We start from the raw sequence: 57,671 nt of genomic DNA on the forward strand, positions 1-57,671 counted from the left end.
AACGTCCCGTTCTTCGCCACAGTCATACGTGCAGGATATTCGGGACTTCTCCCGGTAAGTTGCCAAGTGGTCTGCCCATTGCTTCTTGGTGCTTTGCTGTACACACCAATGCCGCGAACCCCCGCATACACAACTTGACCTTGCTTCGTCACGGGATTCAATCCATAAGCTACACTCCGAATTCCCTCACCGGACAGTCCGCTAGGTACATCCCATACCTTGCTCCATGTGGCTGCACCATCACTGGAAGTGTACAATCCATCATATCGTGTACCCACATGCAGGTAATTGGAGTTCGTGGGATTAACCGCGATGCTCTCTCCCATGGCTCGATGGATATTTCCATTTGATTCATTCCGAAGATTAAGTCCGGTTCGAGTCCAGGTCTCTCCCCGATCTGTGGATTTCAGAATATCACTCGGCCCCACGTTCCCGTACTTCCCAGCAGCGATATACACGACATTAGGGTTTTGCTGATCCAGCGCAATTCCATCCACGCCGTACAGATTGCTGTCCTCATCTCCAAAATGATCCAGTAGTGGAACCCAATCTCCTGAAGCTGTATCCAACCGATATACTCCTCCAACGTCAGTTCGAGCGTAAACCAGATCAGGCTCAGTCGGATGAATAACCACCCCTGTAACGTACCCCCCACCACCAATAGGTATATTATTCCATTGATAGTTTTGAGCTGATTGAACATAATTTGTACTTGCCGGTATCATGAGCATATACATTAGTAGCACAATCAGGGACAATTTCATTAGCCTGGAGATACGCATCTGGTTCACCGCCCTATCCGATCATTTTGAATGTTCTTCAATCATCTGATGTATCCTGTCTCGTTCCGATTGTTCCACGATATAGTAATACACTCCGTCTATTTTCTTGCCCGTGCCTTTAATCTCAACGGATTCAATATGATCCAGTACCGAACGATAATTGGAGAACATCTGCTTCATCTCATCAAAGGTAACGTCGGTTCTGACGTGAGCACTGACTTCGTCCAGCAACGTCTCCAGTTGCAACACGTTGGATACCTGAACCGTATTCTTCAGCACTTGTTTGATGATCTCCCGCTGGCGGTCATTCCGCCCGAGATCTCCCTTCGGATCATCATAACGCATCCGCGAAAATCCCAAAGCAGCTTCACCATCCAGATGAATATTCCCTTGCTCGAACCGGTAACCCTCATAGTCAAATGCAAACGGGTTATTCACATCCACTCCACCCACCATGTCGATGACTTGTGCAAAGCCCTCCATATTCACTTTCATGTAGTAATGTATGGGAACGTTGAGCAATTGTTCCACGGTCTGCACAGACATGTTAACGCCCCCAAAAGCATAGGCATGGTTGATCTTATCCTCCGTGCCGTGACCAACAATATTCGTTCTGGTATCTCGGGGAATGTTAAACATAAGTGCGGATTTTTTCGCAGGATTAACACTTAATACAATCATGGTGTCGGAGCGCCCCCGATCATTGGAACGTTCATCCACACCCAGAATCAAAGCATTAAAAGGTTCTTCATTCTCCATGTCCACAGGGAAATCTCCCCCACCCCGCTGGTCTACAATAGATACCTGCTTGATGGGTTCCCGGGGTTCATACATTTGATCCGCCGCTGATTTAACATGCGAATACAGATACACAGAATATCCAATCATGACAACTGCAACAAGGGAAATGGCACCTAATGTTATTTTGATCCCGCGTCTCATGTTATGGCCTCCGTCAGATGACTGCCGTTTTTCTTCCATCGATATTGGTTAGACCTGGACGACCAACGGAGTAGTATTGAAAGGACGTATCTTTAATCTGATCTTCTCCGTAGATGTTTCTTCCATCAATCAGGATGGGTTGATTCATATGCGCTGCCAAATCAGTCAGATTAACCTCCATGAACTCTTTCCATTCCGTCAGAACACAGAGTGCATCAGCACCTTCCGCCGCTTTCATGGCACGCTCTTCCCACGTAATGGATGGGGAATCCACCTCTTTGCGGAAGTTCTCGGTAGCGATGGGGTCATATGCCCGAATCACCGCTCCCTGCTCAAGCAAACGTTGAATGATCTCAATCGCCGGAGCATCACGAACGTCATCGGTATCTGGTTTGAAAGCAAGCCCCCAGATGGCAATCTCCTTCCCTTCGAGTGAGCCTAGTGCATCTTCCAGTTTACGAATGATGTTGAAGCGTTGATCTTTGTTCACTTCCACCACGGACTTCAGCAGTTTGAAGTCATAATCCACATTACCTGCAATTTGAATCAGAGCTTGTGTATCCTTAGGGAAACAGGAACCTCCGTAACCAATGCCTGCCTTGAGAAAGGAGGCACCGATTCGTCTGTCATAGCCCATGCCTTCGGCAACGCGACTGACATCTGCTCCTACTTTTTCACAGATGTTAGAGATTTCGTTGATAAATGAGATCTTGGTTGCCAGGAAAGCGTTGGATGCATATTTAATCATTTCGGCCGAGCGAATATCCGTAACAATAATCTGATCGGTTAATGGCTGATGCAGCTCTTTCAACGTGGCGACTGCCCGCTCACTATGTGTCCCAATGACTATCCGGTCAGGATAGAGCGTATCCTGGACAGCGGTACCTTCTCGCAGGAACTCCGGTACCGATGCCATGTCGAATGGATGATTCGTCAAACTGCTGATCCATTCCTGAATACGATCGTTAGTTCCGACAGGAACAGTGCTTTTAGTCATTATTATTTTATAATTATCCATATAAGAACCTATTTCTCGCGCGACAAGCTCAATAAAGCTCAGATTTGCTTCGCCATTAGGCAGGGATGGCGTACCCACTGCGATAATGATGATATCCGAACGACTGATAGCATCCTGAATATTGGTGGTGAAGGACAGCCTTCCTGCTTTCATATTGGCATTCATGATATCCTTCAGACCCGGTTCATAGATCGGAACATGACCGTCCATTAACATATTCACTTTTTCCACATTGTTGTCGACACAGATCACGTTATTTCCCAGTTCCGAAAAACATACGCCCGATACCAAACCCACATACCCTGTGCCAATCACCGTAATATTCATTCCATAATCTCCCCCATGTTCTAATGTGTTGGTTACGCGTGCTTCACATATGTCTGAACAATGTCCTGCCATTCGGTAGACACTCTAACGATATCTTCCTCAATCAGCTGACTGCCGATCTGTACCTCAATGATCTCCAGTTCCGTAACGGCTCTGACGGAATGAAGCATACTCCGGTCAATGATCACCGTATCTCCTTGCCCGATCATTCGGCTCTGCCCATTCAGAATCAATTCCCCAGTTCCCGATACAACCGTCCATACCTCATTGCGAAGCAAATGGTATTGATAACTCAGGTTTTTCCCGGCACTGATGCAGATGCGTTTGGTGAGAACCTCGCCGCCAGCTTCGTTTCTTGTGTAATCCAGAACCCGGTAGCAACCCCACCTGCGCTCCTCATACATAGGGCGTTGATCCTCGTTCTTCAAGATTTCCTTGATCCGTGGGCTGGCTTCTTTGTCACTGACCAGAATGCCATCCGGACTCACGGCGACCACCACATCCGACAAGCCCAATATGGCAACCGGAATGTTCAATTCATTGACCAGGTGCGTATTCAAGGAATCTCCCGTAATCCACCCTTTTCCTACAACCGAGCTTCCCATCTCTTCCGTGAGTGTGTTCCACGTGCCTAGATCTTTCCAGAAGCCGTTATACGGAATAGCAATAATCTGATTGGCTCTCTCGACAACCTGGTAATCAAAACTGATCTTGTTCAATCTTCCGTATTGCTTCAGCATTTCGTCATACTGGATCGGCAGTTCCATCTCAATGAGAAGATTAATCAAATAACCCAGCTTAAAAGCAAAAACCCCGCAATTCCATAATGCGGCCTGCTCAATCATGAGGACCGCATCGGATTCGCAGGGTTTCTCCTGGAACTTCGCTACATTCACGTATTCATTGTTATTTTCACTGGAAGATTGGGATTGCGGAATGATGTATCCGTACTTCTCTGACGGGTGCGTCGGCACAACTCCCATCAAGGCCAGATCAGCACCAGACTTATCAAGCATCTCCGGTAAGGTTGCCAGCACTTCGAAGAATTCTTTTTCAACAAAGGGATCTACAGGCAACACCGCAATCGTCTCATTCAGACTCACACTCTCTACGGAATACAGATAGGAGGCTGCCAGCGCAATCGCAGGAAACGTATCTCTGCGCTCAGGCTCCACAACCAGTCTCACATCGTCTCCCAGCTGAGAAGTCAGAATCTCCACCTGTGGCAAACTGGTCGCAATAAGTGCCTCTGATGCAAGTCCGGCATGATTCAGCTGTCGCCATACCCGCTGTACCATGGATTCCGGATTTCCCTCTGGCCCATGAAGAACTTTAAGAAATTGCTTGGATCTGGAATCGTTGGATAACGGCCAGAGACGCTTGCCAGAACCACCGGATAACAGAATACTTCTCATAGGGCTGCACCATCCGATAACACAACCGTACTTGCTCCCTTGCCGGTCTCGGTTGGTTTGTTATATGTGCTGGTCTGATTGGATTCCAGTCTGCCTGCCGGATTGCTCTTGGTCCAAGCTGCATAATAATTCGAGTTCTTGCCGTATGAATTATCCAGCAGGATGTTCGGTTGATCCAGGAGACAGGCCAGAATATGTCCATGCAGACGGGATGTCGTGATGGTTTGGTATTGATTGAATTCCTTAATGGCCGTATGTACCATCCGATCAGAGTATTTGTACCACAACCAGCGGGCGAAAGAGCTGCCTTTCCCTGACTTTAACCGGGATGTAATCATCCGAATGATCTTCCGGTCTACCCGGTTGTACAATGTCTCCCAGTCTTTAAACGTGGCCTTAGATCCACTGACGGATTCGTAATGCACCTGATTCTGAGTTTTCTCAATGTCTTTCCGGAAGAAATACAACATCTCTGCAGTAGGCTTGCTCTTGGACTTAAGAGGCCATAACTGATGCGCCATATCCGGAGATAGATACACATTGGTTTGTTGAAATTCTTTACTGGCTATCTCATAAGATAAGGTGTCCCGGACAAAAAAGTGCACATCCTTATGACGATTGAATACTTGGGCTGTCTTCTTCAATTCAATATCACTCTTGTAAAACATCGTCTGTGGCAGAATGACAATCCGGTGATTCGGATGTTGTGCAATCATTCGTTCTCTCAATTTCTGATGGGCAGGGTACAGATCACCAAAGTTACCTCCCCCGTGCAACACGATCGTTATACCTTCCGGAACCTTGAGGGACAAAGGGCAATCCAGAATGCTGTATCTGGCACGTACTTGAATATCATTGTCCCGGAAGAAAGCCTCAGTACCTTTCATAATCAACAAGTCGCCACCATTGCTATGCACCGGGTAATCCAAATAATAGATTTCGGTACGCGGTGGAATGACCTTCAAAATCTGACGTAAATGTCCCTTCAACTCTTCCATTGGATGAATATTGTTAGTGCCCAGCATCTCCATCTCCTCCTTGGGTGACTCTTCTTCTTTTTTTGTTTAACCGTTCATAGAGAAACGGTATATCTTCCTTGTCATAGAACATGGCGGCAAACTTCACCTTAAATACAATCTTCATCGCGGCCACAGTAACCACCATTCGTACAATGGACCCGATCAATAAGGCAATCGCAATTCCGTTGAGCCCCCACAGCGGGGTGAATACAAAGAACAAAGCCACCGTCACCGAGAGCGCAATGAGCTGTCTGATCATCACAAGCCCTGGCCGACCAAGTGCATTAAATGCGGATGCCAGAATCCAGGAGCCACCACCAATAATGCATTCCACAGCCAAAATATAAAATGCTACGCTCGCCTCCAAAAATTCGGAGCCAAACAGAAGACCCATCAGGTAGTTCCCCACAAACATGGTGGGTATTACAATGATCATCATGACCATGAGCGAGATGCGGAAGGCTCTGCCAACTGTTCGAATAATCTGCTCTTGGGGCAATCCAGTCACTTTTGGGAAAACAACATTGCTAATCGCCGTCTGAACTGCGTTATAGATTCGGGATAACGCAAATACGACGGAATACAGTCCAAAATCACGCGGGGTGAGCAAAGCCAAAATAATGATTTTATCAAACTGGGTATACAGCGTTCCTAACAATTCAACACCATACACCTTGCTGCCATAACCAAAAAGCTTCTTCGCCGAACTCTGGTCCACCCGATCCTTGAACCATCTCAGTCTCAATTCATTACGGTTGGCATAGATAGCCCACGCCACCACGGAGAAGCTGGTTACAAAATAGATCGCAGCTGCGAGCTGAATGCTCAGCATGCCCAGGCCCCATAACACAAAAAGCCCGCCTACATTAAACAGGGGGATCATTAACCGGATACCATTATATACAGCGAATTTCTCCCGACTCTGTGAGAGCGCTGATATGAGATTGATGACAATAAGTACCGGAACGGTAGCAATCGTATACCATCTGGATATCTGCACGACCTCCGGCGGAAAGCTGGAGAGCCAGAATGGTAATCCAAACCAGGCCACAATACCAATGATGATGCACACCGGAACTTGAAAAAGAAAGCTTAACCGAACATACTGCGCACTCTTCTCGGTTACGCTCTGTTTGATGTTATAAATGATAGAAGTGGGTAGTCCAAATCCGACCAATCCGGTTAGTAGCGCCGGCCAGAACAGGATGGCCGAGAATGCGCCCTTTCCCTCTACCCCGAACATGCGTGACGTCAAAATGGAAGACAACATCGTCAGTGTCATGACCAGCAGATTGGTTCCACTTGTCTGAAATATGGCACTCATTAAGCCGTTTCCTCTTAATACTTTGCGAAGTGCAACTTGCGCCATAGCGATCCTCATCCCTTACTGTTTTGACGAAGCGACCCAACAATCATGCCGTTTCGGTAACATACTTTGGCAAGCTGACGTGTGAACCGATCTGCATTATAAATGTAGATCAGCGAGGTTGTGATCCCCTGTGCAAGCTTGATGCCATGTTTGGCCGTACGCACAACACCACGATCCTGATCCCGAATGGCATCACTCACACCTTGCCAATAGATTCGGCGCAGAAACCAGTTCTTTGTCGTTCGCTCTTTGGCTACTTTATGTTGTACCGCGCCATACGGCGTGTAATATACCTTGAACTTTGTCCGTATTCTTGCAATCAACTCACTCTCTTCACTGGAGAGGAGATTGTTACCCACTCTTCCAAGATCTTCACGGAAGGGAGCCAGTTGATCAAAGACAGATAAACGAAAAGCCACATTGGCACCAAATGGAATATAGGGACTTTTCATTTCAGTGACTTCATCTGCAAAATCCAGAATGGTGAACAGCGACCTGTTCTCCGGTGGAATCCACATTGGCTCAGGCACTTCCCAGATCGGATCAATCTTGCCACCGACACAGCCGATATTTTCATTCATCTCAAACACACTAACGATCTGGCGAATCCAATCCCTGCAAGCAAAGGCATCATCGTCAAGGAACAGGATATACTCGCCAAGTGCCTCGTGAATGGCCCGGTTACGGGCGACAGACAAGCCTTGCTTTTCTTCCAACACATAACGGATCGAATGGTTCTCATGTTGCAAGATGGTTTGAAGCACGACTTCCCGTGTGTTGTCTTTTGAATTGTTATCAATGAGTATGATCTCATAGTCGCTGCTTGCGTAATTCTGTTGTATTGCACTTCGTATGGCCTCTACCGCATCCTGTGCACGGTTATACGTACAGATCGCGACGGTTACTTTCATCATTTCATCCCCATATTTTTCAATTAGGTCCACCCGTTCATCTGCACTAACTGGAGTACAGGGTAAGTGTCCTTTGGGCAATCACTGGCCAATCCAGCCGCTCCAACGCTTTGACAAAACCACTGCCTTCCTGAAACTCCGATTGTTTTAACCGGATCATATTCATTGCCTTGAGCAATCCATCCGGATCCGAAGGTTCGTAGAGTACCGCACAATCTTCGGGCAGATATTCCTCCAACAAGCCAATCCGTGGTGCCACCACAGGTTTACAGAAGGTCAATGCCAGAATCGCACTGCCTGAAGTGGCAATTTGCTTGTATGGAAGAATGATCGAATCAACTGCATCAAAATAATCCGAATATTCATCATCTTCGATGAAATGAAAATGAGTATGAATATGTCCACTCTTGAGAAATTCATCTCCAAGGTCATAATCCTTTACCTTTTTACCGGCAATCAACAGATGGGCTTGTTCGGAATCCAGATCCTTGAATGCCTCCAGCAAATCATCCACGCCCTTGTACGGCGACACCTGACCGAAGAACGCATACACATAACTATCCTCCGGGATGCCAAACCGGGAGCGGATATTCACGCCTTTACCCTGATACACTCCCTTGTAATGTCCATGCGGAATAACCTCGATCCGGCTGGAATCAATCCCAAACGTCGAACAGATCTCAGAGATCAAGGGTTTGCCCATGACAATCAGCTTGGAGCAATTTTGGACCAGTATTTTTCTCATCCAATAATCAAACCGCGTCTTGCCGCTGTTGTGTGGCCAGATGTTGTGCACCGTCCAGAACAATTTAGCCCCTCGCAAGCGTGCAAAACAAATCATCAATACATACAGAATGGACTTGATCACTGTTATCAGCACGGAAGAACCTCTGTAATAGAAGCTGGGCCAATGAAAATGCAGCACATCATTTTTTTTCAGTTTGATTAGATCTCTTTTGGTAAACTGTTTCACTTCCCATCCCTTGTTCTCAATGGAATCGGATAACAGCTCATTGAATTTATTGTTCTCAATCATCTTGGGCAGCATATACACCGTCGGATTTTCCATCCAGGCACCTCTTACTTTAGTTTCATTCGCACAGGTTCCTCTGTATACGTACCAACTGCGCGCCTTGCATGAAATCTCATTAGAAATCCTTGCAGCATAATTTTGGTATTACGCTTGAGCAGCACCCAATCTTTCCACCAAGGGTACAGCGACAGTGCTTTTTTCAAATAAACGTTATTGCGAAGTGTATTTCTCGACCATTCGAGCATTCTATAATGGTGTAACTGACGGCGCTTCTGTTCCTTGGACATGTCATTGTAGTATTTCAAAATAATCTTGCGTTGGCCCTTGTACTTGGCCGTTGTAGAGGTTGAAATTCGTGGACCACTATGGATGTTGATATCCACCAGCGGTTTTTTCACATTCACGGCGATGTAGCCTCGTTTCAATATACGCAGATAAAAATCATAATCCTGAGCGGATGTCAGATTTTCATCGAATCGAACTTCACGGGCCAGTGAGGTAAGTACCATGATTTTGGACGTTTCCCCAATCCAGTTGAATGTAAGCAGATCCTCATACCGGATAACATCGCGAGGTTCCACTGACAATTTCCGTTTGACCACCTGATGCTGCTCATTCGTGTATGCGAGATACTTGCTGCAAAAGGTGAATGATTCCTGTGAACGCTCCAACACTTCCGCCTGGGTTTTTATTTTGTCAGGCATCCATTCATCATCATCATCCAGAAAGGCAATGTACTTGCCATTGGCTTGGGATATCCCTACATTCCGTGCATGGTTGGCTCCTTTGGGATATGGAACTCGGATGTACCGAATCCGTGAATCTTCCCGGGTCCAAGCCTGACAGATCTCTGGCGTCTGATCTTCTGAACCATCATCCACAATGAAAATCTCCAGATACGGATGTGTTTGCTCACGTACACTTCTCAACGCATTTTTCAATAAATCGGCCCGGTTATGGGTCGTAATGATGCAAGATACCAAGGGGTTCATTTCATCACCTTTTCCTGTTCACTAGGATACCTTCACTTGAAGTGCATCATATATTCCTGATAATCTGCCCACGAGAAGATTCATATCGAACTTATCCGATATAATCTCTCTGTTATGTGAACCCATTCTTGCTCTAACCTCTTCATCCGTGATGAGATATTCCAGCGCTGATGTCAGCCCGTGCACATCTCCCGGCTCGATTAACAGCCCATTATGACCGGATGTAATCACTTCGGGGATGCCTCCGACGGTGGTCGATATAATGGGCAAGCCACAATTCATTGCTTCAAGTATGGCCATAGGTAATCCCTCATGATAAGAAGGCAGGACCAGTAGATCCGCTTCCCGCATCAGTTTTTCCTTTTGCTCTCCGTTAATCCAGCCGAGTACATTGACACGATCCTCTATTCCATACTGCTGCACGATTGCTTTGACTTCTTCGACTTCACCATCCCCTGCCAGATTAAAGGTAGCTGTAACGCCTAGCGCCTTCAATTGCTGAATGGACTGAAGCAGATCGTAGACTCCTTTACGCTCACCGAGTCTGCCCATGAAGAGAGCATTAACGGCTGTTTGTTGTTCTCTTACAAACGGTTCTTTGACAAAGACCCCGTTATAAAGAACCTCAATCGCTGTCTCCGGCACAATCGTAGCAAAGTATTCTTTCCACGTCTGGGACAAGACAATCAACTTGTCTGCCTGATTCAGAATGTAGTGACAATACTTGCGCTGCAGAGCAAAATGATTGTAGAAATCATCAAAGCTGGCCGCATGAATATGCAGAATAACTGACTTTCGAAACAACTTTCGTGCGGTTAGCAGAAATATAGACTTCCGATAAAAGCTCCCGTTGTTTGCCATATGAATATGAACGATATCCGGCTTGAACGTGTACAGTTTCATCCAGAATTGCATGAATCCCCGTATAAAAATAAGCAGCCGTGAGAACACGCTGCCCGTGATATACGTTTCGACCCGCTGCATGGCATACATTTCCGAGATGGAGGAATCCTCAATGTTTTTGATGACACTCACAATTCCGCCCATATCCTTCAAGGATGATCCAACAACCAATACTTTTGGTTTCATGATAAACTCCTTTTTTTCATGGTTAATCTTCATACCTCTTACAGACTATTCACGTAATTTTTGATGGATGAAATCAGATCAGACTGTTTTCTCACATAAGGCTGGAACGTCAGCTCTTCTATGCAAGGAACCAGTTTTTGTAATTCAGCCTGACTCTCCGCGACGGCCACATAGCCGTTATCCTGAAAAACCTTGGAGATTTCAAGCTGATGGTCATCCACATGTTCGCCCCATTCTTTCCGGCGTGGAATGACAATAACGGGCTTGCCGCGTTCAAGACAATTTGTAATGGAGCCAACACCCGCATGAGAAATAATGCAACTGCTGCGCTCCACATATTCATTCATCTCTTCCTGCGTGAGGAAAGGAATCACAGTGAAATTCCGCGGCTGATACTCGGTATATCCGGATTGGGCAACAACCTCTTCTTCAATAATTCCTGCCTCAATCGCCTCATCAATAAGCTCAAACATCCGATTGAAGGGAAAACGCTGGGTTCCAACGATAGCAAATATCAAAATAAAGCCCCCCTGTACTTCGCATTGGGATAGCTATCCTGCAACGTTTCCCATTGAATGAAGAACTCATCCGAGATTTTGTACATCAATCTCCCGGTTGCGCTGGAGGAATAGATTTTGGCATAACTTTCGATATAAATCAGCTTGGCACCGAAGATTTTACCAATGAGGCAAAAAGGGTATGTGGCTCCCGCCCCTGTTGTAATGATCACCTTTGGACGCTCACGCAGATATAGAAAGAACGATTTGATAATATTAGCCACAAAGATTAGCAAGAACATCGCATTTTTACGCTCTTGCTGCATTAAGAAGTATACTTTGCCCTGAGACGATTCTACTTTTCTGCTTTTATTTTTCTCGGTAATCAGGAAATAATCATGTTCTTCAACCGCAGGAATAATTTTGGTTAATTCATCAAAATGACCGCCTGTAGAACTGATCAAACAGACCTTCATGTTCTAATCTCCTTTGAAAAGGATACGTCCTTGGCTCGCTGTATCTGTATATCCACTTCTGCTTCAGCCCCTGACTTGGAATGGACTCCATTTCCCGTAGCATATAACGCGTTCAGGAAGATACAGAATGGAGCAATCAGATGAACCGTGGACAGGGTATTGTCAAAAAAGGAATAGGTCAGGAAACCGATAATCATACCGGCAAAATACAACCGGATCATGCCGCCCAATCGGAAGTAAACAGCCCGAAACACCAGCAACAGCGATAGAAACAACAGGATGGCTCCAACTAACCCGCCATCGTAATAAAAACGAATGTATTCATTATGCGGAACGACGAAGCCAGAAAAAATACTTCCATCATTCGCTACGAGAGTTGAGCCGAGTCCACGTCCAAATATCGGATACTCATTTGCTTTGCCAATAAAATAATTCCAGGCTACATCCCTTCCCGACAAGCCTTTGCTCTCTGACCTCATCTCATAATTGTCCCACTGTGCAATCACCATATAGGCCACAGCGACAACAAACAGAATGAGAGGAATAATGGCACTGACTCTGCCTTTGATGAAGGCTTTCAGTTGATCAAAAAGATAGACCAGAATAATCGGTATAAGCGCAATAAGCGGCCCCCTTGTTCCCGTCTGGACCAGAATGACCAGATGTGTCAAGGTAAGCATGTAATACAGAACAACCTGATGGCCTTGCTTGATCTGAATCAGACAGACGCAGATGGAGATAAAACACAACATGGCCAGATGCGCGGCGATGTTGGCACCCTGTAACCGGGTTACTCCCGACATCTCCAGGTTAGTAATGGACAATATGCCGGCGAGTTGCAGAATATAACCACCAGCCAGACTGAACAGCGGCAACCATGCGAGTACACGTATAATTCGTTGACTGATCTCTCTTGAAAAATGGGGCATCAGCAACAAAAAAGGAACAATGACTCCCAGAAAGGCCTTGAATGGATCGAGCGGACTAACCTTACTGGGCAGATCAGATAGAAAATAACTCTCCACAAATAAAAAACCAATCGCCAGTGCAGGATATATCAACTCTTTGCGAATACCAAAGCGTAGAAAAAGAGAGACGACAAAACCCAGAATCGCCAGCTTGTAGAAGGACAGCGAATCCAGTCCTGCCAGATGAATGCTAAATATTTTATCAATGGATAATGAAAAACTTACGATGAGAATCATAAAAATCCAGCTGGGCTGTTTAATATAAACGCCCAGCAGAATCACAGCTATGAGTGCAACAACCGAGACTAGCGGAAGATAGATTGCTGCGAAAACAATTACCAGCGAAAAAAGAATGATATTAAACGACTTCATATTTAATGCAGCAAGTATACCGGTCTTTTGCATATCTGCTATGCCACCTCAAAGCCAGAATCGTGTTTCAAAACGCATCCTTCGAACCTACCAGCACCTTGAACGTTCTGAAGATAATTTTGATATCCACCATCATGCTGCGCTCACGGGCATACGTCAGATCCAGCTCCACCATTTCCTCAAAACCAACACTATTTCGACCGCTGACTTGCCATAATCCCGTACATCCCGGGATCATCTGAAGACGTTGTCTGTCATAGGAAGTGTAGTTCTGCACTTCTCTGGGCAGAGCCGGTCTGGGTCCAACGAGACTCATCTCTCCTCTGAACACGTTCCACAACTGTGGCAGCTCATCCAGACTGGTTTTCCGAATGAACTTGCCAATCCGGGTAATGCGGGGATCATTTTTCATTTTGAACATATTCCCGTTCACTTCATTCTGATCAATCAGCTGTTCCAGCAGATCTTCTGCATTCGCAACCATCGACCTGAATTTGTACATATGAAACTCTTTTCCATTCTGTCCTACTCGTACCTGACGAAAAAAAACAGACCCCTGCGGGGCCTCGATTTTGATCAGTAATCCGATGACCGCAAACAAGGGGCACAAAATGATCAAACCTATGAAAGAACCCAGCAAATCGAGCATTCTTTTCATAAATAGATACACTTTATCCGCATTTTGTCCTGACATCGTTGATGCATTGTACCCCAGACTTGGGTCCATAACAATCTCCGCTTCCTTCGTTTGGGGAGATGGACTCATTCAAACTCCCCCCCGGCTACATGTTCTACCGACTCTTTTTCCAGAATCTGTTGCAGAGCTTGCAGCATTGGAATTCTAAGTTCCTGTTTTTGCAGAGCGAAGTCGATGGTTGTCAAAATGAATCCCAGTTTCTCGCCCACGTCATAACGTACTCCCTCGAAATCGTAAGCATACACTCCTTGTGTCTCATTTAAGCGCTGAATCGCATCTGTTAATTGAATCTCTCCCCCTTGACCAATCTCTTGTTGCTCCAGATGTTCGAAAATCTCTGGACTCAGTACGTATCTCCCCATAATCGCCAGGTTGGAAGGCGCTGTGCCTTGGGCAGGTTTCTCTACGAATCTGAGAACCTCTGTCAAACGGCCATCCGATTGAAGCGGGTCTACAATGCCGTATCTGTCTGTTTGTTCAGCAAGTACGGTTTGTACGCCAACAATGGAATGTTGAACCTGATCATATTGATCGATCAATTGTTTGGTGCATGGAACTTCCGATACGACGATGTCATCTCCGAGCAACACGGCAAAAGGTTCGTCACCGATAAAGTTACGTGCACACCAGACAGCATGACCAAGTCCTTTGGCCTCTTTTTGTCTTATGTAATGGATATCCACGTTAGAGGATTTGCGAACCTCTTCAAGCAGGCCCAGCTTCCCTTTTTCCAGCAAGTTATGTTCCAATTCAAAAGCGTTGTCGAAATGATCTTCAATTGCCCGCTTCCCTTTACCCGTTACGATGATGATGTCTTCGATTCCAGAGGCAATGGCTTCCTCAACGATATACTGTATAGTTGGTTTGTCCACAATAGGGAGCATTTCTTTGGGCATCGCTTTTGTGGCTGGCAAAAATCGTGTACCTAGTCCTGCTGCAGGAATGATTGCTTTTCTCACTTTTTTCATAAATACCACCCTATCCTCTTTTTTTTTAGTTTGATAAAAGTTGAACCAGGGCATCTAACCCGTCCTCACGTCATACCTTCGACGATTAACGTCTAAGGTTCATTGAACCCACAGCATGACCGAGTGCCTACAGTGATAAAGGTGCAGTAGACATTACCTGTTTACTTGGGAGCATTGGATGGAAGGTTTACTTCTCTCCGTAGCCCACCGGAACTGCAGCGTTTTTGATATTGTTCAGGATTGCGCCCAGGATTCGTGCATTCACATGCTCCAGAGCAGCCTTGGTCTTCTTCACCAGTTCCTTCTTGACCTTGCCCGAGTTCACGACCAGCAACACACCATCACACAGCGAACTCACAATGAGTGCATCCGTTACCGCGAGCACCGGCGGTGTATCAAACATGATGACATCATATTGATCCTCTAACTTCTCAATCAGCCTTTTCATCCGGTTAGAACCAATCATCTCGGAAGGGTTCGGCGGAATTGGGCCAGAAGTGAACAATTGGAGATTGTCGATATAACTCTCTCTAAGCACGTCTTCCACACTGTACTGATTAGACAGCACACTACTCAGACCGATATGATTCGGTACGGAAAACACCTGGTGCAAGGAAGGATTACGCAGATCCGCATCGATCAGCAGAACTTTTTTACCTTCCTGGGCATAGGTTACCGCCAGGTTGCTAATGGTTGTGGTCTTGCCTTCGCCGGATTCAGCGGAAGCCACCATGATTTTTTTGATATGACTGTCGATTGAGGAGAACTGGATGTTCGTCCGTAATTTACGGTATCCCTCCGAGATCTGAGATTTGGAGTTAAAATAGGTCACCAGACTGTTATTTTCATTGGTTAGCCGCGACATATTTGCCATCCCCCACTTTCTGTTGAGATACGTAATTTTTCGTATTTTTCAGATCGTCTTTTTTCATTTTGGATATCACGGTAAGCACAGGCAGGCCCAGCTCTTTTTCAAGCTCAGTTTCGGATTTGAATGTGTCATCCAGATAATCCATCAGGAATACAAGTGCAATGGCGAGCACAAGACCTGCGAACAGACTGACAATGATGCTTAATGTGGTTTTCATATTGATTGGAGATGCGTTACTATCCACTTTTGCTTCACTGAGGATAGCCACATTATCGATTTTCATGATTAGGGGGATTTGAGATTGGAACACGTTGGAGATGGCATTGACCGTTTTTGCGGCTTTTTCGTAGGTAGTCCCTTGTACAGTTATGCTCATCACTTGGGATTCGCTGGCTGTAGAGACGGAAGTGCTATTCATGAGTTGAGCAGAGGTTAAGCCTAGGTCCGGATACGTGGTAGCGACTTTATCCATAATGGCGGAAGATTTAATAATTTCTCTGTATGAGTTAATGAGTTTGATATTGGTTTGAATCATGCTGAAGTCCATCATCGCTTGGCCTTGAACGTTAGAGGTCTGGTTCACGATCAGTTTGGAACTTGCCTCATAGATGGGCTGAGTGAAGAAAATGCTTTTGACCCCTGCACCCACACCGGCTATCAAAGCAATTGCAACAATCAACCACAGTTTCTTTTGTAAGAGTCGAAAATATCCTTTCAGTTCCACTTTCATTCCTCCTATACGTTGTGATCTATCCTATGTAACTACCAGATGGACAGTAGCCATTTGCGAGGTTTCCAGCGTTCTGTGACCAGACACGAATTCGATAGAATGTGCGACGCATTCTCTGCCAGCCTCTTAACGGCTTCAGCTCCAAATCGACGCTCGATGGCCCGCTCTCCTTCACTTATGGCAAATGTCCTTTTGCACGTATCATGTGCATCTGATGAAATGAAATGAAACCCGTTTTCTTTGCAAAAATGAAAACACCACTGCCGAACTTTCCGTCCGAAAAGCCCAGTGAAAGATTGAGCTGTGAGCTGACATAGTCCGCCTTGACTCAAGTAATCAGCCAACAACCTTGGCTTCTTCAAAATGACACGATTGCGTTCCGGATGAGCAATAATAGGGGTAATTCCCGCTATTCGTAATTCATGCAGTATCCTGGGGAACTGTGAGGGAATATGACCAAAGGGTAGTTCCAGCAACATGTAACGACTTCCGGCGAGTGTGCAGCACTTTCCTGCATATAAGTCTCCAATCAGGTTGTCATGCACCCTGATCTCCTGTCCGGGACGGATCTCCAGGCGAATGTTGCGTTTGCGAAGTTCTGCATGGAGCAGGTTCACGGCCTGATTAACCACCATCGGTTCATTGTTGTATTGCCCGTTCAGGTGATGCGGAGTAGCAATAATGGAGGTAATTCCTGAGGCTGCCGCCTTCTCAGCCATCGCAACGGACTGCTCCATTCGAACAGGACCATCATCTAGGCCGGATAATATGTGGCAGTGCATTTCAACCATATCCAAACTTCCTGAAATAGTATGAGCCCCCTCGCCCCTTTATTCATTGCGCAAATGCTTTTGGTGTTAAAGAACTAATGCATAACGCTATGAAATATAGTAAAATGGCGTTAAGTACATGTTTTGTTCAGAAAATGTTAAGAATCGACTTGGAATTATATGGTGAAATCAATGTAATGATAGGGTTCTTGCAGAGCCTTTTGTTCTGTTGCCTTTTCATACTGAAAACGGGAAACCGCGGGAAACTGAACTTCAGTAAGCATTGTGTTTAACTGTCCAGTTATATATAGTTTCTGTTCGTGCTGAATATGCAAGTTTGAATGATACATTGTGAGCTCTCCAAAGGGCTGTTTCCATTGCAACCTTGCGTGAAGTCGTACACATACATGTTGATCTTCAACATCCAAACCAATGAGCATTTCTGATGATACCGGCAAGTTCAGGTCGCTCAGGAAGGTGATTGCTTGAGTGTCCATTCCAAGTAACAGAACAGGACGTCTTTTGCGGTCTACCATTTTCCCGTGAAACTCCTGAATGTACATATGGACATTTAATTTCATATCAGCCCATTCCTGAATTATTGAATACATGGTTTCATTCCTTTAGAATGGATTAGCCTACATGGACTGCCTCCACTTCCTTCTCACAGGTATATGGTCCAGGCAACAAGGAGATACTTAAAATATTCCAAATGATACATTTTGTAACTCCATACGTCCAATTTACGATACAATACGTATCATGTCAAGCGGTATTTGGACATGGTTCTTTTGATTTACGACAATTTGAGATGTCCTTAGACAGACCTATTTACAAATGGAAATGGGTTAAAGGAAACACATGAGGAGTTACTCTTTTGCAGGAAAGCTGCCCTGATCAAACACTTGGCTCAGGATTGTTTCAATATATATTTGATGTCGTTCAGGGGGAAATAGCTTATGAGCTACGGAAATCGCATTGCGGAATTACGGGAACAGCGGGGACTTACTCAAGAAGAACTTGCGAGCTCCATTCATATTACAAGAGCTGCTCTCTCCCACTACGAGAAGAATCGACGTAAACCGGATTTCGAAGTGTTAACGAGACTTGCTGACATCTTTGAGGTGTCTATCGATTATCTTATAGGACGTACAAAGCAAAGCGATGTTGTGATGGATGAAGACGTACGTGAATTCGTGGATACCTTGGAGTTATCGGACAAAGAAGTGTTAGAACGCTTCGATCTGATGATTGATGGGAAGTCTTTAACAGAAGAAGAGGCACGTCGTTTTATTGCGTTTGTCCGAATGGAACGCAGCATGGACTAAACCCGAAAAGAGGACCCAGTTCCCGAGAGATAACCTCTCTGGCTTCTGGGCTTTTTTTGTGTCTTAATTCCCTTTCATTCCATGCTTGTCTATTGTGTCAAGGACGCTTGTTGTTGACGGAGGATACGAAATGGTTCCAACGCTCCGGGTCGATTCCGCATTGCAGTAACACCTTCATGATGTCCATCTGGGTTGCTTCGACTTGTTTACCTGTCGGCCTACGATCGTCCCTGTTTGGATGCTTCATATTCATTCCGCTAACCTCTCTTATCTTTATACTTTCCCTGCCCTCCAAAACTAGCCTTATTATACTTGAGAAAGTTCCTCGATGTTGTCGTCTCATGGCGATAACGTTTTTTGATGGGGTTCTAATTTTGTCGAAAGCAAAATAGGAGCAATATGATGCCGGAATGGCAACCATATTGCTCCTATTATTCTTAATACAACCTGTTCATACACTTATAACTTTGAACAAGGAAGTTATTAACCTCCAGCACGTGCAAGTTCACGCATATTCGCTTCAAACGCTGCAAGCAGCGCTGCTTCTCCAGTCAAACCTGTTGCCTGAATCCGTTCGATCTGTTCTGTCATACGTTTGAAGTCCTTCGGAATAACCCGAACGAACTGATTCAGCGCATCTTGCCAGTTATCCAGAACGCGCTGACCGACAGCACTTCCTGTGTTGGCAACATGACGTTGAATCATGCCTCGCAGATCTGCACTTTCGGCCACATCTTCGATACGTTCCAAAAGAACCATTTCCAGATTACAACGTTTCAGGAATGTGCCTTCCGGATCATACACATAGGCAATACCTCCGGACATCCCTGCTGCAAAGTTACGACCTGTATCGCCCAGTACAACGACACGTCCACCTGTCATATACTCACAACCATGGTCGCCTACACCTTCAACAACCACTTTGGCGCCCGAGTTACGTACAGCAAATCGCTCACCCGCAATACCACGGATATACGCTTCGCCGCTTGTTGCTCCGTAGAGAGCCGTGTTACCGATAATGATGTTATCTTCCGCCTCAAACGTTGCTTTCGGAGAAGGCATCACGATCAGTTTACCTCCGGACAGTCCTTTACCTACGTAGTCATTGGAATCCCCTTCAACGGTCAAGGTCATACCTTTAGGTACAAAGGCCCCAAAGCTTTGTCCGGCAGAGCCGACAAATTTGAATTTAACCGTATCTTCAGGCAATCCTGCGAGTCCATATTTGCGTGTGATCTCACTACCCAAAATGGTACCTACTGCACGGTTAACGTTTGTAATTGGAAGCACCGCTTCAACCGGTTGACCGGATTCAATAGCAGACTGTGCCAGTGGCAACAATTGTTGCATATCCAGCGTTTCTTCCAATTGGTGATTCTGATGCTGTGTACGGTAACGTGCAGAGCCTTCCGGCATTTCAGGCACGTGCAACAATACAGACAGATCCACACCTTTTTTCTTCCAGTGATCTACGGCTTCTACCGTTTCGAGGCAATCTGTACGTCCGACCATCTCCTGAATAGTACGGAAACCAAGATCAGCCATGATCTCACGCACATCTTCAGCAACAAATCGCATGAAGTTAACCACATGAGCTGGATCACCCATATAATTTTTACGCAATTCCGGATTCTGTGTCGCTACACCAACCGGACAGGTATCCATCTGACAGACACGCATCATGATACAGCCAAGTGCAACGAGCGGTGCCGTAGAGAATCCATACTCTTCTGCTCCAAGCAAGGCAGCAATCGCCAAGTCACGGCCGTTAAGCATTTTGCCATCTGTTTCGAGGACAACACGGTCACGCAGATTGTTCAACATCAACGTTTGATGTGTCTCTGCAAGACCTAGTTCCCAAGGCATACCTGCGTGGCGAATCGAACCTTGCGGTGATGCACCTGTACCTCCGTCATAACCGCTGACAAGGATAATATCGGCACGGCCTTTGGCTACACCAGCTGCGATGGTACCCACGCCCACTTCCGATACAAGCTTCACGTTAATCTCAGCACGCGGATTGGCATTTTTCAAGTCATAGATCAACTCTGCCAGATCTTCGATTGAGTAGATATCGTGATGCGGTGGTGGCGAGATCAGACCTACACCCGGTGTAGATCCACGAACTTCAGCAACCCAAGGATACACTTTACGTCCTGGCAACTGTCCGCCTTCACCTGGTTTAGCTCCCTGTGCCATTTTAATCTGAATCTCATCGGCATTAACCAAATAGTTGGATGTAACACCAAAACGTCCGGATGCTACCTGTTTAATCGCACTGCGACGGGAATCCCCGTTGCTATCTTTAATGAAGCGAGCCGGATCTTCTCCACCTTCACCGGTATTGGATTTACCTCCAACACGGTTCATAGCGATGGCAAGATCTTCATGCGCTTCTTTACTGATCGAACCGAAGGACATTGCACCTGTTTTGAAACGACGCATGATATCTTCTACGGATTCAACTTCTTCGAGTGGAATGGAAGCTCCCACCGGTTTCAGCTTCAGCATGGAGCGAATGGTCAACAATTGATCATTCTCACCTTGCACGAGCTTGGAATATTTTTTATACAGCTTGTAATCCCCAGTGCGTACTGCATGTTGCAGGGTATGAATGGTTTGCGGATTGAAAAGATGCTCTTCTCCGTCGTTACGCCATTGATAATCCCCACCGGAATCCAATACTTTATCGTTACCGTCTTTTTCCGTAAAGGCCCGGTTATGATGTGTCAACGCTTCGGCTGCCACTTCTTCCAACCCAATTCCACCGATACGGGAAGGTGTCCAGGTAAAGTAACGGTCAACGAAGTCTGATTTCAGTCCTACCGCTTCGAAGATTTGAGCTCCACGATACGATTGAATCGTAGAAATCCCCATTTTGGACAACACTTTAGTAACGCCCTTGGTAGCTGCTTTAATGTAGTTTTTCACTGCTTTCTCATGCGAGATACCACGCAGCAATCCTTGCTGAATCATGTCGTCCAGCGTTTCAAAGGCCAGATAAGGGTTCACTGCACTTACACCGTAACCCAGCAGCAACGCGTAGTGGTGAATATCACGCGGTTCTGCCGATTCGAGCATAATGCTGACTTTGGTTCTGGTTCCCTGGCGAATCAGATGGTGATGCAGACCTGCTACAGCAAGCAATGCAGGAATGGCAGCATTCTCTGCGTCCACACCGCGGTCAGACAGGATCAGAATGTTATGACCTTTGTCGATGACACGATCTGCAGCTTCGAAGAGCAAATCCATCGCTTTGCGAAGTCCTTCTGCCCCTTCCGCAGCGGTGAAGAAGATTGGAATCGTCATGGAGCGGAAGCCTGGGCGACGCACATGGCGAATCTTCGCAAAGTCTTCATTAGACAATACCGGTGTATCCAGACGGATCTGGCGACAACTCTCCGGTTCAGGGTTCAGCAAGTTGCGCTCAGGACCAATGGTTGTTGCCGTAGACGTTACAATCTCTTCACGGATTGCATCGATTGGCGGGTTGGTTACCTGGGCGAACATCTGTTTAAAGTAGTTGTACAGACGCTGCGGACGATCGGACAGCACAGCCAGCGGTGCATCATACCCCATCGAACCCGTAGCTTCCATACCTGTTGTTGCCATCGGCTCCAGGATTTTACGTAGTTCTTCAAATGTATAACCATAAGCGAGCTGAAGCTGGGTCACGTTATCATGTTTTGGATCAGGAAGTTCCGGTGCGTCCGGCAACTCGCTCAGATCCATCAAATGCTCATCAAGCCAATCCTGATACGGATTCTCGGCTGCAATGATTGCTTTTACTTCCTCATCCGCGATGATGCGGCCTTCTTGTGTATCCACAAGCAACATCCGACCTGGACGCAGACGATCTTTGTACAGGATCTCTTCCGGCGCAATATCAAGTACCCCAACTTCGGAGGACAGGATAATACGGTCATCCTTGGTTACATAATAACGAGCTGGACGCAATCCATTACGGTCAAGTGTTGCACCAATTTGCAAACCATCTGTAAAGGCCATTGCTGCTGGTCCATCCCAAGGCTCCATCATCGTGCTGTGATATTCATAAAATGCTTTTTTGGCAGGGTCCATGCCCTCATCCGTGCTCCAAGGTTCAGGAACCATCATCATCGCCACGTGTGGCAGGGAACGACCACTCAGATACAGGAACTCCAGCGTGTTATCAAACATGGCTGTATCCGAACCGTCCGGATTGATAACCGGTTTTACTTTCGCGATGTCGTTACCAAACAACTCGCTCTCGAACAAGGATTGCCGTGCATGCATCCAGTTCACGTTACCACGCATCGTATTGATCTCACCGTTGTGGATCATGAAACGATACGGGTGGGCACGTTCCCAGCTTGGGAAGGTGTTGGTACTGAAACGGGAATGCACAAGTCCAATGGCCGATTCCACGAGTTCTTCCTGCAGATCCAGATAGAACCCGCCAACTTGTTCAGTTGTCAGCATGCCTTTATATACAATTTTGCGACAAGACATGCTCGGAAGGTAGAACGAACCACCTTCTGCTTCATCTGCCGAATAACGAATAGCCAGCTCAGCGCGTCTGCGAATAACATACAGCTTACGCTCGAATCCAAGCTCATCCTTCACATCTGCGGATCTTCCAATAAACACCTGACGTACATAAGGTTTTGCTGCAAGCGCAGAACGGCCAAGCATTTCATCAAAAGTAGGAACATCCCGGAAACCCAGGAACGTCTGACCTTCTTCTTCAATAATCTTCTTAAGGCTCTCTTCATGCGCACTGCGAATGGCAGGGTCCTGGGAAAGGAACAACATCCCTACGCCATAGAATCCCTGTTCAGGCAATGCAAAACCAAGGCGTTTCGCTTCCTCTGCAAAAAAGCGATGTGGAATCTGAATCAGGATACCTGCTCCGTCACCGGAATTCGGTTCACTTCCCTGTCCTCCACGGTGCTCCATGTTACTAAGCATAGTCAGTGCCTGACTAACGATATCGTGTGAAGGTACTCCTTTGATGTTGGCAACAAAACCCATTCCGCATGCGTCTTTTTCGAACTGCGGGTCATACAGACCCTGTTTTGGAGGTAATCCGATGTGTCTCATGGAACGCAACCTTTCTATAATGAAGTATTTCGGAAAGATCAAGAACATAGGCAACAGGCAACAATGAAACGGGAGGAGCTGGCCTTTCGCTTGCGATAGAGCCTGCTAGATAGAAGAGGTGACAGCATGAGACTGTCAAAAATAATGCCTGCTATTGGGCAGAAGCCATTAAATGAGATGAGATGAGCTGATCCGGACGATCCGGCAAACAGCCTGTATAAATCAACACGCAGCCGCTGGCACGGCTACTGAAATGGAGCGACGTTTTTTTGATATAGTTCTATTATTTTAACACCGACCTAACATCAGCGCAATTTAAACTTTTTAATACCTCTGATAAGAAATGTTTTGCAGTACAGCTTTACAGTAGTGACGTTTAAATTCATCTCTTTTTCGAATAATTATACACTTTTTAAGCCAGAGTACAACTGAATTAAATTGCTGACAGAAGAAAATCGTTCCATGTGCCGCCTACGTTTATCCATAATTCCACCAAATTTTCACTGCTTAAGCCAGCGAAACTTTACTTCTCTATGCATTTGTATACAAAATAGCCTGCAACCCCTTTTTGGGGTCACAGGCTATTTGCACTATTTGACTACTATATTGCATAATTTCACTACAAGAAAATAAAGTTTTTTTTCAAAAATATGACCCTGCTGAAGATCAGGTTCGACTTATGCCGTCACAACTTGACCAGAATCAGCCTGTTCGACTTCTTTTTTCGGACGTCTGCCATTCCAGAGGAAGTAAGCAAGCGTCAGCAGAATGGATACACCTGCATAGATGCTAAGAATACCTGCCTGATGCCACATCACATCCAGATTACCACTCGATACCACGGCTTTGAAGCCCATAATGCTGTGTGTCATTGGCAACCAAGGGCTAAATGCCTGAAGCCATGATGGAATCAGTTCTACCGGGAAGGTTCCTGCACTAGCCGCAAGCTGGAAGACCAGAAGCAGAATGACAACATAACGTCCAGGCAGATCCAGCCAGGTTACAAGTGCCTGAACGATCAACATGAAGGTCAGCCCCGTAATAATGGTAAACAGATAGAACAGCCCTACGCTGTGCGTCTCCAGTCCAAGACCATATAACATGAAACTTGCCACGATAACTGATTGAAAAATACTTACGGACCCAAATACCAGTGTCCGGCTGACAAAACGATTCCAGCCTGTTGCACCAGGTACGGACGTTTCCCGCATTTTCAATACAATCGTGGAAATCAACGATCCCACAAACAGACCGATCGACAGGAAGAACGGTGTCAATCCTGTACCATAATTGCTCACGTTCTCTGCTGTATTCTCCGAGGAGTTTACCGGTTCAGCGAACATGTTCACTACATCATCCGTTTTCTTAACTTCGGATGTTTTCTGTGCGGCATCATTCAGCTTGGTTTCCAATTCACTCGAGCCATCTTTTAGCTCAGTAAGGCCGTCAGCCAGTTTGCCCGCGCCATCACCCAATTGCTTGGAACCATCGGTTAGTGAACTAACGCCACCACTGAGTTTACCTACACCCGTTTGCAAAGCTGTTGTTCCTGAGCCCAGCTGCTTGGCACCATCTGCAAGCAATGTACCGCCACTTGCAGCATCACCCAATTTGCCGCTGAACTGCTTCAGACCATCGGAGAGTTTCGCTCCTCCTTGACTAAGCTGCCCTGCACCAGCCAGCAATTGTTTCTGACCATCCACCAGCTGGTTCGCACCAGCAAGAAGTTGCTCCTGACCTCCATGAAGCTCGGTTGCACCCGCAGCCAGTTGCTGGTTGCCCTGATGCAGCTGATCTGCACCTTGTGCCAGCTTCTGCTCGCTCTCATGCAGTTGTGCACTGCCATCAGCAACAGCTTCACTTGCTGCAAGCAGCTTCTGTACATCCGCATTTTCAGCCAGTTCGGGGTTCGATGCAGCAAGCTGTTTCAATCCGGCGGCTACACCCTGTGCACCATCAGCAACCTTGGAGCTGCCATCTACAGCCGATTGCAGGCCTGTTGCCAGAGTGCCACTGCCCTGAACAGCACTTTGCAGACCATCCGACAGCTTCGCACTGCCCTGTTCTGATGATTTCAGACCAGCCTGCAACTTACTTGTGCCATCCAGTGAAGACTGGAGTCCAGTTTCCAACTTGGCGCTACCATCCTTCAACTGATCTGCTCCGCTCTGAAGCTGGCTCGAAGCAGCTGCCTGAAGCTGTTGCAGACCGGATACAAGATTTGATGTTCCACTTTCAAGCTTGGTTGCCCCTGTGTGCAGCGCGTTAACACCATCACTTAATGGAGAAAGTCCTTCCTGAAGTTCAAGCGTTCCGGATGCAAGCTTCGCCAGGTTATCCTTGAGCTTAACAGCACCATCATCCAGTTTGCCTGCGCCGGTATTCAGTTCACCCGCCCCATCGCCTGCTTCAGCCAAGCCATCCGATACTTCGGAGAACTTGTCGAGCAATGTTTCTGCATAGGATTCCGTTACTTTGGCTGAGACTTTTGCTTTCAGGTCCTTAATAGCGGTCTTACCGATCTGTGCACCAACAAAACTGTAATTGCCATTCGGTTCATAGATCAGATCAGCCGGCTCCGGCTTGTCATCCAGCAATGTTGTTGCCTGAGATGAGAAGTTCTCCGGAATCGTAATTTGCATATAATATTTGTCATTACTCATGCCTTCTTTGGCTTGACTGGCACTGACAAAGTCCCATTTAAAATCGGCATTTTTCTTCAGCTCATCGACCAGATCACTACCTACATGGAGGGATTTGCCCTCCAGCTCAGCACCTTTATCCAGATTGACAACGGCAACCGGCATCTCATCCACATGACCATACGGGTCCCAATAGGCTGCCAGATAGATGCCACTATACAGGATCGGTATAAACATAATTGCAATAACAGGGATCAACACCTTCGGGTTTCTCACGGCCGATCCCACATCCTTGAAAAACACGGATAAAGATTTCATGTCATTTTCTCCCCTTAATCTCTCTGCTCCATGAGCAGGAATAACCATAATGAAATACAATGTCGCATTCCAGAAAACATACTGAAACACTAAGTGACCACTTTCCTCAAACGGTCACTTTAGGACAAAAAAACAACCTGTCTTCCGACAAGCCTCCCTGCTTGATACGCGTGAAAATCCTTATATTATAGTAGATTAAATTCGGATTACGTTACAGCAGCAATTCCTTCCATTAAGAAAAGGCGAAAGTAAGTCTTAATTTCCTCTTTGCTCAGCGGTTGATGTTGTTTGCTCCAGTCTGAGGTGAGTGCAATATACAGGCGAATCATCATAAATGCGACGACTTGCGGATCACAATCTCGAATCTCTCCATTGTCTTTTGCTTTCTCAAGCTCCTTAGCCAGAAAGTCGGAGATTACTTTCTCCACCTTGTCCAAGCCTTCCTTGGCCTGCAGTGTTCCAAAGTCCTTCAGCTCCTGAGATAACTTAACGAGCAGATCGTGATCACGACGAAACTCTAACAAGGCATCCAGTACCCGAAACAGATTATCGAAAAATGCACTTTCCTGATGTACTTCACGATGCGCGATGTTCTTCATTTCCTGAATCACTTCTACCAGGATCTGATCAAACAATTGTTCCTTATTGGTGAAAAACGTATAGATCGTTCCTTTGCCAACGTTCGCAATCTTGGCGACCTGATCCATCGTCGTTGCTTTGTATCCAAACATGGCAAACGACTGGGCTGCTGCCTGAATAACCTGCTGTCTCCTGTCAATCGGAGCCATCTAATCCCTCCTTTAATCACATTCATTGTTCAATCGCTCTACATAAATGACCAGAAATACAATTCGGTCATTCGGTCAAAAACTACAATACCACCTTCGAAAACAGATTGCAACCCTAACATTTTAAAAATTGTGTTAATATTTTTTAACCTAAATGCAGTGGAAACTCCTTCTGTCGTCGTCTATAGTGTAAGATGACTCAGATAATACGTGTATATAATGAAGTTTAGGTTGTCTCATTGTAAGATATATGGTGTAAATATTTATAGAAGAAACATGATTTTGTGCTTCAATGTATATTCATGTAGTAACGCATTCCATAGCTAGAATAAACAATGAATATCTTCTTTTTGAATTAAAACTTATGAATAAAGGTGAACTCATGCGAAAACCAAGAGTGCTCTTATTATCGGAAGGTTTCGGTACCGGTCACACTCAGGCCGCTCATGCGCTGGCACATGGCATCAAAAAAGTCAGTCCACATGTTCACAGTCGTGTCATTGAACTAGGCAAATTTTTGAACCCAACGGTAGCTCCACTAATTTTCTCAGCATATCGAAAGACACTATCGGTTCAACCCAAACTGGTCAGCCTGTTGTACCGCACACAGTACAATAAATCCTTAAATGGTTTTACCAAGCTGGCGTTGCACCGAATTTTCTATACACAGACGGCACAGGTCGTATCCCAACTGAAACCCGATGCGGTGATCTGTACCCATCCTTTTCCGAATGCTGTCATCTCCCGGCTCAAACGCCAGGGTCTGAATATCCCACTCTATACCGTTGTGACGGATTATGACGTGCACGGAACATGGATTAATCCGGAAGTGAACAAATATCTGGTCTCTACCCCTCAGGTCAAAGCATTGCTTGAGATCCGGGGTGTCGATCCCTCCCATATTCAGATCACGGGAATCCCTGTGCATCCAGACTTCTGGGAAGCTGGAGATAAGGTGAAGCTACGGGAAGAGATGGGGCTTCAGAACATGCCTACAGCGCTACTTATGGGTGGTGGATGGGGACTTTCGTTTGATGAGGATCATATGAAAGCTCTCACGTCTTGGGCAGATCGTGTTCAATTGGTCTTCTGTCTAGGAAGCAATGAAAAAATGATCGCAAAAATGAAGGAAATGCCTTGCTTCCAGCATCCGAATATTCGTATTCTTGGATATACACGGGAAGTAAGCAAACTGATGGATGTATCCGATGTGCTCATTACGAAACCAGGTGGCATGACATGCACTGAAGCGCTGGCCAAGGGTCTACCGATGTTGTTTATTCCTCCGATTGCAGGTCAAGAGGAAGAGAACTGTGAATACTTTGTACAAGCCGGATACGGCCAGGTCATTCACTCTGCCGACGTGATCACCAATCGTTTCAGACAACTAGTGGAGCAGGCATCTACTCAAACTGAAAGCCCGCTGAACGTAGCGCATCATTCAGGTAACCATTCGGTCTATGATCCGAAGTGCTGTGCTCAAGCTGTTCATGACTTATTGTTTCCGACGACAGCCGAAGTCACAACAACCTCCTTGGAGCGCTTCACAGCCGGAATTACTGCCACGTCCTTGTCAGGTACCAGAATACCATTCTGACGCCTCTACGGACCTATAGAACAGCTCTCACGAGGTGTTATAGGGGACAAGACAATTGCTCACGATATACAAAGAAGGTTCCCTTCCGAATTTTTGGAAGGGAACCTTCTTTTATTTTCACTAATTCCACCGTATGATTTGGCAGAAAAAAGGGTAATTTAGAGTATAACGATATTTTTTAATAACGAAATAAAACTACGATTCAGGCTTTTTCAAGGGCCGTGTGAAGCACACACAGTTAACTACCCTGCCTGTTTGCAGAATTTACGGGTCGATTACTTGTAAAAAGTATGATGACCGATCGTTTTTACTTTTTTCTGCGAGCGAGCAACTGTCAGATCGTCGGCAAGCGTCAATGATAAAAAATAATACGTATCATCGGCAACTTCCTTCTTCCCATTCAACGCAGCATTCACTGCTTTGATGCTGTCCTCGTTGGGAACCACACGTTTCATACGTCCGTTCGCTACAGGACTAAACTGGGATTTCTGATAGATGACCTTGTAAATGGTATCGGGAAAATTGGCTGACCGTAGCCGGTTTAAGACAACATTGGCAACTGCCACTTTGCCTTCGTACGGTTCACCTTCCGCTTCTGCCATGACAATTTTTTGCAGCAGATGCAGTTCTTTATCGGACACACTGTATGACCAGGTTGCAAGTTTCGAGTCTTCCTGGTTCAGAAGTTTGGTCCGTGTAAAGTATAGTTTTTGGGGGGGAGTTGTTACAGCAGCGACTTCTTTGGCACGTTTCACTTTGGCCAATTTCAGTGCAGCTTCTTTTTTTGCTTTGGCCGCAGCTACCGCTCTAGCTTTGTTCTTGGCCTTGGCTTCTTGCAGTTCCTGCTCTTCTTGAGCAGTCGTAAGCCAGTTCTTCGCTGGCAGAGATTCAGTCCACGCTACGGTTTGGGCAGACAGATTAGAGGACAGACTTGTCCCATCTTCCATCATGCGCCTCTCTTCTTGCGTAGATGTTTGGTTATTTTGCACAGAAGCCGTAAGTTCGGTCATCTGTTTACTATCACTAGCTTCATTCCACTTCCCCGTCGCCTGAACGACATTTACCCCCACTATACATACAAGTAGCACTGATAACATCGGTGCTACCCAACGATTTTTGCTTATAATGTTCATTCGAAGATTCCTCCTGTCGAAACAATTCCCTTAACTAAGTAACCCAAAAAAAAGAATTTGAATAACGATGGCTAATATTACATAGGGATAAACGTTATGTCAATGTGATTTTATGGCATAAAAATGATTATCAGGAAAAAGTGAACGTATCCACGACCTCATACATTGGCAATTGTCCCAGCCTTGTCACATAAAGTACAATGTCCTCCACCATCCATGAATTAACACCTGTGGAATGTTCCGGAAGCACTCCAGATATCCCTTTATTTTCATTACCTGGAAGCTGTCCCAGATATTTTCTGGCAATGGTAATGTGGGGAGCATAAGGTCTTAATTCAGCTTCATACCCCAGGGGCGAAGTCGCCTGCACGATTTGTTTTTGCAATGAAAACAAGTGCTCTATCTCTCCGCTAACACCTTTCCAAAGCACCTTAGGTGCTTCTTCAAGTCCAAATGTACCCCAGTCGGAAAGCTGAAGTTCAAACGGCTGAAATCCGCTTGCTGCTGAGCGCAATGCTTTTCGCAGGTGCCCGATGTCACTAACTAATGTATCCCCCAGAAATTGCAAGGTTATATGATAATCTCTATGATCTGTCCATTTACGAAAATCTAGCTTGTTCTGTACAAGCCTCGCATCCATCTGAAGAGACTGCTGAACAGCAACAGGAAGACGAATGGCTACAAACAATCTTTCCCGTCGGGATGAATGATCCTGATGTGATTGGTTATTCATTGCATACACCTCTCTAAAGTTCGCTCTATTATTTCATAACTATACATATCGTTTCAAGTTGGGTAAGTATAGAGTGACACAAATATAACCATTTGCAAATAAGGCTAGATTCCTGCATTTCCCACCTTAATGCACATCCAACACCAAATCTGATACACTTTAATTATCAAACTCATCAAACTATTTATCTCAGGAGGACCACACATTATGGGTAAAATTGTATGTTTTCCATCTCTATCCGAAGAACAGCAACAACGCATTCAGAATGCTGCAGCGGGATACACCCTGAAATTCGGAAAAGCCAAGGAATTGGACCCCGCTGAGTTGAAAGAAGCTGAGATTATTCTCGGCTGGTCCCCACTCGTCACAGAACATGCATTGAAACAGGACAGCCTGTTGAAGTGGGTTCAGGTCTGGTCTGCTGGTGTGGACAATCTCCCCTTCGCAGATTTGCAACAAAAGAACGTCCAGGTCACCAGTGCAAATGGAGTTCACGCGATTCCAATCACCGAAATTATTCTGGGCATGATGTTATCCCACAGTCGCTGGCTGAGACAAGCTATGCTGCATCAACAGCAGTCCGAATGGAAAGCTCCTGCCAAACCACTGCCGGAACTGCATGGCAAAACAGCGGTCATCGTTGGTGTAGGTGAGATCGGTACGGAAACAGCCCGTATTCTCAAAGCACTCGGCATGTACACAATCGGAGTTCGTCGCTCAGGTAAGGATGTCCCCAATGTGGATCAAATGTACGACATGACCGGTTTACATGAAGCCTTGAACCAGGGCGATTATGTAATTAACATTTTACCGCTAACTGATGAAACCAAACATATATATGATCAAACTGCATTTGAGCAGTTCCGATCCGGTGCCTGCTTTGTCAATGTCGGCCGTGGCCCCAGTGTGAAAACGGAAGCCTTGCTGAATGCACTCCAAAACGGCCAAGTTGCCTTCGCCGCACTGGACGTGTTCGAAGAAGAACCTCTTCCTGCAGACCACCCGCTATGGAGCATGGATAACGTGTTAATTACGCCCCATATCGCAGGAAGTACAGAGCAATACGCGGATCGAGCAGTTGATATTTTCGTCAAAAATCTGGAAGCTTACGTCGCTGGCGATACCCTGCCGGTGAACCTTGTGGATTATAGTCATAAATATTAACACAAACACCCGTTCCCATGCAATATTGTGCAAATCAGATCAACGATATCAATGGATATGTACGCAATAAAAAACGCTACCTCTGGGAAATCTAAATTCCCTTAGAGGTAGCGTTTTTGTTTTTTCACGCTTACATACACAGCCAAATATGACGTATAAACGTGCCTTTGTGTACTGTTCTGTACTCTTTTACAGTCCATCCTGCTTCCAACAAGTGCTCTTCTACCCACTCTGTGGAAACAATCACCGCCCGTTTTGCCAATCTGCGCAAACTCTCCAGCATGGCTCGTTGCTCAGCATCTGGAAGTACAGAGCAGAGGTTATAAGGCATGTCCAAAATTGCCGCATCATACAAATCTTGCAGTTCATTCATATCCCCCAGTGTGATTCGATCTGAATCATATCCATAATGCGGCAGATTGATTCGCGCACCTCGGACAGCCAGCGGATTGAGATCGTTACCTTTTGCATCAATTCCCATGGATAAAGCCTCAATCACAACCGTTCCCATACCACAGCATGGATCAAGCAATCGATGATTTTCTACTCTCGGAACAGCAATATTAACCAGCGCTCTCGCAAGCGTGATGCCAAATCCAGTTGAGTAATTTTGCGGCTTCTGCTGATGAATCTGCCATGATCGGTCCGCTTCTGTCCACTGGCCCAAGATCCATTTTTCTCCTGTTCGGATTAGGCCGAAAGTCACCTTAGGTTGTTTCATCTGTGCCTTGCCTTTAATACACATACCAACTTCTTTTTCCAGTTGACGAGACTGTGCATAATCAGGGGCTTGATCCCCTTCTTTTAGACAAACTACCTTGAATGTCTCATCTGGCAACAGGTGAATATTTTTGGCAAGAGGAAGCAGATCCATCACAGTCTCCCCTTCGCCGATCACGTCTAGTCTGCCGTGGATAAAAGGACTGCGTCCAGGTGGAATACATCGTTCAGACCACACATACGACCCCATATCCATACGGATCTCCGAACTCGGTTCAAGCAACGTAGTCAGCTCCAGCATGCATAATTCTTGCTCGTTCTCGTGGCAAGCAAAGGTGTAGAGGTGTTTCCCAGAAGTAGCGTACATACCAAGTATTTCATCAGGCAAAATTCCCCTCTCCTTCCTTCATTAATCATGTTTCTTCTATATAAATAGTAGGCACATTGAAGACATATCAAATACGACTCATACGTTTGCTTTCAGGTAGTCATTGTATACAATGTTAGGCCCCTAGACAACTATCCATTTCCTTGCACGTATCTATTTGGAAGAAAAAAAATAAGGTGTTCCCATGTTGAGGAACGCCTTACTTTATTTTGAGATTATAACACTGGAAATCTAATCGTTCTTGCCAGTAAACGTTATAGGCCAACAGCTCATATATCATACTGATTTCTCACCATTAGCCGCCTGCGTGATTCCAGCTTCTTCTATTATAAGAGCAAGGTTATATTTTTAATTTTTCAATGGATGTAAGCAAATCTTCGGATAATTCTTTCAGGCTTTGAATGTTGCCGCTAATCGTTTCCATAGAACTTACTTGCTCTTCCGCCGATGCAGAAACTTCTTCCACACTCGCTGCCGATTGTTCCGAAACAGCGGAAATCTGCTGACTGAAATCATTCATTCGTCCGCTCGCTTCCTGCATGCCTGCGAGACCATCTGTCATAGTGCCGATGACACCAACCATTCCTTCCACCGATTCATTAATTGTACGGAAGAGTTGACCTGAAGTAAGCACATGTTCCTGACCTAGTTCGGTCTCCTGAACGTTCGTACGTAATTCCGCAACCACCCCTTGTGACTCCTGCTGAATATCCTCGGTAATCGCCGTGATCTCTTCAACCGAAGTCTGCACAGCCTCAGATAACTTCCTCACTTCTGATGCCACTACGGCGAATCCGCGTCCACTCTCTCCCGCACGCGCTGCCTCAATGGAAGCATTTAATGCCAGCAGATTGGTTTGGCGTGCAATGTCATGAATGACCTGAACCAGCTTGGAAATATCTTCATTTTTACGATTCAATCGTTCCATCTTGTTCATTGAAGCAGAGACCGAACCGGAAATCTGTTGCATCTGCTGCACGGATTGTTCCATCACCTTGCGACCATTCAACCCTTGCTCCAGTACAAGATCCGACATGACGCGCAACTGGCTGCCTTGTTCCGTATGATTCTGAATGTGATCATTCAACACTTCAACCGTACGAGCTGATTCCACGGCTGTCTCTGCCTGGCTCTCTGCGGCCTTGGCTGACTCTTCCATTGTCACAGCAATCTGGCGACTACCAATCTTAACCTCTTCTGAGGATATTGCCAGTTCCCCACTTTGTAGATTAACAGCTTCCGCAATTCTTCTGACGCTCAGAACCATGGAAGTCAGGTTACCTTTCATGTCATTCACCGCTTTGGCCAGAACACCAACTTCATCCTCATGTTTGGTATGTATGTCCTGAACATTCAATTGGCCTTCTGCAATCAGTTTCACCGCACTAATGACACGTAGCAGTGGTTTCACGACCTGTGAACGAATAATCGGAATGCTGATCGCTGTAATGGCAATCATGACAAGAACACCGATAATGATGATTAATCTACCATCCTGTACCGATCTGATCGTTTGGGCCGCCGCAAGATTGGACTGTTCCTGATTGTATTCCACTAGATAATCAAGATCGACTTGCATGGTGTCAAAGGAATCAGCACCTTTATCAGCTACTTCCTTCGCCAGCTGTGTCTGACCCTCATCACTCAGCTTGATCGATTGCGTATTAATCTTGAGATACGCTTCCCATTTGTTCTTGAACGCATTCCAGTGTTCGAGCTCTTCCGCAGACTTCTCCTGCTGATCATAGATTTTAATCGCCTGCGTCGTTTCACGAATATACTTGGTACGCTCTTCTGACAAAAATGCCTTGTCTGTTTCATCCGCGTCAAAGTGACGATAACTTAGTGACAGAACATGTTCTGTGGTATAATTTAACCGGTTAATTTGCTGGATTGATGGCATCCAATTGTTCGTAATTTCATTAGTGTTGGTTTCAATTGAATTCATCCGGGTGACAATCGTGACACTCAAAATAATTAAACAGAGGATTAACAAGTAGAACGCGATGCTGATACGCAGACCGATACTCTTGATCTTGAATCTGCTGAACATATGATTTCCCCCTTGACCTCTTCGGTCATCCCGAATTCAGGTGCTTATGTCATTGTTTTCCCTTCTTTTGACCTCTTGTCAAAAGAACTTCTCTATATTATATCGATTGGAAAATAGACGTAAAGTATTATAACATTATTTTGTCATTAAGATGCTTGATTTTGTAAAAGATTGTTGAATCTTGACAAAGTCCAAACCGAAGAGCTGCAGCATACGGTAAAGTCCCGATCTGCAGCTCTTCGGTTTGTTCGGATTTCAACGGCTAACATCATAAAATGATCAGCCTAGTTCAGTATTGCTGTCTTATGCTCAGCCAGCAATCGATATGAATCCAACCTGCGCTCATAATCTGGTCCTGCCGTAACCAGAAGCAACCTCTCCGTATCCAGCCTGCGACTCACCTGTTGCAATCGCGCCCATACCTGCTCAGCTGTACCTGCATAGTGCCGCACCGATTCATCTTGATTACTAACGGCTTCATCATTCGTGTCAGAGCCCGCGATACCGCTTGAATTCAGCTCGGTTGAACGTTCTTTTCCATCTAACTTGCGCTTCTCCGCCATGTCACAACTCCAGGCCATAGCATCCGTCTCTGACTCAGCACACAATACGCTGACTGCCACCATAACCTCAGGCTCCTTCATCGTTGCACTAGGCATAAATCCTTCTCGGTATCGCCTTACAGCCTCTGTACCATCGGCATCACTCATGAATTGGCCAAAGACATATCCCATGCCAAACCGTGCCGCAAATTCTGCACTCTTCACGTTAGTTCCCAGCATCCAGAGTGATAACGGAAGCTTGGGAATCGGACGAGCTGTCACGGGATGATCCTCATACATGTAGCGGTCTTCGAGCAGTTCTGTGAGTGCTACGAGCGATTCAGGCAGCTTGGACACATGCTGCAAATAATTGCCACTGAGTGCCATCGTGGCATGAGGTCCACCGCCAGGAGCACGTCCGAGCCCAAGCTCAATACGCCCCGGATAGAGCGCAGCCAGCAGGCGGAATGACTCCGCAACCTTGAGCGGGCTATAATGCGGCAACAAGACCGCACCAGAGCCAAGTTGGATCGTTGTTGTCCTTGCTCCGATGTGCGATAACAGTACTTCAGGAGAGGCCGATGCCAGTTCAGCCATATCATGATGCTCTGACGTCCAGTATCGGGCGTATCCCCAAGCCTCGGCATGTTGCGCAAGTGTCACCGATTGTTGAAGCGCCCGTTCCGCTGTGGCATCGTTCAACCTTGGAACAAGGTCAAGTACGCCCAGACTGAACATCTCACTCATTCGCTTATCCACGCGTCTCATCTCCCTTTATATCGGTTAATTTTAATCCAGATCGTAGATCGAACCCACCTTCAGACCGTAGAGTTCATTATATATTTTCTCGGCAAATGCATCCGTCATTCCTGCGATATAATCGATCACCATGTGTTCCCAAGTCCAGATCGGCTGGGCTTTGGCTTGATCCTTCTCATACCGCTGTAGCCAGTCGGATGGAATAATGGATTTGGACGTTTCCGGATCGAGGAATGCATCCCATAATCGCTTAATCATCCACTCACTGCGCTTCTGTAGCCGCTGCACACGCAGGTCACGAATCATGGTTACCCAGGCAAAACTTTTGAGCACACTCACCGTACGCAGCATATCGAGGTCTTCAGCCCCTTCACGGACAAAGGTTACCTTCTTCCAGTCGCCGTCGTCAATAACGCCAAGACTGCCTACAAAAAAGCTCACCCAGTAGGCTTTCACCTCACGGCGGGTACGCGAGTAATCGTGCTCGCAGAACGGCATCTTTTCATTCCAGATGCGCAGGAACGAAGCGAGGACCTCTTCTACCTTTTGCCCAATCGCTTCTCGGGTCCATCCGTTCCAGAACAGATCCTCCAGCGTTGTAATTTTATCCACAATCAGTCGATTCACATACGGATCTTGCAGGAAATGCTCATGTACTTCAATTTTGCCTGCTTTGATGCCATCCTCCAGGTCATGTGAGGAGTACGCAATATCGTCGCAGAGGTCCATCAACTGTGCTTCCAGCGTCTTCTTGCCCGCCGGTACGTTCCAGCGATCACGGATCTCCCGAATATATTGCCACTCATGATGATACATGCCTTTTTTGCTCTCTGTCCCAGGGTACGGATACTTGTTTATCCCTAGTAATACCGCATCAGACAGGTTCAGTCCGTCGATATCTTCACGTTTCTCCAAGTGCATAATGAGACGGAAGTTGTGCGCATTGCCTTCAAAATGCTCGTATTTCCGTTTTAACTCAGCACGTACTTCAGACTCGACCTTTGGAACTTTGGCGCTGCGGCTTTTTTTCATGATTTTCTTAGCCTCGGTGTTAATGAGGTCATCCAGAATACCATCCAATACTTCTTCACCTTTATGTCCAAAAGGCGGGTGACCGAAGTCATGTGCGATTGCAGCGCACTCCACCACTTCTGAATCAATAATAAGGCCGGGGTTGTCCGCGCGGTCCCAGTCCACCTCGGGAAAACGGCGAATCAGACTTCGGGCAGCCTCTCGTGCAATCTGTGCCACCTCTAGGGAATGGGTCAAGCGAGTACGATAATAATCACCCGTTCCTGCGCCAAACACCTGCGATTTGCCCTGTAACCGACGGAAGGTCGGTGAATGAATGAGTCTCGAATAGTCCCGTTCATACGCTGCACGAGATCCATCCAATTTGGTTAATTCAGGATATTGTCTATGTTCTCTCAGATCGTTCCATTGCATGGGGATCACTCCTAGCCGACTGTCTCTATTTTGAGTGATTATACACAACATCTGTGGTTTCGAAAAGTAAAACCTGTCTGCGATTGTCATCTCTTCTTACATCAACTTGTAATGAACAGTCATCTTCTCTTATTATACCCTGCCAGACTATCATCCGTGCATCTAAATGACAATGATTCATATTGAACTCATTATTCACATATGCTCGCTCCATAGCAGAACAACCATAAGTACTTACTGTGCCACCAGGTGGCCGTTCCGGTTAAGGATCGTTCTTCTGATCGCTGTTGTCTCCAGGTTTTCTGAATTCCCTTTATTAAGGGAAAAACCCGGAGACAAAGGCGAACGCTTTGCTTCTTCAGAATCGATTCCGTCCCCTTCACTACTTTTGCTGTTTGATTCACTCCCAAAGTCATTACATTCCCTATTCTCTATAAAGGGAGAATTCTTCAAAACTTTGAAAGGCTAAAGAATTTCATTACGATGTTCATCGATCGCTACAATGATGGTCTGCCTCCCCCGCTCCTACCCGTTGTGGGTAAAAAACAAAAAAACCGACAGGACTGAAACGCCCTGTCGGGGTGGAGATGGTGGGTGTAACGGTATTACACCATAACCTTACAGATATCGTTGGTGAACTCTACTGGATCTTGAATTGGCAATCCTTCGATTAACAATGCTTGGTGGTACAGCAGGCTAGTGTAGAGGTTCAGCTTTTCCTGATCTTGCGCGAAAGCGTCTTTCAACGATTTGAATACATCGTGATTTACGTTGATTTCCAACACTTTATCAGCCTGTACGTTTTCGCTGTTCGGCATAGCTTTCAAGATTTTCTCCATTTCAATCGTCAGCTCACCTTCGGTGGACAAACATACCGGGTGACTTCTGAGACGTTTGGAAGCTTTAACGGCTTTGACTTTACCCGCTAATTGAGCTTGCATCGCTTCAAACAACTCTTTGTTGTCGTTGTCTTGAGCGTCCGTTTCTTCTTTGTCTGCGCTATCTTCGATACCCAGGTCACCACTGGAGATGGATTTGAATTCTTTCTCCTTGTAGTTCGTGATCATCTTGATTGCAAACTCGTCGATGTCATCAGTAAAGTACAATACTTCGTACCCTTTCTCAAGAACACCCTCGATCTGTGGCAGCTTCTCAATACGGCTAATGGACTCACCAGATGCATAGTAGATGTACTTCTGATCTTCCGGCATTCTGGAGACGTATTCGTCCAGGCTCACGAGTTTGCTCTCTTTGGAAGACGTGAACAACAGCAGATCCTGCAATGTATCCTTGTTCACACCATAGTCGCTGTATACACCATATTTCAATTGACGACCAAACGCTTGGTAGAACTTCTCGTAGTTCTCTCGCTCGTCCTTCAGCAGGCTTTGCAGTTGGCTCTTGATTTTGTTTTTAATGTTCTTCGCGATCAGGCTAAGCTGACGGTCATGTTGCAACATCTCACGGGAAATGTTCAGGGACAGGTCTTCCGAATCCACCATACCTTTAACAAATCCAAAGTAATCTGGCAACAGATCCCCGCATTTATCCATGATCAATACACCGTTGGAGTAAAGCTCGAGGCCTTTTTCATACTCTTTTGTATAGTAGTCAAACGGTGTGTTCTCCGGAATAAACAGGATTGCATTGTACACCACAGCGCCATCTGCGCTGATGTGCAGGTGTTTAAGCGGTTTGTCAAAACCGTAGCGTTTTTCCATATAGAAGTTATTGTAGTCTTCTTCGGTCAGTTCGCTTTTATTTTTACGCCAGATCGGCACCATGCTGTTCACGGTTTGTTCTTCTTGGTATTCCTCGAACTCGTTCTCCGTGCCCTCTTTTGGACGTTGACCCGTCACATCCATCTTGATCGGGTAGCGAATGAAATCGGAGTATTTCTTGATGATGGATCTCAGGCGGTACTCTTCCAAAAATTCGTCATACGAATCTTCTTCGGTATTCTCTTTGATCGTCAGGACGATCTCTGTACCTACGGAATCTTTCTCAGCTGGTGTGATTGTGTAACCATCCGCGCCTTCGGATTCCCATTTCCAAGCCTCGTCGCTGCCCAGCGTTTTACTTGTTACGGTGAGCTTGTCCGCCACCATAAATGCCGAGTAGAAACCAACCCCGAATTGTCCGATGATGTTGTGGCCATCTTTAGCTTCATTTTCCTTCTTGAACGCCAAGGAACCACTCTTCGCGATAACCCCCAGGTTGTTCTCCAGCTCTTCCTGCGTCATCCCGATTCCGGTATCCGTCAGTGTGAGCGTGCGGTTTTCTTTGTCAATCGTGAGCTTGATGAAGTAGTCCTCTTTGTTGAAAACGAGCGCATCGTCCGTAAGTGCTCTGTAATAAATTTTATCAATGGCGTCACTGGAGTTGGAGATCAATTCTCTCAAAAAGATTTCTCTTTGGGTGTAAATGGAGTTGATCATCATATCCAGCAAACGTTTGGATTCTGCCTGGAATTCTTTTTTAGCCATGAGTGGTTGGACTCCTTTCAAATTGGGATATCGAATGATTTGATTGAAAATAGAAAGTAACTGAGATAATCCTGCGGCCATTAGTAGACTCAAAAACCTTTGATCGCTCTAGTCCACAGATATTGTGATTCACTTCTAACTGGCTCATCGTAAAAATAAGTGCACGACGTTCTGCAATGTAGCCGTTCCGGTTACGAATCGTTTTTCGGATCGCTGTTATCCCCGTATTTCTTTGATTCCCTTTTTAAAAGGGAGAAATCCGGTGATAGCATATGCTTCCGTAGCAGCTTTCTTTCAGAAAGCTTTTAGGCGAACGCTCTGCTTCCTCCAAATCGATTTCGTCCCCTGAACTACTTTTGCATTTGATCAGCGACTGATTTTTTAGGATAGAGAATATCAATGAAGTGATATTTCTTAGACGTGGAATGCAGCTTCAAGTCTGTTGCATACCTTGGCTTCGCATGTTCTACTCAGGTTCAATATCTATTTTCAAAAACAGAATCATTCCATATGTAAGCTTATAGTAAAAACATCATCTGTTAGCACTCTGATGATCGGAGTGCTAAACCCTTCCTTTTATATAACATATGGGAAAATTGGGTGTCAATACGTAGGCGGTTATTTTAACTAAAAGATCGAATAACCCTTCAACTTTTGCACATCACCAATCATTTTACAGTAATCCCGCAGGTAAAACAAAAGCCGCCTCGAACCAAAGTTCGAACCGGCATGGGGAAAGATTATAATGTGCCTGTTGATATAGTAGATAGCGTTAAAACATATTTCATCTAATGTACCTTGGAGTATCTTCGACCTTACTGTGTTGAGACTGATGTATGTTGTATGGGTACTTTGGTAGGTATGTTGGTATTGTGGTTGCTTGGATGTCTTGAGCAGTATGACAGTCACGCGCTAACGAATCTCAGAGGCGTTAATTGGCCTTTTTGGGAGGTTTTTGTAAGCTAACGAATCGTAGACACGCTACTTCTCCACTTTAGCCAACCTTTCGAGACTTTCGGCAGGTTTTTCACAAAATAGCGCGTTTGAGGTTCGTAAGAATGGGAAATTGGCTGGAACTCGTAAAATAAGGTCTCCCGGGTTCGTTAGAGTTGGAGCAGAGGTTAGCGTTACAGCTACAAATTGGGTGGCGATAAAATTAGTGCTTACGGTTTTGTTAACGTTGCCTTTGGCACGAATGCTGCGTTACAGAATAAGTTAGCGTTGTCAGAGCTAGAGTTTCAAATCAAAGTTGCAGTTTGAGTTCGAGCTTGGGTTAGAAGTTACGGTTACGGTTACGGTTACGGTTACGGTTACGGTTACGGTTACGGTTACGGTTACGGTTACGGTTACGGTTACGGTTTGAGTTTGAGTTTGAGTTTGAGTTTGAGTTTGAGTTTGAGTTTGAGTTTGAGTTTGATAATTCTACTTTTTCGCCATTTTCGGATCAAGGGTGTCGCGCAGGCCGTCGCCCATTAGGTTGAAGCCGAGAACGGTCAACATAATGGAAACGCCAGGGAAGATCAGTGTCCACGGTGCTTTTTGTATAAACTGACGGGAGTCTGACAGCATTTTACCCCATTCCGGGTCGGGTGGTTGTGCACCCATGCCTAGAAATCCGAGTGCAGCAGCTTCGATGATCGCAGTCCCAATTCCGAGTGTACCTTGCACGATCAGTGGAGTAAGGCTGTTGGGCAAGATGTGGCGAAACAAGATTCGCCCGTTGCCCGCTCCAAGTGTCCGTGCCGACGTAATGAATTCCTCCTGTCTCAAGCTGAGTACCCGTGAACGCACCAATCTTCCGTAGGTCGGGATGTTCACGATGGCGATGGCGAGCAGTGCATTTTGCAACGACGGGCCTAATATCGCTACAATGGCGATGGCCAGTAATATCCCCGGAAAGGCGAGCAAGATATCAAATAGACGCGAGATAAGCATGTCCGCCCATTTTCCATAAAATCCGGCAATCAGCCCCAGCAGCGTACCCGCGATAATGGAACCAATGACGGAGAAGAACCCCACCCACAAGGAAATACGCGCCCCGTGCAGCACTCTGGAAAACACGTCACGCCCCAGATCATCGGTACCAAACCAATGCTCTGCCGAAGGGGACTGAAGCCGATCCACCAGCACCTGTTCCTTGTAATCGTAAGGTGCGATGTACGGCGCGAGGAAGGCCAACAGGATAAAAAATACGATAATAATCAGACCTGCAAGCGCAAGCCGATTTCTCCGAAACGTTCTCCAGGCTTCCCGCCATGGACCGGATGTGCTCGCCGACGCAGCGTCAATGGATGGTCCGGTATTGGTCGATAATTTGGCCATGCGGTGTCTCCTTTCTTGAACATGAATATAACAAAAGATCAACGCGTTCTATTACACTCAAGCCCTACGATTGCAGTATCATCTTCTGATCGCTGTTATCCCCAGATTATATTGATCCACCTATTTAAAGGTGAAAATCCGGTGATACATGCGCAGCCTATGCTTCCGATGTAGCTTTCTTTTAGAAAGCTTTTAGCTTCGCTTCTGCAGATTGGTTCTTTATGGAGTTCCTATTTATAACTAATACGAGGATCAAACACGGCATAGAGCAAATCTACAATCAGATTGATCACCACGAAAAAGAACGCCACGATCAGAATGCCACTCTGGATCACCGGATAGTCCCGCGAACTAATCGCTTCATATATATAACGTCCCACGCCCGGCCAGGCAAAGATCGTTTCGGTCAACACCGCACCTCCGAGCAATGACCCAGTCTGGATGCCGATAACCGTGAGGACGGGAATAAACGCATTTTTGAGCGCATGTCCATATACGACAAAAAACGGACCCAGTCCCTTCGCCTTTGCTGTACGAATGTAATCGGAACTCATCACTTCCAGCATGCTGGAACGGGTCATCCGGGCAATAACAGCCATTGGAATCGTTCCCAGTGCAACACTTGGCAGAATCAAATGTTTCGTTACAGTCCACAACTGATTCCATTGTCCAGCAATCATCGTATCCAGCACATACAAGCCCGTAATGGCATCCACCGGATCACGTGCATTCATTCGCCCAATGGACGGCAGCCACTGTAACTTGTTCGCAAACAGCCATTGTTCCATCAGACCTAACCAGAAGATAGGCATCGATACACCCACCAAAGCAATGACCATACAGCAATAATCAAACCAGGAGTTGTGCTTCCATGCACTGACAATCCCGGCATTCACCCCAATAATGACAGCAAACAACATACTTGCCATCGTTAATTCAAGGGTTGCTGTCAGATAAGGGACAATTTCCTGGGCAATAGGCACCTTGGTGCGGATGGATGTTCCAAGGTCACCTTTGAGCAAATCGCCCAAGTAGGCGAAATATTGCTGGAACCAGGGTTTATCCAGACCGAGCTGGTCACGAAGGGCCTGCTTGGATTGTTCGGTTGCCTTTTGCCCAAGTATGGTCTCGGCCGGGTCACCCGGGATGGCGTGGATGATGGAAAAGACAATCAGGGTCATGCCCAGCAGTACGGGCAGCAACACAAGCACACGTTTGACAATATAGCTGTTCAATCCTATTCACCTGCCTTCGACATATCGTGCAAAAATAAAAAGCGCCGGCAGAAACGCATGCTTTGGATAGTTACGTCCGGATGTGGGTTCTGCCAAGCATTTCGTCTTACCAGCGCTTTGAATAGAAAGAATTAAAACGTAATCACTCCGAACTGTAGTGCCATCTTCAGATCGCAGTTATCCTGAAATGGATAAGTTCAGCTTACAGCTTACTCGAAATAAGCACCGGCATAGGATTCGGTGCCCAGTGGAGAAGGGACGAAACCTTTCAGGTTGGCTTTACCTGCCAGAATTGGCGTCGTGTGTACCAGAGGAATCCACGGTGCATCTTCCTTGATAATGACCTGTGCCTGTTTGTAAAGTTCCGCACGTTTGTCTTGATCGGTTTCTGTCTGTGCACCCGTCAGCAATGTGTGTAATTCTTCGTTTACATAATAACTGCGGTTGTTGCTTGGAATGGCATCTTTATCCAGCAGTGTATACAGGAAGTTATCTGGGTCACCATTGTCACCTGTCCAGCCGAGCATGTAAATGTCGTCCTTCTCCCCGGCCTTTGTATCTTCAAGATACGTTGCCCACTCCGGTGATTCGATGGTGACGGTCACTCCGATTTTCTCAAAATCGGCCTGGATCGCTTCCGCAACCTTCTTGCCATCAGGCATATACGGGCGGGATACCGGCATTGCATAGAAGGTTACTGGATCAGGCAATCCGTCAGGGAAGCCAGCTTCGGCCAGTAAAGCTTTTGCTTTTTCCAGATCATATGGGTAATCCTCAATGGTATCGTTGTATCCCCACAGCGTTGGAGGCATCGGGTTCACGGCAGGCTCAGCTTGTCCAGCAAAGAACGCATCAATAAGGGCCTGCTTGTTCACCGCATGGTTGAGGGCTTGTCTGACTTTGACATTATCAAATGGTTTCTTCTTAAAGTTAAAGCCGATATACGCCACGTTGAACGGTGGACGCTCGATCTTCTGTAACTCGCTGTTGCCCTCAAGAATGGACAGATCGTCCGGGTTCAGGTCTTCCATGACATCAATCTCGCCGTTTTGCAGGGCATTGAAGCGAGCGGTATTATCCGGAATGGAACGCACGATTACTTTGTTCAGCTTTGGCAGTCCTTCTTTCCAGTAATCCGCGTTTTTCTCCAGGGTGATGGAGTCGTTACGCTTCCACTCTTTGAATACAAATGGGCCGGTGCCCACAGGCTCGCTCTTAAAGTTTTCTTTTTTCTCCTGAATCGCGGTTGGGCTGGCAATGCCAAATGGCGTCATCGCAATATTTTGCAGGAAAGGCGCTTGTGGCTGGTTCAATGTGAACTCCACCGTAGTTTCGTCCGTCGCCTTCACTTCCTTAATCACACGCCCGTCCTCTGGACCAAACATGGAATCGTAATAATCGAAGGAATCTCCCTCGAATTTATATTCACTCGCCGGATCACCCCAGCGGTTGAAGTTGAACACAACAGCCTCTGCGTTGAAGTCAGTTCCATCATGGAATTTCACACCGGACTTCAGCTTAAACACATACTTGAGCCCATCTGCCGAAATCTCCCAACTCTCTGCTAGTCCAGGAATGACCTCTGTTCCGCCTTCCTTGTAGTCCAGCAATGAATCAAACACCTGATGCCCAATCTTCAGTGACTCCCCATCGGTTACAATCGCCGGGTCGAGTGCTACGGAATCCCCACCACGCCCCATAATCATCGTATCCTGCGCTACTGTTTCGGTTGGAGGGTCGGTTCCTTCCGCCGGAGCAGGCGTAGTCTCTCCACTCTCATTACTGGAGCAACCAGACAACACCAATACGGTACTCAAAGCCATCGTTAGAACACCGGACATCCATTTTTTTCTCATTCGCATACGTACAACACCCTTCCCTGTCTCATAATGTGTGTGATGCTGGCATGAAAGATCTCCAATGTTGGCAATCGGTTTGGTGCTATGTATCATATAAAAGGCTTTAGATGCCTGCGATACCTGAATTAAAGTTTTGGGAAAAGTAAGACATGTGTATAAAATGTAAAAACAGCATGGGACACGTATAGAATACAGGTAAATTTCAGATCGTGCACATGGATTTAGGACGTCGTTTGATTACTTTTATAGAAAATGAAAAAGGTTCAACAACGGATCTTGTGAGATGAATCTATGAAAATGAATGAAATTGATGCGTTTTATTTGAACTTAGGTCAATAAGCAACAGCGAGTGGGTATGGACTGGTAAGAGCAAGTTTACGTTGGTAGATTAAAAATACTGATGGGCATATGGATACTACGCTGCTGGCTACGCAATAAAGTCTGTTCCTTGAGCGTGTCGTGTTGAGCATGGAGTGTGGAGACCGGATTAGGTATCGTTATCGTTCGTTAGCAATACGGATGAAAGAAACTCAACATAGGCTAGGTTGTTTGATGAATCGTGTAAGTTGTTAAATCGGTGGCTTTCTCTTGCAGATTGGATGTGTAAAATGTATGAACGAGTCATCTTGAGATGTTGGATTGTACAACAGGGAGACATTACAATAACTTCATGTGTTATGGTTTTGTCATGATGAGGAGGATTGTGTAAATAAACTGTGGTGAAAAACAATTTCGTGTAACTTACTTTACATCACATTAATCAATTAGACAAGAGATTTACAGACATAAGTCTTTAACTTTATTATATGCGTTAATATTACTTACATAAAACACAAAAAAGGAACACAGTTCGACAAGAAACGTCCCGTGTCCCTTCTCCACTCAATCCACATTCAGATAAAATCCACATTTTAATTTGCTAAGAATCAGCTCACTTTTTAAACAAACCTCTGCGATGCATCACGGTAATAAAACGGTAAAAATCATAACTCGCCCCATTATCGATGCTGAACAATGGATTTTTGGTGTCATATGCTAGTGCTGCATCCACAGCTGCTTTTGCCCATACTGGAACTTCCATTTGCTGACGCGCCTGCAGTTTGTCGACCTGGGATTTGAGTGCATCAAACGTTGCTTTCTCTTCGGCTGTCATCGGTTCGCCCCCTTTCGGTGGTTCGGTTGGTGGATTCGGATGACTTGGATTCGTTGGATTGGATGGCTCCGGTGGTTTCGGAGTGGCTGCTGCGTATCTTGCTCTGAGCTGTGCCGCTGTTCCCTCGAATTCATTCATATCCACGTTGCCACTAATACCATTCACCTTGCCCGAATCCGTATACTGCCAGAACGTCCAACGCTTCCATGCCAGCTGGTCGTCCGGTACACGGGTGTTGCTGTAACGCGCGATCCACAGATCGTATGAGCTGAGTGATGTGTCAAAATTCCCGGCAAATGAATTGCCCGTGTATATGATCGGTTTCACACCTGTCAGACGTTGTAATTCGGTTAAAAAAGCTTTGGCAACTGTATTCATCTGCGGTTTGCTCAGGTTGCCTGGGTTGTTCTCGTAGTCCATGACTGGTGGCAGTTGTAACGCCTTGGCGCCTCCCACTTTGTTAAGTGTATTGGCATAATGCACCGCTTCTGCCTTGGCACCATCGGTAGATGTCGCGCGGAAGAAGTGATACGTTCCCACCATCAAGCCCGCCGCCAGTGCTCCTATTACATTTTTCTGGTAATTCGGATCGGTATATGTCTGTCCCTCAGTTGCCTTGATGAATACAAATGTCATGCCACTCGCCTTCACCTTCGCCCAGTCAATATTGCCCTGGTATCGGGAGACGTCAATGCCCTGTGTGTTGCCTGAACTCCTCGTTTGCATGTTTCTCACACCCTTTATGCGGCAAATTGCCGTTTGTATATATTTGATGCGGTTGGATTAGGGGTTGCTTGTGTGCGTGTCCCTGATGTGTTGAGTTATGTGTAGTTTCAAGTGCTAGCTTGCTATAGTCGCATTACTTCTTACTATCTCCAGTCTGTGAATCTATGTCATCTGGATCTGCCTGCGAAAAAGAATCTTTGGCACTTGGGGAGAAGTTACCGGGGAGTTCCCCTGTCCCCCCTTTACCCTTGAGCACTTCAATGGCTTGCCGAATCACCGGCGGAATGGGTGCGCCCAACTTGCCCCCGTTTTCGATAATGGACAACAACTCATTTGCGATATAAAAAAAGGCGACCGCATCCCTGAACAAATGTCCGTCTCCCAGAACACCGTCCACCAGATGAGCCACGGATACCATTGCAAATATAAATACCTTTCGTGCGATGCCGAACATGCCGACATTACTCTCTAACTTACCACTCATACCCGCCGCCGCGATGCCGGTTAGATAATCGAGGATGACGAACACGAGTAGTACGCCGAGCACCCCTGACCAACCTCCGAAGAAGTAGGTTACTGAGCTACTCATGAGTGCAATTCCCCATTTCCATAGGGTATCCCATCGTTCCATGATTTCACCTCCTTTGATTCGAAATACAAGATGCTTCAGAAGAAATAAGATAACTCCCGCATTTGAGCGCTTGTTGTACCAAACTTCCGATATATTGATTTCAATCAAATAAATATAGGTGATTGTACTAATAAAGAAAAATATGATACTGACATTGATACACTACTTGATGAACTAAACCACAAACGCACACCAACTTTTGAACCAGCATTAAAATATATATCTTCCACGTACATAGGACTAGAACTTCCTCTTAATTCCATTGAACGTAAAGTTCCAGTAGAACCACTACTAGAATAGATTTGTACATACACAGTAAGTCCTGTAGAAGACCACATGCTTCCAAATTGAAGCTCAGTTCGATAAACACCCGCTCTTTTTATATTTACAGATAAACTAGTTGGGGTTGGCGTTGTTACATTACCTGATACCGAGTCTGAGCTATTGGGTCCATAAATACGAGTATTACCTGGAGTTGCTTCAAATGGTGCAATACTACTCTGATTATAAATACCCGCTGGAATTGATACGGTGTTATTTATATCAGACCTGAATGATGCTGTCCCTCTGTTAGGTAGAGTACCACTTACTAATCCATTCTCCGTACTAATTGTCTTTCCAGCGCGAACATCACCTTCAATGGCAGTTCCGTACTCCCCCCCTTCACCCTGCAAGATAAAAGCCATTCCATCATAAACAATTGTGTATACTCCACCTTCTCTAAAAAATCCACTCGTTAAATCAGATCCGTTTGATTTTTTTATAAGTTTTGGCCCAGTTCCATTCACATTTAAAGTTGATACCCCAAAATTACTTACATGTACTTTCAACGTTATTCTCATTCCAGCAACGATAGCTGATGGAGCAGGTGAAAGATTAATAATATAAGAATTTGCTGAACCAGTTGTTGTTCCATAACCTACAGCATTATTCCATAGTGCTCTTTCGGCACTTGAAATGTGCTTCAAAGTATCGAAATCATGTTCAGTTAATTTATCTAAAACATCTCCTAACGCCTTCTCCGTAGCAGCCAAATCTTCACGGGTGCCATCAACTGCGTTGGACAGTTGGACGATACCCTTATCTGTTAAGGATGCATCATTAATAACGAGTTCCCCGAGTTTCTGATCGGTGTATACCTTTACCTCTTCAATATCATCCCTTGTAGGTACTTTTATCCATGGACCCCATCCGACATAGTAGTTCCTTTGAAAAACTTGTAGGTTACTCGGTTCAAAGGTTGTTAGAGTTTGGACCACACCAGCATGTTTTTCTATCGTCAAATGAAAGGCTACTCCTACTGGGGAATTAGCTAAAGTTCCTACTGTCGCATTCGTTGGGCAATAATATTCCCCTTCTGTGATATAGCTATTAAGATCCGATTCCGCAGGTATAAGGATGGATTCACGTGTCGCAACACCTGCATCAATCTTTTCAAAAATCCTGTTAATACTCTCCCGGGTTACATTCTCGTTCCCTAATGGAAGAGGCAACTTCAGTCGATCTGTTTCTTTTGGCATTACGCCCACACCTCCAGTTCATTCCACGTCAAGGACGCGGTGTCCAGTTCATCCCATGTTTTCTGCTTCTTGTCCAGATCATCCCAGACCAGATAGCGATACTCATATTCCACGGCCATATGGGCCGGTTTCAATTCTTCAATCGCTCGTTTGAGATCATCGATATTGGGCGGGGTGCCCATCGTATCCACAAAGCTCACCGTAAAACTCCACACTTCCGGCTGAAAAGTTACATCCACCTTGCCCCCGGCATATGCCTCGGCCACATTCGCAACCTGCCTGCCCGAGAACTTTCCTGCCCCGCGCAGCTTCGACTCCACCACCGCACGCCGTTGCTCCACAGGTTTGAGACGGTCCGTCTCAATACCTAGCTCCTGCTCCCAAAAGTCCAGCCCCCACGTCGCTGTACGGACAAAAAACTGCTCCAGCGTCTCATCCAGCGCCTGGTACAGCAGATCCATTTCGCTGCCTTTGGTCTGCATATCGGCCTGCATTACACGAGAAGTCTCATAATACCTGGGCAAATACGAGAACAACTCCCGCCCTTTCTCACTCGTCAGTCCAACATCTACAATAGAAGGAGCACTCATGCCCTGTCCCCTCCCTTCCTTGCACATCAACATGGAGCGTCTCGCTCACCAGCTTCAACTCAGATCGGCGTACCTCTCCCAATCTTTCTTGGTCTCCACACTCCAAAACTACTTCCTCGTCCACCATCTGCCCAACACTACTCATACACATCCACCGTCCCCAGCACCGCCACCTGACTCGCGGTCATCTCGATATTCTGGTCGCTCACACCGTTCACGGTAAGCTCCGAATAGTCGATAATCGGCGGAATATCCAACAGAATCGCGGCAATGCGAGTGTAACGAACGAGTGGATCGGCAAAAGCCAACTGTTTCAAATACGCGGTCACCCCGCGTTCGATCAATGCTCGTACATCGGCGAGTGTCGCATCACTTGCCAGCGTCAGTTTCACCTGAATGTTCATCGGCACTTCCTCGGCTGGCATCACGGACACCACTGGCCCCGCCGGTGCAACGCCTTCACCCTGTCCATCCTGCGTGGGGTCAACATACTTCTGTACCGCCGTCACCAGATCGGTGCCCGCAGCGCGCTTTTCCGTGTCCAGCAGATACAATCCCACCGTGCCTGGCCCTTGCCATAAAGAAATAACACGCGTTGCACCAACACCTGGCACTTCACTGGCCCATTGCACATATTGTGCTTTGTTGCCGCTTGTCCCTTGGTTGCGGACTTTGGCATAAAAGCGTTCCAACAATGCCGTATCGGCCTCAATATCCGCACCGCCTTTTATCACCTCAACGTTCGTGACAGAAGTCACGCCACTTACAGGTGTAGACAGCACAGTTACCGTGCCCGCAGGCACATTGCTTTCTTTTCCGGCAACAAGCGCTCGCACGCCTACCACCCCGGAGCCCTCTGCATCCAGTTCCACACGTCCCACCGTCTCATATTCGAGCGAAGCTTCAGCAGATACTTCATCCGCGAGCGTAGCCACAACCGTACCCGCAGGAATCACCTTGCCCGGCGTACCCACGAATCTAACCGAACCTTGTGCAACTACCGCAGCCCGCCGAGTAATGCCGTGCTCTCCTGCCCGCAGATCCAGCTCTTCCGAACGAAAATTCGGATCACTACTCGCAACCGTACTCGCAAACCCGCGCCGCAGTAATTCCTGCGCCCACAACGCCGCCTCAGACAGCATAAACGCAACCGGAGCCTCCGCATCCCACAGGAACGATCCTTCAGACTTATCCAGATCCGCGGGCAGACGATCCAGCATACGCTGCATAATCTGTTCCTCCGTCTGGTCCTCCAAATAACGCGGAATCTCAGCCATCCCGTCAGATCACCTCACTTTCCAGAATAAACATCTCTTCCTGCACACTCGCCACCCGACACGAGAACATGCACTGCTCCCGATTCCAATCAAACGTAAACTGGTCTACTGAATCCGTGCGTGGATCAGCCAGCAACGTCTCCGTCACCATCCGGCTAATCTCACTTTCCATCACTCCCCGGCTGTCACCCTGCCCCACCAGATCCTCCAGCTCCGAACCATAGTTTCTAGAATAGATCACATGTCTGTAACGTGGCGTTTTCACGGCCTTAATGCACCACTGCACCCAGGCTTCGTGTGCACCCGCCGCAGCTACTTTGCCACTCGGGGTCAATACAAAATCCCCTGCATCGTAATCAAATCGCCAGCTCCGTCCAAAGCGTACCTCTTCCGAAGCCGCCCCCGACAGATCGTCCTCATCTCCCCAGACCACGCCCGTTTCCGGGAACAAACTAGGCATGCGCACTCACCACCTTACACAGCACCACAATATCGTTACCGCCATTGACCCGCATCGCCAGTACGCGATCTCCGGCTTTCAATCCCTTACTAAGAGACAACACCGTTTCTTCCACTTCCTCTTCTTGCAAAAGAAACCGTCCCGTGCCCGTCGTTCCGCCGTTTGCCACGTCAGGTATACCGGAGATCGCGCCAGTAGCCTCGCGCTCCGGCAGTCCAAGCGTGCCCGGCAACTCGGCCACGAGATAATCCTGCACTTCGTGCTTGAAATCATCCAGCTTCACGCCGGATGAGGTCATCGTACCCAGTACTGCTCCCAGCCCGCTCACGGCCTGACGGGAATGTGTACTCATCGCACCCCGCATGACGTCGGCAAAATGCCCATACGGATCATCTTTATTCAAGGTAATACCTCCTTTTCACCAGCTCGGCTGTCCCCAGTTCCAACGTCATCATTCCAGGTCCGGCAGACAGATCACGGCTAACCGACATGACGATTAGCTTCAGTCCTTTTAACAACACTGCGTCCCCAGCGCGGATCGTATTCACATCCGGTGCGGATATCGTAAAGGTCTCCTGAATACCCGTCAGATGACTTTTCGCCAGTTTTTTCGCGGCGGTTGTCGATTTCACCTGATCGTCCTCTACCAGCTTTTGCAATGTACCCAGTTCTTCCACACGATCCTGCTCAATCGCAAGCACTTTGGAAGGAACTTCTTTGCCACTCGGTGACTCCGACGCCGCCATGACTTTAACTTTGGTGACCGCCCCTTCGAGCGTACGCATCTGGGTCAGATCAATTAGTCGATCAAGTTCATACACCTTTGCATTACTTCCAACCTGAAAGAGCTGCAACCCACCGGGCGTCATCCGTGGATGGTACATTTCCCCGCCGGACTTCGCCGTTTCTTTCAGATCGGCAAACATCATCGAGAAGATCGTCTGTGACCGATACACGGCTTTTCCCAGCTTTGTCTTGGTTTCCGGCAGCGTAGCATATGGAATCTTCCACTCTTTGGCGTAGGTTTTGAGTCGCTGCGTAGCGGTCTGATCCTTCGGCAGCAGGAACTCGTCCTCCGATTTTTCCAGATATATCATCCGGTCGTACACCGTGAGAGACAGCCGCTTGGTGCCGCTGTTCGAACTTTCCACCTCCCAGATGACCGCAGGATGCAACAGATGAACCATGGATTTTTCGCCAAAAGGAACCCCGCTAATCCGCACCGCCATGCCCGGTGAGATCGAAGGCAAACCGGAAGATGCTGACACCGCCAGCCGGATGTTAGCCTGATAGGCAATCTGGTCGAGCGAGTCCTTCAGCGTAATTGTCTCCACCAGCTTGGTGATGTCGTATTTGTCGTCGACAATGACCTTGTAGGTCATGGCATCACCAGCTTTTGCCCGGGCTTGATCCGGTTTGGATCACTGCCGATGATCTTTGCGTTGAGCTTGTAGATCTCGTTCCATTTGGAACTGCTACCCAGCTCAAGCTTTGCTATTTTGGACAGGGAGTCGCCAGATTTGACGGTGTAGGTCTTGCTACTCTTTTTCAAATCGGTACGAGAACCTGACTTGCCCCCGGATGCCGCAGAACCGACCTTCTCCACCTTGGAATCACGCCATGTGCGCAGGGTCAGGTCGAAGTAAATATCTCCTGTCTCCCCCCCACGAAAGCTCGAATTAAGCGAAACAATAAAAACAGGCACGTTCACGCCCGTCTCTGAAATGATGAGGCGCAGCGGCTTTTTGGAGATCAGAAATGTGTTCAGGACATTCATCGCTACACGCGGATCAGGCAAATCTTCGTACATGCAATAGAAGGCATCATACTCTTTGGGAAAAAAAGAAGAGAAGGTGATCTCCTTCACCTTCTCCCCCTGCGCAAAATCAAACTCGCCATGCTCCAGCATATTAATCGTTTCATACCCTTTGGACCTGGAAATACTCACCTCTTCCGGGTTCACCGGGAATTGAAATGATGTGCCGCCATCCTTCAGCGTAAATGCCATTTTGTTACGACCTACTTCATCTTTAAGTACAGACATACACGGCCTCCTTTCTGCTTAGGCCATAATCGTTTTTCGGTTTTCCATCGCACGACGGAACTCGCCCGTAATCCGTTGTCCGACCTGCTTGGTAACAGCATCGTAATCAATCGCATTTTCGCGCACAGTCACCTGCACCGCACCTGGTGGAATATTTATCGCAATCTGATTGGTAGTTTCGGTTTTGAAATCCTTCAAGTATCCGGACAGGCTGCTCATCTGGTCTTCGGATATTTGTACCGTCATTGTGGAAGATTTCCCATTCGTCTGCGCACCGTTACCAAGCGCCATTGCTTGGTTTTGCATCATGCTTGTTCCCATGAATCCAGCAGAGGTAGGCTGACCGACCTTGCTGTTCATATATGCGGCTGGGCCTGTCATGGTCAGTGCCGGTGGCATATAGGCAGGTGCCATCTGGGGGCCTGTTGCAACTGGAGACGGTGCAGCCACCGTGGCTGCCGAGACCGTCTTCTCTTCTTTTTTGGAACCAAATCCAAAGAAGTTGGATATGCCATCGGTGATTTTTTTTGTTTTCTCAGAGACGTAATCGGCTGCACCCGACAATGCATCACCTACACCTTCGGTAGCACTAGACATAAAGTTTCCAATATCCTTCGCTTTGTCTCCAATCCAACCGCCTGCTGTACTTCCGGCCCAACCACCTACTGCACCACCGACCCATGTCCCGATGCCAGGCAAAAGAACGCTACCGATGGCGCTACCAATCGCAGTACCTGCTGTGCCGCCAATCATGGAACCCACCGCTCGGCCACGCTCTTCCGGGGGTGCTGTCGCTACATTTGCCACATCAGCAAGCATGCTGATGGGCCCAAGCAACCTTTTAGCTCCTTTGGCAAAACCACTACTTAAATTATCCATCAATCCGTTACCAGCCAGCATGTCGGTTAAAGATCCCAATCCACCATCCGCAAATCCTAAACGACCGCTTCCTCGTATTCTTCTTCCTCCTCCCCTATTACGGTTGCGATCGGGCGGAGGAGTTGGAGTATCAGGTACAGGATTGGGTACTGGAGATGGGCCTCGATTCGAACGGTTACTTGACCTTCTACCACTTCGATAATTTCGTCTGCCACGATCTGAGCCACCGCCATCTGCATTCGGTGAACGCACTCTGCGGTTTTTGCCCATCTTTCCACCTGTACAACAGCAGCATTTGGATGCTGGACTTCTGGTTGGATCAGATGCAGGACTTTCTTCTTTTTTCTTTTTGAATTTATCAAATATTCCCTTGATGTTATTAAATACATCAAACAAACTATTAACCTTTTCGGCAAGGTCAAAAATCCATTTATCCAACCAACTCTTAGGATCTTCTTCCTTCGTAGCTTTAGTGATATTTTTATTGTTTTGAATCACGACAGCCATAGTAGGACCCGAAGCCCCTCCTTTGCCCATCGCCACTTCGATCTTCTGCCGAACTTCAAGGGATACTGTTCCCGAAGCCGTAACCATCTGGTCCCTGAATCTATTCAGTTTAACCCATGCGCGATCCAGTGCCGGACTCAGTTTATCATTCAACCCAATCGTCGGTGTGATTCGCAGCCTGCTGATTCGCACAGCCATACTATAAATATGCTCCAACCTGCGTCCAGTCGTTCTCAGCTCATTATTCACCTTGATCAGACTCTGATAACGAACTCTGCCCAGACGTTCCGTGGAACGCTGAATCTGATCCAGATAACGAAGGGTTGTCCGCATTTCCGCATTAGATTTGGATAAACCTACAATCATTTCTGCCATTTTTTCACCTCCTAGCCTATTTCGTTATCGATTCATTTGCGAAGTTATCGCTGACATTTCCTCTTCCGAGAACGCAATTAACAGCGAGCGCTCCCCACGTGGCAAAGACCAGAACTCTCCGGGCCGGAGATGATGACGCACCCACATGTGATACAGGAACGTGGTCATCCCGCCGGAGTGAATCAGTTTTTTAGGTCTTCAATCTCCACACCGAAGCCGGACAGCTCCAGCACTTTATCACCTACGGCATCCAATTCACCAGCGAGCAACATACGACGTACTGCCTGTTCGCCACCGGACAACTTCATGCGGCCGGTAATACGGGTGTCACCCCAGCCGGACAATTCCAGGCTGCGGACTTTTAATTTCACGGTTGCTTCAGAAATGAGCAGCGCGTTAAACGTTTCGGTGTCCACCTTTTCCTCGGTGCGGCCTTTGGTCGTTTTTCGAATGGTACAGCGTTCGCGAATGTGATCCACTTTGGAGGAAGTCAGTCCACGCAAGGTCAACAGCAGATCCAGACGCTGAATGCGCACATTTTCCTCTGGCAAACGTTCTGCTGCTTCAAACAACTGATCCAAAATCTGTTCTTCGGACATATTTTCATTCATACTCATCGGGCGTTATCTCCTTCTTATTTCAAAAATGGGTTTATCTATGCCAGCTTCCAAGCCTGTAGAGACAACAAAGAGACCGAGATCATCTCGGCCCGCATTGGTGTCCATATTAATATGAAGTAACTATGCAACCACGCTGGAGCAAACTAGCCCAATCACACGTGCCTATTCCAATCTTTAGTTCGCCACAATCGGATTCAGCAATTCAAATCCTTCAAACGTAAAGCCTGTTTCTTCCGGTACTTCTTCGCCAGCTGTCCAGTTGGCAAGCTGAATTTTATCCACCATACAACCTTTAAGCAAAACGCTCTCATGTCCATACGATTCAGGGTCGTTCAGCTTGGAAATAATCTCGAATTTGGTGAAGCCGCGCTGGATCATATCCGAAGTGACTTTGTAGCCGGTCATCGTGCCTGTTCCTTTTTTTGCGCCGTTTTTGTGCACTTTCCAGTCGTTACCGACCAGATTTAGCTCACGCTTTTCAATCTCCACACTCGCTTCCAACTTGTTAATGTTTGTCTGCCACACACCATCGATATGCAACTGACCATGGGTACCGAGAATTACTCTTGACGCATCCAACATATATTTTCCTCCTTGGGTTCGTTGAACTAATAAATATTACACGGTATAACTCCGCAGTCAGAACAATCTTCCGATCGCTGTTATCCCCAGATTTTTTTGATTCCTTTTCATAATAAAGGGAAAATCCGGTGGATAAAGGCGAGCGCTTCGCTTCTTCAGATTTTTTCTGCCCTCTCCGTTATCGTGTAAACCATCAGTTCAACGTGTAGTAATTATTCTAGAAAACGGTTCTTTCCTTTCACACAACCTTATTGCACGTAAAATGTACCAAACAACTGCTCCATCACATCCGTCAGCTTCACATTCCATTGCAGGAATACCTGATCTGCTTCCGGTTTGAGAACTGGTGCCGTACCATAATATGCCGGGTCAAGAATGACATCATAACTGTCAGCTTCAATAACATTACTCTGTGCGAGTAGCGCCAAATAGGCCTTCATGGCACTAATCAGTGCCTGACGACCCT

Annotated in this window: 50 protein-coding genes (2 of these 50 running past the window's edge); 3 read left to right on the forward strand and 47 right to left on the reverse strand. The window is 46.6% G+C overall.

Annotation, left to right across the window (positions count from 1 at the left end; translation table 11 throughout):
• From MHI01_RS12075 to MHI01_RS12165, 19 genes are all read right to left on the reverse strand, one after another.
• Window positions 1-782, reverse strand: the 5' end (the start) of a protein-coding gene (locus MHI01_RS12075; protein ID WP_340983205.1) for a WD40/YVTN/BNR-like repeat-containing protein. It extends 1,378 nt beyond the left edge of the window; only the first 782 of its 2,160 coding nucleotides appear in the window; the start codon lies at window positions 780-782; its stop codon lies beyond the left edge, outside the window.
• Between the two features lie 21 nt (window positions 783-803).
• Window positions 804-1,724 carry an LCP family glycopolymer transferase gene (locus MHI01_RS12080; RefSeq protein WP_036668922.1) on the reverse strand — a complete coding sequence of 307 codons (921 nt, stop codon included), beginning with the start codon at window positions 1,722-1,724 and terminating at the stop codon, window positions 804-806.
• A 13-nt stretch (window positions 1,725-1,737) separates the two neighbouring features.
• Entirely contained in the window at window positions 1,738-3,069 is a 1,332-nt protein-coding gene (locus tag MHI01_RS12085; protein ID WP_036611311.1) for a UDP-glucose dehydrogenase family protein, read from the reverse strand.
• A 32-nt stretch (window positions 3,070-3,101) separates the two neighbouring features.
• Window positions 3,102-4,484 carry a sugar phosphate nucleotidyltransferase gene (locus tag MHI01_RS12090; RefSeq protein WP_036668921.1) on the reverse strand — a complete coding sequence of 461 codons (1,383 nt, stop codon included), beginning with the start codon at window positions 4,482-4,484 and terminating at the stop codon, window positions 3,102-3,104.
• Window positions 4,481-5,509: a polysaccharide pyruvyl transferase family protein gene (locus tag MHI01_RS12095; protein ID WP_315371068.1), complete on the reverse strand. Its 1,029-nt coding sequence runs from the start codon at window positions 5,507-5,509 to the stop codon at window positions 4,481-4,483. The genes MHI01_RS12090 and MHI01_RS12095 overlap by 4 nt, the downstream gene beginning before the upstream one ends.
• Window positions 5,496-6,872, reverse strand: coding sequence for a lipopolysaccharide biosynthesis protein (locus tag MHI01_RS12100; RefSeq protein ID WP_340983206.1), 1,377 nt, complete (start codon window positions 6,870-6,872; stop codon window positions 5,496-5,498). The genes MHI01_RS12095 and MHI01_RS12100 overlap by 14 nt, the downstream gene beginning before the upstream one ends.
• 8 nt (window positions 6,873-6,880) lie before the next feature.
• Complete coding sequence (locus MHI01_RS12105) at window positions 6,881-7,783, reverse strand: glycosyltransferase (protein ID WP_340983207.1); 903 nt, start codon at window positions 7,781-7,783, stop codon at window positions 6,881-6,883.
• A gap of 46 nt (window positions 7,784-7,829) precedes the next feature.
• Window positions 7,830-8,852 carry a glycosyltransferase gene (locus tag MHI01_RS12110; protein ID WP_076327306.1) on the reverse strand — a complete coding sequence of 341 codons (1,023 nt, stop codon included), beginning with the start codon at window positions 8,850-8,852 and terminating at the stop codon, window positions 7,830-7,832.
• An 11-nt stretch (window positions 8,853-8,863) separates the two neighbouring features.
• Complete coding sequence (locus MHI01_RS12115) at window positions 8,864-9,808, reverse strand: glycosyltransferase family 2 protein (protein WP_340983208.1); 945 nt, start codon at window positions 9,806-9,808, stop codon at window positions 8,864-8,866.
• 21 nt (window positions 9,809-9,829) lie between these two features.
• Window positions 9,830-10,897, reverse strand: coding sequence for a glycosyltransferase family 4 protein (locus tag MHI01_RS12120; protein ID WP_076327308.1), 1,068 nt, complete (start codon window positions 10,895-10,897; stop codon window positions 9,830-9,832).
• A 38-nt stretch (window positions 10,898-10,935) separates the two neighbouring features.
• On the reverse strand, window positions 10,936-11,415 hold the full coding sequence (gene pssE / locus MHI01_RS12125) for a PssE/Cps14G family polysaccharide biosynthesis glycosyltransferase (RefSeq protein WP_315372842.1): 480 nt from the start codon (window positions 11,413-11,415) through the stop codon (window positions 10,936-10,938).
• Window positions 11,412-11,870 carry a PssD/Cps14F family polysaccharide biosynthesis glycosyltransferase gene (gene pssD, locus MHI01_RS12130; RefSeq protein ID WP_036668906.1) on the reverse strand — a complete coding sequence of 153 codons (459 nt, stop codon included), beginning with the start codon at window positions 11,868-11,870 and terminating at the stop codon, window positions 11,412-11,414. The genes pssE and pssD overlap by 4 nt, the downstream gene beginning before the upstream one ends.
• Complete coding sequence (locus tag MHI01_RS12135) at window positions 11,867-13,243, reverse strand: O-antigen ligase family protein (RefSeq protein ID WP_076319065.1); 1,377 nt, start codon at window positions 13,241-13,243, stop codon at window positions 11,867-11,869. The genes pssD and MHI01_RS12135 overlap by 4 nt, the downstream gene beginning before the upstream one ends.
• Window positions 13,244-13,277: 34 nt before the next feature.
• Complete coding sequence (locus MHI01_RS12140) at window positions 13,278-13,976, reverse strand: sugar transferase (protein ID WP_076319064.1); 699 nt, start codon at window positions 13,974-13,976, stop codon at window positions 13,278-13,280.
• Entirely contained in the window at window positions 13,973-14,875 is a 903-nt protein-coding gene (galU, locus tag MHI01_RS12145; RefSeq protein ID WP_036611572.1) for a UTP--glucose-1-phosphate uridylyltransferase GalU, read from the reverse strand. Before galU ends, MHI01_RS12140 begins: the two co-directional genes overlap by 4 nt.
• Before the next feature lie 187 nt (window positions 14,876-15,062).
• Window positions 15,063-15,740 (reverse strand): CpsD/CapB family tyrosine-protein kinase, encoded by a 678-nt coding sequence (locus MHI01_RS12150; RefSeq protein ID WP_036611333.1) that lies wholly within the window; start codon window positions 15,738-15,740, stop codon window positions 15,063-15,065.
• A complete protein-coding gene (locus MHI01_RS12155; protein ID WP_036611336.1) occupies window positions 15,721-16,470 on the reverse strand; it encodes a YveK family protein in 750 nt (249 codons plus the stop codon). The genes MHI01_RS12150 and MHI01_RS12155 overlap by 20 nt, the downstream gene beginning before the upstream one ends.
• A gap of 38 nt (window positions 16,471-16,508) precedes the next feature.
• The gene (locus MHI01_RS12160) at window positions 16,509-17,267 is read right to left on the reverse strand and encodes a tyrosine-protein phosphatase (RefSeq protein ID WP_105597655.1); all 759 of its coding nucleotides are present in this window, start codon (window positions 17,265-17,267) and stop codon (window positions 16,509-16,511) included.
• Window positions 17,268-17,422: 155 nt separating this feature from the next.
• On the reverse strand, window positions 17,423-17,827 hold the full coding sequence (locus MHI01_RS12165; RefSeq protein WP_127551237.1) for a hypothetical protein: 405 nt from the start codon (window positions 17,825-17,827) through the stop codon (window positions 17,423-17,425).
• Between the two features lie 378 nt (window positions 17,828-18,205).
• Between MHI01_RS12165 and MHI01_RS12170 the strand changes: the two genes are divergently transcribed.
• Complete coding sequence (locus tag MHI01_RS12170) at window positions 18,206-18,574, forward strand: helix-turn-helix domain-containing protein (RefSeq protein ID WP_017690127.1); 369 nt, start codon at window positions 18,206-18,208, stop codon at window positions 18,572-18,574.
• Window positions 18,575-18,671: 97 nt separating this feature from the next.
• On the opposite strand, the gene MHI01_RS12175 is transcribed toward MHI01_RS12170, so the two are convergent.
• The 4 genes from MHI01_RS12175 to MHI01_RS12190 all read right to left on the reverse strand — a co-directional run bounded on the left by MHI01_RS12175 (window position 18,672) and on the right by MHI01_RS12190 (window position 27,404).
• Window positions 18,672-18,827, reverse strand: a complete 156-nt coding sequence (locus tag MHI01_RS12175) for a hypothetical protein (protein ID WP_017690128.1) — start codon at window positions 18,825-18,827, stop codon at window positions 18,672-18,674.
• Window positions 18,828-19,057: 230 nt separating this feature from the next.
• Complete coding sequence (gene gltB / locus MHI01_RS12180; RefSeq protein WP_036611344.1) at window positions 19,058-23,656, reverse strand: glutamate synthase large subunit; 4,599 nt, start codon at window positions 23,654-23,656, stop codon at window positions 19,058-19,060.
• A 677-nt stretch (window positions 23,657-24,333) separates the two neighbouring features.
• Complete coding sequence (locus MHI01_RS12185) at window positions 24,334-26,616, reverse strand: YhgE/Pip domain-containing protein (RefSeq protein WP_047844153.1); 2,283 nt, start codon at window positions 26,614-26,616, stop codon at window positions 24,334-24,336.
• A 206-nt stretch (window positions 26,617-26,822) separates the two neighbouring features.
• Entirely contained in the window at window positions 26,823-27,404 is a 582-nt protein-coding gene (locus MHI01_RS12190; protein ID WP_339189203.1) for a TetR/AcrR family transcriptional regulator, read from the reverse strand.
• 382 nt (window positions 27,405-27,786) lie between these two features.
• Between MHI01_RS12190 and MHI01_RS12195 the strand changes: the two genes are divergently transcribed.
• Window positions 27,787-29,001, forward strand: a complete 1,215-nt coding sequence (locus MHI01_RS12195; RefSeq protein ID WP_036611351.1) for a UDP-N-acetylglucosamine--LPS N-acetylglucosamine transferase — start codon at window positions 27,787-27,789, stop codon at window positions 28,999-29,001.
• A gap of 275 nt (window positions 29,002-29,276) precedes the next feature.
• Here MHI01_RS12195 and MHI01_RS12200 read toward each other — a convergent pair whose 3' ends face one another.
• Both MHI01_RS12200 and thpR read right to left on the reverse strand, forming a co-directional pair.
• Window positions 29,277-30,134, reverse strand: coding sequence for a cell wall hydrolase (locus MHI01_RS12200; protein WP_036611353.1), 858 nt, complete (start codon window positions 30,132-30,134; stop codon window positions 29,277-29,279).
• 130 nt (window positions 30,135-30,264) lie between these two features.
• Window positions 30,265-30,867 (reverse strand): RNA 2',3'-cyclic phosphodiesterase, encoded by a 603-nt coding sequence (gene thpR / locus MHI01_RS12205; RefSeq protein ID WP_051447214.1) that lies wholly within the window; start codon window positions 30,865-30,867, stop codon window positions 30,265-30,267.
• 207 nt (window positions 30,868-31,074) lie between these two features.
• On the opposite strand from thpR, the gene MHI01_RS12210 reads away from it, so the two are divergent.
• The gene (locus tag MHI01_RS12210; RefSeq protein ID WP_340983209.1) at window positions 31,075-32,031 is read left to right on the forward strand and encodes a D-2-hydroxyacid dehydrogenase; all 957 of its coding nucleotides are present in this window, start codon (window positions 31,075-31,077) and stop codon (window positions 32,029-32,031) included.
• A gap of 130 nt (window positions 32,032-32,161) precedes the next feature.
• On the opposite strand, the gene MHI01_RS12215 is transcribed toward MHI01_RS12210, so the two are convergent.
• From MHI01_RS12215 to MHI01_RS12320, 22 genes are all read right to left on the reverse strand, one after another.
• Window positions 32,162-33,139 carry a TRM11 family SAM-dependent methyltransferase gene (locus MHI01_RS12215; RefSeq protein WP_340983210.1) on the reverse strand — a complete coding sequence of 326 codons (978 nt, stop codon included), beginning with the start codon at window positions 33,137-33,139 and terminating at the stop codon, window positions 32,162-32,164.
• A gap of 340 nt (window positions 33,140-33,479) precedes the next feature.
• Window positions 33,480-35,192: a methyl-accepting chemotaxis protein gene (locus MHI01_RS12220; protein WP_076251419.1), complete on the reverse strand. Its 1,713-nt coding sequence runs from the start codon at window positions 35,190-35,192 to the stop codon at window positions 33,480-33,482.
• A 284-nt stretch (window positions 35,193-35,476) separates the two neighbouring features.
• Window positions 35,477-36,502 carry an MsnO8 family LLM class oxidoreductase gene (locus tag MHI01_RS12225; RefSeq protein WP_340983211.1) on the reverse strand — a complete coding sequence of 342 codons (1,026 nt, stop codon included), beginning with the start codon at window positions 36,500-36,502 and terminating at the stop codon, window positions 35,477-35,479.
• 21 nt (window positions 36,503-36,523) lie between these two features.
• Window positions 36,524-37,939, reverse strand: coding sequence for a deoxyguanosinetriphosphate triphosphohydrolase family protein (locus MHI01_RS12230; RefSeq protein WP_340983212.1), 1,416 nt, complete (start codon window positions 37,937-37,939; stop codon window positions 36,524-36,526).
• A gap of 605 nt (window positions 37,940-38,544) precedes the next feature.
• Window positions 38,545-40,425: a molecular chaperone HtpG gene (htpG, locus tag MHI01_RS12235; protein WP_237176603.1), complete on the reverse strand. Its 1,881-nt coding sequence runs from the start codon at window positions 40,423-40,425 to the stop codon at window positions 38,545-38,547.
• Between the two features lie 1,422 nt (window positions 40,426-41,847).
• Window positions 41,848-42,747, reverse strand: coding sequence for a nickel transporter permease (gene nikC, locus MHI01_RS12240; protein ID WP_315371529.1), 900 nt, complete (start codon window positions 42,745-42,747; stop codon window positions 41,848-41,850).
• 230 nt (window positions 42,748-42,977) lie between these two features.
• The gene (locus tag MHI01_RS12245) at window positions 42,978-43,982 is read right to left on the reverse strand and encodes an ABC transporter permease (RefSeq protein WP_315938337.1); all 1,005 of its coding nucleotides are present in this window, start codon (window positions 43,980-43,982) and stop codon (window positions 42,978-42,980) included.
• 209 nt (window positions 43,983-44,191) lie between these two features.
• Window positions 44,192-45,838 carry an ABC transporter substrate-binding protein gene (locus tag MHI01_RS12250; RefSeq protein ID WP_340983213.1) on the reverse strand — a complete coding sequence of 549 codons (1,647 nt, stop codon included), beginning with the start codon at window positions 45,836-45,838 and terminating at the stop codon, window positions 44,192-44,194.
• 934 nt (window positions 45,839-46,772) lie between these two features.
• The gene (locus tag MHI01_RS12255; protein ID WP_340983214.1) at window positions 46,773-47,720 is read right to left on the reverse strand and encodes a glycoside hydrolase family 25 protein; all 948 of its coding nucleotides are present in this window, start codon (window positions 47,718-47,720) and stop codon (window positions 46,773-46,775) included.
• Between the two features lie 133 nt (window positions 47,721-47,853).
• Window positions 47,854-48,351: a phage holin family protein gene (locus MHI01_RS12260; protein WP_289391470.1), complete on the reverse strand. Its 498-nt coding sequence runs from the start codon at window positions 48,349-48,351 to the stop codon at window positions 47,854-47,856.
• Between the two features lie 104 nt (window positions 48,352-48,455).
• On the reverse strand, window positions 48,456-49,871 hold the full coding sequence (locus tag MHI01_RS12265; protein WP_340983215.1) for a tail fiber protein: 1,416 nt from the start codon (window positions 49,869-49,871) through the stop codon (window positions 48,456-48,458).
• Window positions 49,871-50,461 carry a YmfQ family protein gene (locus MHI01_RS12270; RefSeq protein ID WP_340983216.1) on the reverse strand — a complete coding sequence of 197 codons (591 nt, stop codon included), beginning with the start codon at window positions 50,459-50,461 and terminating at the stop codon, window positions 49,871-49,873. The genes MHI01_RS12265 and MHI01_RS12270 overlap by 1 nt, the downstream gene beginning before the upstream one ends.
• Before the next feature lie 137 nt (window positions 50,462-50,598).
• The gene (locus MHI01_RS12275) at window positions 50,599-51,738 is read right to left on the reverse strand and encodes a baseplate J/gp47 family protein (protein WP_340983217.1); all 1,140 of its coding nucleotides are present in this window, start codon (window positions 51,736-51,738) and stop codon (window positions 50,599-50,601) included.
• 4 nt (window positions 51,739-51,742) lie between these two features.
• Complete coding sequence (locus MHI01_RS12280; protein ID WP_340983218.1) at window positions 51,743-52,198, reverse strand: DUF2634 domain-containing protein; 456 nt, start codon at window positions 52,196-52,198, stop codon at window positions 51,743-51,745.
• Complete coding sequence (locus MHI01_RS12285; RefSeq protein WP_340983219.1) at window positions 52,191-52,601, reverse strand: hypothetical protein; 411 nt, start codon at window positions 52,599-52,601, stop codon at window positions 52,191-52,193. The genes MHI01_RS12280 and MHI01_RS12285 overlap by 8 nt, the downstream gene beginning before the upstream one ends.
• Entirely contained in the window at window positions 52,594-53,580 is a 987-nt protein-coding gene (locus tag MHI01_RS12290; protein ID WP_127547897.1) for an XkdQ/YqbQ family protein, read from the reverse strand. The genes MHI01_RS12285 and MHI01_RS12290 overlap by 8 nt, the downstream gene beginning before the upstream one ends.
• A complete protein-coding gene (locus MHI01_RS12295; RefSeq protein ID WP_127547967.1) occupies window positions 53,577-54,206 on the reverse strand; it encodes a LysM peptidoglycan-binding domain-containing protein in 630 nt (209 codons plus the stop codon). The genes MHI01_RS12290 and MHI01_RS12295 overlap by 4 nt, the downstream gene beginning before the upstream one ends.
• 54 nt (window positions 54,207-54,260) lie before the next feature.
• Complete coding sequence (locus MHI01_RS12300; RefSeq protein ID WP_340983220.1) at window positions 54,261-56,003, reverse strand: hypothetical protein; 1,743 nt, start codon at window positions 56,001-56,003, stop codon at window positions 54,261-54,263.
• Between the two features lie 24 nt (window positions 56,004-56,027).
• Window positions 56,028-56,171: a hypothetical protein gene (locus MHI01_RS12305; protein ID WP_181151033.1), complete on the reverse strand. Its 144-nt coding sequence runs from the start codon at window positions 56,169-56,171 to the stop codon at window positions 56,028-56,030.
• A gap of 14 nt (window positions 56,172-56,185) precedes the next feature.
• Window positions 56,186-56,620: a phage tail assembly chaperone gene (locus MHI01_RS12310; RefSeq protein ID WP_017690174.1), complete on the reverse strand. Its 435-nt coding sequence runs from the start codon at window positions 56,618-56,620 to the stop codon at window positions 56,186-56,188.
• Between the two features lie 177 nt (window positions 56,621-56,797).
• A complete protein-coding gene (locus MHI01_RS12315; RefSeq protein ID WP_124117078.1) occupies window positions 56,798-57,205 on the reverse strand; it encodes a phage tail tube protein in 408 nt (135 codons plus the stop codon).
• Window positions 57,206-57,453: 248 nt separating this feature from the next.
• Window positions 57,454-57,671 carry the final stretch of a phage tail sheath subtilisin-like domain-containing protein gene (locus MHI01_RS12320; RefSeq protein WP_340983221.1) on the reverse strand. The gene runs 1,246 nt beyond the window's last position, so the window shows 218 of its 1,464 coding nt (coding positions 1,247-1,464); its start codon lies off the right edge, out of view; its stop codon occupies window positions 57,454-57,456.

The organism is Paenibacillus sp. FSL M7-0656 (assembly GCF_038003225.1).
GTDB classification, from domain to species: domain Bacteria; phylum Bacillota; class Bacilli; order Paenibacillales; family Paenibacillaceae; genus Paenibacillus; species Paenibacillus amylolyticus.

Bases quoted from the DNA above. Each gene is read 5' to 3' on its own strand.
- MHI01_RS12080 (WP_036668922.1), bottom strand. From the start codon at position 1,724: ATGAGACGCGGGATCAAAATAACATTAGGTGCCATTTCCCTTGTTGCA.
- MHI01_RS12085 (WP_036611311.1), bottom strand. From the start codon at position 3,069: ATGAATATTACGGTGATTGGCACAGGGTATGTGGGTTTGGTATCGGGC.
- MHI01_RS12090 (WP_036668921.1), bottom strand. From the start codon at position 4,484: ATGAGAAGTATTCTGTTATCCGGTGGTTCTGGCAAGCGTCTCTGGCCG.
- MHI01_RS12095 (WP_315371068.1), bottom strand. From the start codon at position 5,509: ATGCTGGGCACTAACAATATTCATCCAATGGAAGAGTTGAAGGGACAT.
- MHI01_RS12100 (WP_340983206.1), bottom strand. From the start codon at position 6,872: ATGGCGCAAGTTGCACTTCGCAAAGTATTAAGAGGAAACGGCTTAATG.
- MHI01_RS12105 (WP_340983207.1), bottom strand. From the start codon at position 7,783: ATGAAAGTAACCGTCGCGATCTGTACGTATAACCGTGCACAGGATGCG.
- MHI01_RS12110 (WP_076327306.1), bottom strand. From the start codon at position 8,852: ATGGAAAATCCGACGGTGTATATGCTGCCCAAGATGATTGAGAACAAT.
- MHI01_RS12115 (WP_340983208.1), bottom strand. From the start codon at position 9,808: ATGAACCCCTTGGTATCTTGCATCATTACGACCCATAACCGGGCCGAT.
- MHI01_RS12120 (WP_076327308.1), bottom strand. From the start codon at position 10,897: ATGAAACCAAAAGTATTGGTTGTTGGATCATCCTTGAAGGATATGGGC.
- pssD (WP_036668906.1), bottom strand. From the start codon at position 11,870: ATGAAGGTCTGTTTGATCAGTTCTACAGGCGGTCATTTTGATGAATTA.
- MHI01_RS12135 (WP_076319065.1), bottom strand. From the start codon at position 13,243: ATGCAAAAGACCGGTATACTTGCTGCATTAAATATGAAGTCGTTTAAT.
- MHI01_RS12140 (WP_076319064.1), bottom strand. From the start codon at position 13,976: ATGAGTCCATCTCCCCAAACGAAGGAAGCGGAGATTGTTATGGACCCA.
- galU (WP_036611572.1), bottom strand. From the start codon at position 14,875: ATGAAAAAAGTGAGAAAAGCAATCATTCCTGCAGCAGGACTAGGTACA.
- MHI01_RS12150 (WP_036611333.1), bottom strand. From the start codon at position 15,740: ATGTCGCGGCTAACCAATGAAAATAACAGTCTGGTGACCTATTTTAAC.
- MHI01_RS12160 (WP_105597655.1), bottom strand. From the start codon at position 17,267: ATGGTTGAAATGCACTGCCACATATTATCCGGCCTAGATGATGGTCCT.
- MHI01_RS12165 (WP_127551237.1), bottom strand. From the start codon at position 17,827: ATGAAATTAAATGTCCATATGTACATTCAGGAGTTTCACGGGAAAATG.
- MHI01_RS12170 (WP_017690127.1), top strand. From the start codon at position 18,206: ATGAGCTACGGAAATCGCATTGCGGAATTACGGGAACAGCGGGGACTT.
- MHI01_RS12175 (WP_017690128.1), bottom strand. From the start codon at position 18,827: ATGAATATGAAGCATCCAAACAGGGACGATCGTAGGCCGACAGGTAAA.
- gltB (WP_036611344.1), bottom strand. From the start codon at position 23,656: ATGAGACACATCGGATTACCTCCAAAACAGGGTCTGTATGACCCGCAG.
- MHI01_RS12185 (WP_047844153.1), bottom strand. From the start codon at position 26,616: ATGAAATCTTTATCCGTGTTTTTCAAGGATGTGGGATCGGCCGTGAGA.
- MHI01_RS12190 (WP_339189203.1), bottom strand. From the start codon at position 27,404: ATGGCTCCGATTGACAGGAGACAGCAGGTTATTCAGGCAGCAGCCCAG.
- MHI01_RS12195 (WP_036611351.1), top strand. From the start codon at position 27,787: ATGCGAAAACCAAGAGTGCTCTTATTATCGGAAGGTTTCGGTACCGGT.
- MHI01_RS12200 (WP_036611353.1), bottom strand. From the start codon at position 30,134: ATGAACATTATAAGCAAAAATCGTTGGGTAGCACCGATGTTATCAGTG.
- thpR (WP_051447214.1), bottom strand. From the start codon at position 30,867: ATGAATAACCAATCACATCAGGATCATTCATCCCGACGGGAAAGATTG.
- MHI01_RS12210 (WP_340983209.1), top strand. From the start codon at position 31,075: ATGGGTAAAATTGTATGTTTTCCATCTCTATCCGAAGAACAGCAACAA.
- MHI01_RS12220 (WP_076251419.1), bottom strand. From the start codon at position 35,192: ATGTTCAGCAGATTCAAGATCAAGAGTATCGGTCTGCGTATCAGCATC.
- MHI01_RS12225 (WP_340983211.1), bottom strand. From the start codon at position 36,502: ATGAGACGCGTGGATAAGCGAATGAGTGAGATGTTCAGTCTGGGCGTA.
- MHI01_RS12230 (WP_340983212.1), bottom strand. From the start codon at position 37,939: ATGCAATGGAACGATCTGAGAGAACATAGACAATATCCTGAATTAACC.
- htpG (WP_237176603.1), bottom strand. From the start codon at position 40,425: ATGGCTAAAAAAGAATTCCAGGCAGAATCCAAACGTTTGCTGGATATG.
- nikC (WP_315371529.1), bottom strand. From the start codon at position 42,747: ATGGCCAAATTATCGACCAATACCGGACCATCCATTGACGCTGCGTCG.
- MHI01_RS12250 (WP_340983213.1), bottom strand. From the start codon at position 45,838: ATGAGAAAAAAATGGATGTCCGGTGTTCTAACGATGGCTTTGAGTACC.
- MHI01_RS12255 (WP_340983214.1), bottom strand. From the start codon at position 47,720: ATGCAAACGAGGAGTTCAGGCAACACACAGGGCATTGACGTCTCCCGA.
- MHI01_RS12260 (WP_289391470.1), bottom strand. From the start codon at position 48,351: ATGGAACGATGGGATACCCTATGGAAATGGGGAATTGCACTCATGAGT.
- MHI01_RS12265 (WP_340983215.1), bottom strand. From the start codon at position 49,871: ATGCCAAAAGAAACAGATCGACTGAAGTTGCCTCTTCCATTAGGGAAC.
- MHI01_RS12270 (WP_340983216.1), bottom strand. From the start codon at position 50,461: ATGAGTGCTCCTTCTATTGTAGATGTTGGACTGACGAGTGAGAAAGGG.
- MHI01_RS12275 (WP_340983217.1), bottom strand. From the start codon at position 51,738: ATGGCTGAGATTCCGCGTTATTTGGAGGACCAGACGGAGGAACAGATT.
- MHI01_RS12280 (WP_340983218.1), bottom strand. From the start codon at position 52,198: ATGCCTAGTTTGTTCCCGGAAACGGGCGTGGTCTGGGGAGATGAGGAC.
- MHI01_RS12290 (WP_127547897.1), bottom strand. From the start codon at position 53,580: ATGACCTACAAGGTCATTGTCGACGACAAATACGACATCACCAAGCTG.
- MHI01_RS12295 (WP_127547967.1), bottom strand. From the start codon at position 54,206: ATGGCATTTACGCTGAAGGATGGCGGCACATCATTTCAATTCCCGGTG.
- MHI01_RS12300 (WP_340983220.1), bottom strand. From the start codon at position 56,003: ATGGCAGAAATGATTGTAGGTTTATCCAAATCTAATGCGGAAATGCGG.
- MHI01_RS12305 (WP_181151033.1), bottom strand. From the start codon at position 56,171: ATGACCACGTTCCTGTATCACATGTGGGTGCGTCATCATCTCCGGCCC.
- MHI01_RS12310 (WP_017690174.1), bottom strand. From the start codon at position 56,620: ATGAGTATGAATGAAAATATGTCCGAAGAACAGATTTTGGATCAGTTG.
- MHI01_RS12315 (WP_124117078.1), bottom strand. From the start codon at position 57,205: ATGTTGGATGCGTCAAGAGTAATTCTCGGTACCCATGGTCAGTTGCAT.